This is a genomic window from Corynebacterium urealyticum DSM 7109 (genome assembly GCF_000069945.1).
Lineage (GTDB): Bacteria > Actinomycetota > Actinomycetes > Mycobacteriales > Mycobacteriaceae > Corynebacterium > Corynebacterium urealyticum.
Window position 1 is genome coordinate 2305507 of record NC_010545.1, and the last position, 57671, is coordinate 2363177.

Below are 57671 nucleotides of genomic sequence, written 5' to 3' on the forward strand. Positions count from 1 at the left end.
CTTCGCGTTGGGTGCGGGTGTGTCGGCGGTGTGTGTGCCGCTGTTTTCGGCGCCGGTGCTAATGGCTTTCTCCTATTGTTCGAGTTCTTTATTTTTCTCCATGTCAGCGCGAATCTCCGCGAGTCGGGAGCTGGCCTTGACGTCGCGGCCAGCTTCCGCAATCTCGGTCATGCGGTCCTGAACCGAGCCCTCGACAAGCTCCTGGGCGCCCCACGCATTCGCGTAACGGGATTCGATCTTATCCCTGACCTTGTCCAGGGTCGGGACGGCCTCATCCGGGGCGAGGGCGGCGTCGTTCATGGAGGCCATCGACTTATTCGCGGTCTCCTGCATCTTCGCCTGATCGGCCTGCGCGCGCAGCTGGTTGATCTGGTTCAGCTGGTCCTGCAGGCGGGTTTCGGACTCCTGCTGCTGACGTTGTGCTTCCTCCGCGCTCCGGGACGCCGCCGCGTGCAGCTCCTTGGTTTCCTCAAGCTGCTGCTCGACGGTGACGAGCTTAGAGGCGAAGAGTTCCGCGGTCTGGTTCAGCTCCGTGGCGCGATTGGCGTCGCCCCCGGACTGGGCCTGGTCGGCCTGCTGGAGTGCGACGCGGGTCTTTTCCTGCAGCTCGGTCGCGTCCTTCTGGAGACGGTTGAGCTTCATCTCCAGCTGGTTGCGGTTACCGATGACGCTGGCTGCGTGCTCGGTGATCTTCGCGTGCTGCTGGCGGGCGGCCTCCTCGGCCTGACGGATCTGCACCTTGGGGTCGGCGTTCTCCTCGATCTTCGTGTCGAAGGACGCCATCAGGTACTTCCAGCCCTTGGAAAATGGATTAGCCATAAGTATCGCTCCTCTAGTAGGTCGTGCGCCCCAGAGTAGACACGAATGGCTCACCGTGACCGCGCAGCGGCCAAGAAAAGAGCCCGCGCGGGGCGCGGGCCACGGAGCGGAAAGGTGGGCTTAGCCCTCCTGCTGAGCCTCAGCCTGCTTCATCTGCTCCTCGACCTGCTTGCGGACCTCGTCCATGTCCAGCTGCTCGGCCTGGGAGATGAGGTCGTTGAGGGCCTCCTTCGGCAGCATGCCAGCCTCGCGAGCCAGCAGGACGCCGTCGCGGAACATCATGATCGTCGGGATGGACTGGATCTGCAGGGCTGCGGCGAGCTCCTGGTTAGCCTCGGTGTCCACCTTGCCGAAGGTGACCTCCGGGTGCTCCTCGGAGGTGGCCTCGAAGATCGGGCCGAAGCGCTTGCATGGGCCGCACCATTCTGCCCAGAAGTCCAGCAGGACGATGCCTTCCTTGCCGACGGTCTCCTGGAAGTTCTCGCCAGTGATTTCCTTCGTAGCCATGATCTTTCCTTTCGCTGAATGCGTTGTATTTTCCGCCCGGGGTATCTGCCCGGCGCGGTGAGTATTCATCGTTTCTTTCTGCCCCGTGCAACGTCGGGTGCAGTTTGCTTTATTCCACGGTCGGCGCAGAAAACATGAGTTACTTTGTTTTTATGAGCATTCCGAACGCATCTTTCGCTGAAGCAGCGCCGTCTGCCACCTATAAGGCATGGAAGAAGCTAGCCAAGAAGCCGGCCGGCAACCGCCTATTCTCCGTATTCGCAGCCTTCAAGGCACCGTACTTCCTCACCGTTTTGCCATATGTCAAGGATCTGCGCCCAGGCTACTGCCAGGTCACCGCGCCGAAGTGGTGGCTGGTCCAGAACCACATCGGCACCTTCCACGCCATTGCTGCCTGCAACCTCGCGGAGGTCGCGATGGGCATGCTCGCCGAGGCCTCCGTGCCGAGCACCCACCGCTGGCTGCCGATGGGCATGGAGGCGAAGTACCTGAAGAAGACCACCGGCCGGCTGACCGCCACCGCGACCGCCGAACTGCCGGACTTCTCCACCATCACCCGTGAGACCGGCGGCCAGGAGGTCCCGGTGAAGATCCACTTCGAGGACTCCGCCGGCGTGGAGTCCACCTACGCGGAGATCAAGATCTGGGTCACCGCCAAGAAGTAGGCCCCGCTAGCCCTGGAAGGCGAACCAGCGGCCACCCACCCGGTGCAGCTCGACGTCCATGTCGTAGAGCTCCCCGAGCTTCTCGGCAGTCAGCGCCTCGTCCACCGGACCGCTAGACAAGATGCGCCCGTCCTTCATTAGCAGCACGTCCGTCGTGGACGCCGCGATCTCCTCCACATGGTGCGTGATCAGCACCGTCGCCACCTCAGGCCGGGCCTGACGCAGCCGGTCCACGACGTGCAGCAGGGTCTCCCGCCCCGGCAGGTCCAGGCCCGTCGAGGGCTCATCCAACAACAGCAGCTCCGGCTCCGTCACTAGGGCCCGGGCGATCAGCGTGCGCGCCCGCTCCCCCTGGCTCATCTGCGGCCAGCGCCGATCGGTGCGGCTGCCCATCCCCACCAGCTCCAGCAACTGGGTGGTGCGCTGTTTCATCTTTTCGGTGTAGTCGAAGCGCTGCACATAACCATTCGATCCGGACACCCCAGAAAGCACCGCCTCGTAGGCCGTGATGTCCCCCAGGTTCTTCCGCGGGTCCACGTGCCCGATGCGTTTGCGCAGTTCCAGGGTGTTGACCTTGCCCATCTGCTCGCCGAGGATCTCGACGGTCCCGGTGGTGGGGAAGGACTGCGCCCCCATCAGCTTGAGCATGGTCGTCTTGCCCGCCCCGTTGGGCCCGAGGATCGACCAGTGCGTGCCCACGGGGACCTTAAGGTCAATCCCGGAGATGAGGTCCTTCCCATTGCGGGTCACGGCCACCCCCGAGATGGCGATCGCCGCCGGCCGCTCCCCCGTCGCTGCAGTGTTCGCGTCGCTGTGATCCATGCCTCATAACCCTACGCGCCCGGCCAGACACGCCCGCGGGTCACCCTTCCCCTTCCCCGTTTCCGCGCCGGGGCGCGGTGTTTTTCTCTTTTATGAGGACGTCAGGGCGAAACCCAGCCCCCATGCCGCGCAGGCCGCCCCGAGCATGCCCACGGCCACCAGGGCGGCCACCGCGTAGCGGCAAACCACCGCGTAGCGGCAAACCACGGCGTAGCGGCAGCCCGCCGGGCGCGGCGACGCGACAGGATCGTCGGCCTGAGGGGCTACCAGGAAGTCGGTGACCAGCCCGACCGCCACGGTGGAGAAAGTGGTGAAGCCGCCCAGGAAGCCGGTGCCTGCCACCAGCACGGCCGTGGCCCCACTCACCGAGAGCGATCCCAGCGCAAGCTCGCCGAGCGCATCATGTCCCTCCCCCGCGCCAGTGGTCGCGCCCATGAGCAGGCCCAGCACAAGACTGCCGAGGGTGTTGATCACCGCGAGGCTCCCCAGGGCGGGCAGGTGGCGTTTTAGCCAGCTATCCACGCCCCATCGGGCGAGCGCGCCCAAGCCACCGGCGATGGCCATCAGCAGCACCGCACCTGTGCCAGCCCCCGCCATCATGCGTCACCCCCATGGGCGCCCTGGCCAGGCTGTCCGCCCCGCCGCTGGCTGGCGGCGCGGCCGGTAGCGATGCCGGCCGCGGCCGCGCACACGCCCAGCACGATCGTGGCCGCGAAATAGCCGAGGACGGCGGTGGCGCCGGCGTCGTCAATAAAGGCGACAGCACCGGCGAGCGCAGAGTAACTGGTGAACGCCCCGCAGAAACCGGTACCGAGCAGGAGCTTCTCCCGCCCCGCGAGGAGGCGGCCGCGGCGTGCGGAAACACCAGCTCCCGTAGCCGCACCAGGACCCTGGAAGAACGCGCCGACAAAACCGAGCAGGCCTGCGCCGAGCACATTCGCGGCAAGCAACCCCCACTGCGCAGCCAGCCCGCCCCCATCGGTGCTGAGCGCATCGGTGAGCACCCAGCGGGCCAAAGTGCCGAGCAGGCCGCCGGTGAACACGAGCAGAGCGCCAATCACGCTGTTCAGCGTACCGGCGCCCAAAAAATGCGAAAACTCGCCCCACAGCCAACTGCGCGGCTCACTGCGCTGCAGTACACCGCGGTGCCGCTCGAGGGCACAGGCTGGCGGGGCGAGTTTCGGGGAAAGAGCGGGGGATAAACCCACCGCTACTTAGGCCTCCTTGACCGCGGAGACGTCGAAGTTCAGGGTGATCTTCTCGGAGACCAGGACACCGCCGCCGTCGAGGGCGGTCTGCCAGGTCAGGCCGAAGTCCTTGCGGTTGATGGTGGTCGCACCCTCGAAGCCGATGCGGGACATGCCCCACGGGTCGGTGACCTCGCCGTTGAAGTCGAAGTCGATGGTGACGGACTTGGTGACGTCCTTGATGGTCAGGTCGCCGGTGACCTTCAGGCCGTCCTCGCCGTTGGCCTCGACCGCGGTGGAGTTGAAGGTGATCTTCGGGAACTTATCCACCTCGAAGAAATCAGAGGTGCGCAGGTGGCCGTCGCGGTCGGCGTTACCGGTATCGATGGAGGCGACGTCGATCTCGACGTTGATTGCCGCGTCCTCGAGGTTCTCCTTGGTGCTAGCGGAGCCGGTGAACTCGGCGAAGTTGCCGCGCACCTTGGTCACCATCGCGTGGCGAGCGGTAAAGCCGATCTCGGTGTGAGTCGGGTCGATGTTGTAGGTGCCTGCGTAGTCATTCACGGACTTGGTCATTGTGTTGCCTTTCGTGGCGGCGGCTGCGTTGTTCCGCCGTAGTGATTTTTCCTTTGGGACGTCAGGCTCCAGCCTGGCGTTGATCTCAACCATAGGCCGATGTAGGTGATGTGTCAACTACTTAGAAATATGTTTAAATGAATGCATCATGACCAGGAACAATTCACAGCTGACGCCCCAGGGTGGCACGGGAACACCGGCGCCCCTGGGAGCGAAGCACAATGCGAAGGACGGTACGGCACAGCCCGAGACCCAGCAGGCAGTCCCGAACCCAGCACAGGACGTGCGCTGGCTCACCGACGAGGAGCAGCAGGTCTGGCGCCAATGGCTGGACCTCGGCGCCCGCATCACCAATGCGCTCAGCCGCGAACTGCAGCTCGACAGCACCATCTCGCTGGCCGATTACGAAGTGTTGGTCAACCTCTCGGAGTCGCCGGATCACCGGCAGCGCGTCGTGGCTCTCGCTGAGGCCATCAAGTGGGAGCGCTCCAGGCTCTCCCACCAGATCACCCGCATGGCCAAGCGCGGGCTCGTCCGCCGCGAGGCCTGCGATAAGGACGGCCGCGGCGCATTCGTGATCCTCGAGGAGCACGGGTTGGAGGCCATCACCGCCGCCGCACCCGGGCACGTCGAAGCCGTGCGCCACATGATGTTCGACGGGCTGAGCGCAGAGCAGCTCGCCGCCTTCCGGGACGTGCTCGCCCACATCGAGCCGCAGGTCGCGGACCAGGAGGAACGCATCGCCGCAGCCCTGGCCACCAAGCGCAGGCGCGGCAAGGCGCAGAGCTAAGTAGAGCTAGCCAGCGCGGTACTCGGAGAACTTCGAGTACTGGAGCTGGTGAGCCACCACCACGGTGCCGATCGGGCCACCACGGTGCTTCGCGAGGATGATGTCCGCCTCGCCGGCGCGCTCGTGATCGCGGTTCGCACTATCCGGGCGGTTGATCAGCATGACCATGTCCGCATCCTGCTCCAGCGAACCGGACTCACGCAGGTCGGAGATGCGCGGCAGTGCGTCGTCGCCACGGCTCTCCACGCCACGGTTCAGCTGGGAGATCGCCACGAGCGGGACATCCACCTCCTTGGCCAGCAGCTTCAGCTGGCGGGAGAACTCGGAAACCTCCTGCTGGCGGGACTCGACCTTCTTACCCGAGCTCATGAGCTGCAGGTAGTCGACGACGATTAGCCCGATATCGTGCTGTTGCTTCAGGCGGCGGGCCTTCGCGCGGATCTCCATCATCGTCAGGTTCGGGGAGTCATCGATGAAGATCGGGGACTTATCGATCTCCCCGATGCGGCGGGTCAGCCGCTCCCAGTCGTCCTCCTCCATCTTGCCGCCGCGCATCGCGGAGAGGTGCACCTCCGCTTCGGCGGAAAGGATGCGCATCATCACCTCGGACTTACTCATCTCCAGGCTAAAGAGCACGGAGGCCTTGTTCTGGCGGATGGAGGCCGAACGCATGAAGTCCAGCGCCAGGGTGGACTTACCCACACCAGGGCGCGCCGCGACGATGATCATCTGCCCGCCGTGCAGCCCATTGGTGAGGTCATCCAGATCCTGGAAGCCGGTGGCAATGCCCTTGGCAGTGCCGCCCTGGGACTCGAGCTCGTCGATCTCATCCAGGGTGGGGTCCAGCAGGCGCTCGAATACCTCGTAGTCCTCGCTGGTCGCAGAGTTCGTCAGCGCGAACATCTCCTGCTGGGCGTTGTCCACCACGGACTCCACCTCAGCGCCCTCGATGCCGGAGTAGCCCAGCTGCACAATGCGGGTGCCCGCGGTCACGAGCCGGCGCAGCGTGGCCTTCTCCTTGACCAGGTTGGCGTAGTAGCCCACGTTCGCACTGGTCGGAGTCTTGGACATGATGGACTGCAGGTACGGCGCGCCGCCGATCTGCTCGAGCTTGCCATCCCGGTCCAGGCGCCCGGCGACGATGACCGGGTCGACCTCCTTGCCCTCGCCATAGAGGCGGACGATGACGTCGAAGATCGTCTGGTGGGCGGGACGGTAGAAGTCGTCCATGACGAGGACCTCGACGACCTCGCTGATGGCGTCCTTGTTCATCAGCATGCCGCCGAGCACGCCCTGCTCCGCCGCGACGTTCTGTGGCATCTCGCGGCCCAGATCCTGGAATTCTTCACGACGTCCACCCGAACGCCCGGATCGGCGCTGGCCGGATCCGAAGTTATTGCGGGCGGGCGCGGCAGAGCTCCACGCACCCCCACCGCTATCCGGGTGCGGGGCGTGGTCCTCCTCCGGTGGTGGCGGCAGGAGTTCTGCGCCGTCGTCGAAAGACATTCCACCCATGTTGCTCTCCATCGTGCCTCCGCGTGCTTAATCAGGCTCGGTTATCACCCTAGCCAGCGCTGCGGACAAACCCGATTCGGCGGCCCAGAGCGTTCTAATTCTTGTTCTTCAGATGACTGACTCGGGGCCGATCCAGCGCGCATTCGGAGGAGTTATCCACAGGCGATTGTGGATAGCTCTGTGTATGGCGTGTGGATGATGTGTGGACAAATCCACAAGCCCCAGGTCAGCTTGTGGATGAACTGTGGATCAGCCTGTCCATAACCCTCTGTGCGCCCTATTTCTGCAGGTAGAGAGCTTTTCCAAAAACCTGCCGAGAAGCAGACCCCCCTGTGGATAACTCGCGAAAATGCCTATAAGTGCAGCTCAATATGGCGTGTCCCCCACAACCTTCACCCACCGCTAGACCCCCCGAAATTACAAGTTTTGGGACGCCCCGCAGGCAGTTATCCACATCCTTGCCCACACCGCGCAAGGCCCTTGAATACACCAAGCCCCCGGCGGGATCATTCCCGGCCGGGGGCCTCGTGCTTGCTGTTGTCTATGTTTGCGTTCCGGCGTTCATCGCAGCAGCGCCGCTCGCCTGTGCGGCGGCCTGCACACCAGCCAAAACGCGGTGAAAAATGAGCCTGTCCCAACGCCATTGTGCATGGGCGGTTCCAACCCGGCCCCTGGGTGTCTAAGCCAGGGGCGTAGAAGTGTGAACCCGCCACTGTGCCGGTTGTCTAGGCCGGCGAAGGTCAGCGAGGGCTTAAGCGCACAGCGCTCAGACGGCGCGGCGCATGCCACCCGCCTCGGCGCTGGACGCCAGGCTGCTTCTGCGATTACTTATCGGCGTCGACCACTGCGAACTCGAGGTTCGCGGTCATGCCGGAAACCAGCTTCACATCCACGGCGTACTTACCCGTGTTCTTGATGCTGTTCTTTGGCAGCTTGATGGCGTGCTTGTCCAGCTTCGGACCGCCTGCGCGCTCAACAGCTGCGACGACGTCTGCGGAGGTCACGGAGCCGAACAGCTTGCCGCCCTGTGCGGTGCGCACCGGCACCTGAACAGCGGACAGCGCCTCGAGCTCTGCCTTGACCGCCTCTGCGTGCTCCTGGTCGCGGATAACGCGATCAGCCTTGGCACGCTGGATGTCCTTGATCTGCTTCTCTGCGCCGCGGGTCGCAACGATCGCGTAGCCGCGTGGCAGCAGGTAGTTACGTCCGTAACCAGCCTTGACTTCAACGATGTCGCCGGGGACACCGAGCTTGTCAACGGCGGTGGTGAGGATCAGCTTCATGATCCAACCCTTTCGTTGTGCATGGAGTGTTGACGTGAACAGTGATTATTGCTTCTGGCGGCCGGTCTGCCGGTCACCAGCGCTCATCAATTGGTTCAAAATGGCGGCTCTTCGTCGCCGACACCGAAATCAGTTTGAGGTGCAGAGTTCCACGGGTCATCGGCATTGGAGGCATTCTGCCCACCGAAGCCACCCTGGTTCTGCTGGCCACCCATGCTCTGCCCAGAACCGGAGCCCTGGTTGAATCCGCCCTGGCCGCCCTGGTTTCCACCAAAGCCGCCCTGGCCACCCTGACCGAAGTTGGAGCCGCCGCCCTGGTTTCCACCAAAGGACTGCCCGCCACCACGGGGGTTGCGCTGTACCTGCGCGGTCGCGTACTTCAGGGACGGGCCAACCTCGTCGGCCTCCACCTCGAAGACGGTGCGCTTCTCGCCCTCACGGGTCTCGAAGCTCCGCTGGCGCAGCCGACCAGTGACGACCACGCGGTCGCCCTTGTTCAGCGAATTGGCCACGTTCTCCGCGGCCTGACGCCAGATGTTGCAGGTGAGGAACAGTGCCTCGCCGTCGACCCACTGGCCTGCCTGCGCGTCGTAGCGCCGCGGGGTGGATGCGACTCGGAAGCTGGCGACTGCGGCACCCGACTGGGTGTAACGCAGCTCCGGATCAGCAACAATGTTGCCGACCAGGGTAATTGGGGTATCTCCCGGTGCCATTGATAGTTCCTTTCAGCTGGGGTTATGCAGTTAAGGCCAGGTTAATCGCCTGCGCCCCGTGCTGCATGGGTGAAGCTGATTTCTTACTTGTCCTTGCGGAGCACCTTGGTGCGCAGGACGTTGTCGTTGAGGTTGAGCACGCGGTCGAGCTCGCGCACAGTGTCCGACTCGCAGGTCAGGTCGAGAACGATGTAGACGCCCTCTTCCTTCTTCTGGATCGGGTACTCAAAGCGGCGCTTGCCCCAGACATCAACCTTGTCGACCGAGCCCTTTTCCTCGCGGACAATGTTCAGGTACTTGTCCAACGATGGGGCTACGGTGCGCTCATCCTGGGAAGGATCGACGATGATCATGACTTCGTATTGACGCACGGACCTCATCACCTCCTGTGGTCTAGTGTTTCGGCCATGCTTATTTGGGCATGGCAGGAGGGTCGTTGCGTCAGCAACCTGGCCAGTGTACCCCGCTGCCTGCGGAAATGGGAAATCCGCGACCGTGGCCCCCGTTGCTCCCCGCGCTCCCCCATCCGGCCTGCCCGGGGCCGGGTTATTTATTGATCGAGGCCCAGCCCACGGCCAGGGTGACCGGGATGATCGTCATGAACACGATCGCGATGGAAAACAGCAGGATGATGACGTTTTTGGGCTTCTGCGCGTGGAAGCTGTAGAACGCCGTGCCGAAGAAGATGAATCCGATGAGGATGCTGCCCATCCCCAGGTACAAGGACATCGACATTGCCGCTCTAACTCTCCCTTAGTCCGTTGCGGGCGCTGCCTCGCTGCGGTTCTTCCCAGCGGGCTTCTTCTTCACCGTGGTTGCGCCGCTTTCTTTTTCCGACGTCAACCGCCTCGCGCCCGGCTCCTTAGCAGCCAGGATACCCGCGAGCGGGTCTGCTCCCGAATGCGCGGCGCGCACCAGGTCGCCCTGCCTGCCCGGCGCGGTCAGGCGCCCGTCAGTCTGCAGCATGTCGCGGATGACGATCACCGCCATCGCGACCAGCAGGCCCAGGCGCAGCACCGTCACGCTGTCGACCAGCCAATTCGGAGCAGCCTCCTCGGCGGGGAGGAACTGCCACATCCGCAGGTACCAGTAGCCGGCCTCGATGGTGGCCCAGATGAAGTACAGCCGCCAGCGGGGCAGCGCCAGGGCGATCAGCGGCACCAGCCAAATGGAGTACTGCGGACTCCACACCTTATTGGTCAGCAGGAAGGCAAGCACCGCAAGGAAGGCGACCTGAGCGACCCGGGGCGTCGTCCTCAAATAAAAGACGACGAACCAGCCCAGGGCGACCAGGGCGAGGAGCAGCAGGCCGGTGGTGATGTAGTTGAGGGTCTCCACGCCCTCGATGGCCTTGGAGGGCGAGCCGCCGTCCCAGGCCTCCTTGCCGGTGATGTGGGCGATGACCGCGTAGATGGTCGAACCCTCGTAGCCGCGCACGGAGTTCAGCCGGAAGAACTCGCCCCAGCCACGGGGCGCGGCGATCATCACCGGTGCGTTCAGCAGCACCCAGCTGCCCGCCGCGCCAGCCAGCATGCGGCCGAGCTCGCGCCACGCGCGGGTCTTCAGGCACAGCAAGAGCAGCGCCCCGAGGATGAACGCAGGCCACAGCTTCGCGGCCACCCCAAGCCCGCCGAGCACGCCCGCGAGCAGGGGCTTGTGATTCGCCCACGCAGTCAAGCAGCCCAGAGCGAAGACGATGGAGAGCAGGTCGAAGTTCGTGAACGCGTGGACGATGACCAGCGGGGAGGCGGCCATGAGCATCGCGTCCCAGGTGCGCGCACCCGTCAGCCGGGTCAGCAGCGCCACCCCGATCAGCCAGCACAGGGCCAGACCAATGGAGGAGACGGCGAAGAAGACCACCGAGGCGGGCACCGGGGGCAGACCCAGGGAATCCCACGCGGCATGCACCGGCCGGGCGAGTGCCGCGGCGAAGTATTGATAGAACCCGGAGAGCACCGGGTACTCCATCCACCGCTCCACCCCATCGGTGGTGATGGACTGGAAGTACGGGACGGTCAGGGTATCCAGGCCCCGGCCGCCGAACAGCGGGATCTGGTCCGAGTAGCAGGCAGCGGTGTACTGCGGGCGGCCCGACCAGTCCAGGTGGGCCTCGCCGCTTTCATTGACGTAGCCGCGCAGGCACGGGGCTTTCTGCAACCACCCGAGAATGAGGAAGAAACCCGCAGTCGCGAGGATCGCTAGCTGCGGGTTCCACCGGGGCGCCAACGCGTGGCGGTCACGGTTGGCCATTTAGCCCAGGAGATCGTCGATGATCTGGCCGAGGTCCGGGACCGGCGGTGCTCCCCCACCGGTGTTCCCGCCACCCTGGCGCGGTGGCGTGGCCGGCTCCGGCTGCGGAGCCGGGGACGGGGCCTCCTGCACTGGCTGCTCCACCTCAGGCTGCGGGTTCTGCGGCTCGACGTAGCTGCCCGAGTCCGGGACGCCGGCCGCTGCCTCGCCGCCGGAGCCCCAGTTCTCGATCGGGTCGTCGACCAGGGAGCGGTCCATCACGTTCTTCCAGATGGTGGACGGCATGCCGGAGCCGTACATGGTCCCGCCCCACTGGTTGACCAGCGGGCGGTTGTCCACGGTGCCGATCCACACGGCGGTGGCCAGCTGCGGGGTGGAGCCGATCATCCAGGCGTCCTTGTTCTGGCCGGTATCGCCAAGCTGGGCGGTACCGGTCTTCGCAGCGGACGGGCGGCCATTGGCCAGGGCGTTGCCGTTGGAGTAGGCCGCGATCGGGCCCATCGCCTCGATGACGGCGTTGGCGATCTCCTTGTCGATCACCTGGTCACCCTCCGGCTTGGTGTTGTCCAGCAGGACCTCACCATTGGAGTTCTCCACCTTCTCCACGAAGTGCGGGCGGTGGAAGACACCCTCGTTGGAGAGGGTCGCCAGGCCAGCGGCCATGTCCAGCGGGCGGGACTGGTACTGGCCCAGGAGGATGCCCTCGTACGGGGTGCCGCCGTTTTCCTGCAGGGTCTTGCCGAAGCCCGGCAGCTCCTCGGCCACGCCCAGGCGGTGGGCCATGTCGGCCACGGCCTGCGCGCCCCCGTCGAGGGAGCGAGTCAAGCGGATGAAGGGGGTGTTCAGGGACATCTTCAGAGCCTGAGCGATGGAGCAGCTGCCGCAGGATTCGCCGCCGTCGTTGGTGACCTCGGTCTGGCCGGTGGTCACCGGGGAGGAGTCGAAGTTGTCGTAAATCGACCCGCCCTGGTCCAGGTAGGCGGCGAGGCCGAAGATCTTGAACGTCGAGCCGGTCTGCATCGGCGCGTTGGCGTAGTCCCAGCCGACCGGGTCGTCGCCGCCGTAGTAGCCGCGCACTCCGCCGGTCTTCGGGTCGATGGAGACGACCGCGCCGCGGATGCCTTCCATCGCGCCCTCGAACTGCTGGTGGACCTCGTCAACGACCGACTGCTGGACTTTCGGGTCGATCGTGGTGGTGATCTTCAGGCCGCCGGTGTTGACCTGGTTTTCGTTGATGCCGGCTTCCTCAAGCTCGCGGATGACCGCCTGCTTGATCAGCCCATTGGTGCCCTTAGCCTGGTGCACCTGCCCTGCCTTGGCCGGGTCCTGAGCCTTCGGGTATTCCGCGGTGTCGCGCTGCTCCTGGGTGATGGAGCCCATGCCGAGCATGCCGTCGAGCACGTAGTTCCAACGGGATTCCGCGCGCTCGCGGTTGGTCCACGGGTCAAGCACGCTCGGGGACTGGATGGACGCGGCGAGCACCGCACCTTCCTCGACGGTGAGGTCCTTGACGTCCTTGTTGAAGTAGGCGTGTGCGGCGGAGTTGATGCCGTAGGCGTTGCGACCGAAGTAGATGGTGTTCAGGTAGGCGCGGAGGATCTCGTCCTTGGACCACTCGCGGGCCATCTTGGAGGAAATCACCAGCTCCTTGGCCTTACGGGTGATGCTGAGCTCATCGCCGACCATGGCGTTCTTCACGTACTGCTGCGTGATGGTGGAACCACCGCCGGCGCTGGTGTTGCCGGTGAGCTGGCCGAGCGCGGCGCGGCCGAAGCCGGTCAGGGAGAAGCCGGGGTTGTCGTAGAAGTCCCGGTCCTCCGCGGCGAGGACGGCCTCGCGGACATGCTCCGGAATCTCGGAGATCTCCACGTTGGTTCGGTTGCCCTCGGGCGGGATGATGCGCGCGAGCTCGGTCTCATTGTCGGAGGCCATGATGTAGGAAACCTGGTTGTTGACCAGCTCCTCTGGCTCCGGGACCTTCGTCACCGAGTAGGCGGTGAAGAAGGCCACGACGGGCACGATGATGGCGACCGCGATGAGCGCGGTGAAGCCCACCAGGACTTTCTTGCGGAATTCGCTATCGCGCCAGTCGTTCTTCTTGCGTGCCCGCGCGACGTAGTTGCCGCTGCGGACAGAGCGCCCTGAGCCGGACCCGTTCTTGTTCGGGCCTGGCTTCGCGGCGTCGTTCTTGCGGTGCGGCGGCTGAGTGTTCTTACTCAACGAGCTATGTCTCCTCATTGAAAAGGGCAGTCGATTTTCATTACTTTACGCGGTCGGCCCCGGAATTCGCACCTTCCGCGCGCCACTTTCGTCACAGAGGTTTACTGCCTCCCCATCGCCACGGCTCGTTATTGCCCCGGATGTACCGCTTTCTCGGATCCCCTCCCCTACCTTTGAGGACGTCGCCCCGGGCCGGCACTTGATCGGTTTACTGGCGGCTCTTGATCGGTCAACCGCTTTAAGGCTCCCAATTGCCAAGGTCAGCGGCCTTAAGTTGTTCAGCTATGAGCAATAATTCGACTTCCCCTGCAGCGGCCGAGGGCCGCACGGTCAACATCGCGATCGTCGGCCTCGGCAACTGCGCCACCTCCCTGGTTGAGGGCCTTGAGTTTTATAAGGACGCCGCCCCGGATGCTGACATCCCGGGCCTAATGCACACCGTTTTCGGCGACTACCACGTCGCGGACGTCAAGGTCGTCGCTGGTTTCGACGTCGACGCGGACAAGGTCGGCAAGGACGTCTCCGAGGCGCTGTACTCCGGCCAGAACCAGACGATCAAGATCGCGGATATCCCGCACCTCGGTGTCGAGGTCAAGCGCGGACCCACCCACGACGGCCTGGGCCGTTACTACCAGGAGTCCATCGAGGAGTCCTCGGTGGAGCCGGTGGACGTCGTCGCTGAGCTAAAGAAGGCGGAGGCGGACGTCGTCGTCAGCTACCTGCCGGTCGGCTCGGAGGAGGCGGACCGCTTCTACGCGCAGTGCGCCATCGACGCGGGCTGCGCCTTCGTCAACGCCCTGCCGGTGTTCATCGCCTCGGACCCGGAGTGGGCGCAGAAGTTCCGCGACGCGGGCCTGCCGATCATCGGCGATGACATCAAGTCCCAGGTCGGCGCCACGATCACCCACCGCGTGCTCGCCCACCTCTTCGAGGAGCGCGGCGTTCGCCTGGACCGCACGATGCAGCTGAACGTTGGCGGCAACATGGACTTCAAGAACATGCTGGAGCGCGAGCGTCTGGAGTCGAAGAAGATCTCTAAGACGCAGGCGGTGACGTCCAATCTGAAGACCTCCCCGCTGGCGGGCAAGGTGCACGATAAGAACGTGCACATCGGACCGTCGGACTACGTGGGCTGGCTGGACGACCGGAAGTGGGCCTACGTGCGCCTGGAGGGCTCCGCATTCGGTGAGGTCCCGCTGAACCTGGAGTACAAGCTCGAGGTGTGGGACTCCCCGAACTCCGCGGGCATCATCATCGACGCTGTTCGTGCGGCGAAGATCGCCCTGGATCGCGGTGTTGCTGGTCCGGTTGAGGCGGCGTCCAGCTACCTGATGAAGTCCCCTCCGACGCAGCTGCCGGACGATGTGGCGCGCACCCAGCTGGAGGAATTTATCTCCGGCGGGATTGGCTAAACCCGTACGTGCATCGGCTGCGGCTTCAGCCCAGCAGGCCTCCTATACCGCTACCCTCGGGGTGCTACACGAGCCCCCGGGGTAGATCTTTCCCCGCGATAGGGGAATATCTGGTAGTCGATAGTTTTGTATGGACAACACTCAGGTAGATTGGTCTTTATGCCACGTTCAAAAATGGACATCGCCCGGGATCTTCGCCCGAGCCTCACGCGCCTTTACCTGCTCTACTTCCGTAAGACGGAGCAGTCGAGCATCTCGCAGGCCCAGCTGTCGATCATGATGATCCTGGACAGCGAGGGGCCCATGCGCATCTCTCAGATCGCTGCGATGGAATCCATCCGCATGCCGACGGCCTCCAACGCCGTCAACCAGCTCGAGACGATGGGGCTGGTCCACCGCGTTCGGGACGTCAGCGACCGCCGCGGCGTACGCGTTCAGCTCACCGACAAGGGGCGGGAAGAGCTGCACAACCAGGAGGGGGCGCGCAGCATCCAGCTCGCCAGCATGCTGGAGAACCTCAGCGAGGAAGATCTGCAGACCGTCGACGATTTCATCCCGGTCATCGACACCATCCTGGAGCGCTACTCTGAGGATGATGAGAGCGCTAACCCGGCTGAGAAGTAGCGCTAAACACTGATTTGGGACGGGGAGCTCAACGCTGTGGCACCGAAGAAGACGAAGAAGTCCCGCACCGCTAAGAAGGCATTCCGCCCGCCAACGCTCGCCAAGCCGGTGAGCGCGCCGCGCGTCAACCGCGCGCTGCGCGTCCTGGTCGCGTGGCCACCGCATGCCGGAAGCGTGGGCGAGGACCTCGCGCGCACCGTTGCCTGGCTCGCGCAGGAGAACCCGCTGGTCGTGCGGACCGCGACGGTGATCTCCCAGACCTGGCCACAGACGGACGTCCCCGCCGCGGCGGCGGATCAGGCGGACCTCTACCCCACCGCCACCTCGGACCTCTACCCCACCAGCCCGGACACCAGCCGCAGCCACGGCACCCCAGGCACCGGGATGGGCGCGGCCGAGGCACTGGGCGCCCCGGTCGCCGGGTCCGCCACCCCCACCACCTATACGGAGGCCCGGGAGGCCTTCAACACCTGGTTGGCGGCAGAAATGACCGCCGCGGGCGAGTCCGCTCGTGCCGCGCTGCTGGCCGCCGGGGTGCCCGAGAAGATGCTCGACGAAGAGCAGCTCGCGATGGTCTACAGCGATCACTCCGAGACCAGCCGACTCATCGAGGCCGGTGAGGAGTTCGGGGCGGATGTGATCCTGCTGGGTTCGCAGGCGGATTCGCCGGACGGGCGCTACCGGATGGGCTCCACCGCGGATGCACTGCTGCACTGCTCCCCGCTACCGCTGATGCTGGTGCCGCGGAACCTGGACTTCTCTAAGGCCGGGCCGACCCGCCTGAACTGCGCTTATGTGGATACCGAGCAGTCCCAGCAGGCACTGCGCCATGCCTCGGATCTCGCGCGGCGGTGGGAGGTGCCACTGCGCCTGGTGGCCTTCTCCCCCGCCGGGGTCTCGCTGGACCCCACGCAGGTGGCCTTCGGCGACGCGGTGGATGCCGCGGGTGCCGGCAGTGCCGGTGCTGTTGGTTCTAACAACGCCGCTGCCCCGTTGGCGGAGGCGTGGCAGGTGCAGGCCAAGGAGCTGCTGGAGCGTGGCCGGAAACGAGCGCTGTCCCGCCACCCAGAGCTGGAGGTCACGACGAAGACCGGCATCGGCGCGAGCTGGGAGGAGGCCGTCGGCGCGATCAAGTGGCGCAAGGGCGACCTGATGGTCATGGGCTCCAGCGTGCTGGGTGACTTCAACCGCGTGTTCATCGGCCCATCGACAAACCAGATCCTGCGGCACGTGCCGGTGCCGGTGTTCCTCAGCACGGTCTAGGCGGTCGGGGCGAGCTAGGCGGGTCGAGCTAGCCGGATCTGGCTGCCCCTCCCCCTGTGTGCATTGCGCGCCGCAGCGCACACCCACTACCCCACCCGAGTTACGCTTCCCCGCTCGAGTGTGGCAGCGGGGTTTAGCTTTGTGGCCGGGATCTCTTAAGGTTGGGAGCTACCAGGAGTTTCACCGAAGGAAGAGGGTAATCGTGAGTACGTTGGGCCCGGAGCACCCGGAGAATCGCGCCGAGCTGCCACCAGAGGACCTTCCCCCGCAGACCGCCGGCCGCCCGAAACTCACCGAGCTCGATTACGAGGCCGATCCCCTCGCCCGCCTGGAGCGCAATAACCGCTCGACGAAGCAGGCGATCATCTACTTCTGCGCCGTCCCGGGCATCGCGGCGGTCCTCGCGTTGGGCACCGCGATTATCTCCCGCATCGTGGGCGGCCCTTATTGCGACGCCGATTCTTCCGCCTGGTTGTGCACCGAGGGATTCCGGCTGTTCTTCCACATCGCCCCAGCTCTGGTGTGCTTTTTCGGGCTCTTCGGCGCGGCGTATATCTGCTACTACAAGTGGAAGCGCCACCAGCGCTGGCGCCCGTGGATCGCGGTGATCTGGTTCATCATGCCCGTGGCGATCGGCTGGTCGGTCAACAGCGCGGCGATGCTGATCCTCAACGCCTAGAACCCAGCCCCCGCCCCCACGGGCCAACGGGCCAACCCCCAACGGGCCCCGAAAAGGCAAGGCTCCAGCGCACCCCCAGATGCAGGCCGCCCGGTCCTCTCCCCGGGCGGCCTTTCGCCTTACTTCGCGACGATATTGATCATGCGGCCCGGCACGACGATGACCTTCTGCACCGTCTTGCCCTCGATGTGGCCCTGGACGGTCTCGTCGGCCAGTGCGGCGGCCTCCAGGTCCTCGCGGGAGGCATCGGCGGCGACCATGATGCGGGCGCGAACCTTGCCCATGATCTGAACCGGCATCTCGATCTGGTCGTCGACCAGCCAGTCCTCTTCCCACGCCGGGTATGGCACGAAGGCCACGGAGGCCTCGTCCTGGGTCAGGCCAGAACCCTGACCTGCCCCGTCAGCCAGCAGGCCGGAGGCCGCAGCCCCGCCCAGCACCTGCCACAGCTCCTCGGCCAGGTGCGGGGCCACCGGGGCCAGCATCAGCGCCAGCGCCTCCGCCGCCGCACGCGGCACTGCAGCATCCGCCGCGGCACCCTGGGCGCCACCGGCACCAGCCGCGCCGTACTGCTTCGTCAGGTAGTTGACCAGCTCGATCAGCTTCGCGACGGCCGTGTTGTTGTGCAGGTTGGTGTAGTCCTCGTGGACACCCGCCAGCGCGCGGTTCACCGCACGGCGGTCCTCATCCGGCAGCGAGGCCAGCGTGTTGACGTCCTCATCGACGGCGGCCTTGCCGGACGTCTCGTCCACGACCAGGCGCCAGGCGCGCTGCAGGAAACGCTGCGCGCCGACGACGTCCTTCGTCGCCCACGGGCGGGAGGTATCCAGCGGCCCCATGGACATCTCGTAGACGCGCAGGGTGTCCGCGCCGTAGTTATCGCAGATCTCGTCCGGGGAGACGGAGTTCTTCAGGGACTTGCCCATCTTCCCGTACTCCTGCTGGACCGGGGTTTCCTCGCCGGTCTCCGGGTTGACGTGCACGAATGCGCCGTCGCGCTCCACGACCTCCGCGGCCGGCATGTACACGCCGCGGGAATCGGTGTAGGCGTAGGCCTGGATGTAGCCCTGGTTGAACAGGCGGTGGTACGGCTCGAAGGAGCTGACCACGCCCAGGTCGAAGAGCACCTTGTGCCAGAAGCGGGAGTACAGCAGGTGCAGCACCGCGTGCTCCACGCCGCCGACGTACAGGTCCACACCACCGGAGGGGTTGCCCTCGCGCGGGCCGACCCAGTAGCGCTCGTTGTCGATGTCTACCAGCGCGTTCTCGTTATTCGGGTCGATGTAGCGCAGCTGGTACCAGGAGGAACCGGCCCACTGCGGCATGACGTTCGCGTCGCGGTAGTAGGTCTGCGTGCCACGGCCATCGCCGAGGTCCAGCTCGACCTCGATCCACTCGCGGGCCTTCGCCAGCGGGGGCTGCGGCTCGGTGTCCTGGTCCTCCGGGTCGAAGGCGACCGGCTTGTAGTCCTCGACCTCCGGCAGCTCCACCGGGAGCATGTCCTCCGGCAGCGGGTGGGCGACACCGTCGGCGTCGTAGACGATGGGGAAGGGCTCGCCCCAGTAACGCTGGCGGGCGAACAGCCAGTCGCGCAGCTTGAACTGCACCTTGCCGTGGCCGTAGCCCTTCTCCTCGAGCCAGTCGGTGGTGGTGGCCTTCGCCTCTGCCAGGGCGAGGCCGTTGATGTCCAGACCCTCGGCGTTTGCGCTGTTCACGGCCTTGCCGCCCTCGGTGTAGGCGGCGGTGAGCTGGCCGTCCTCGCCCTTCTCGCCGCCGGCGACGACCTCGCGGATCGGCAGGCCGAAGGCGGTGGCGAAGTCGAAGTCGCGCTCGTCGTGTGCCGGGACCGCCATGATGGCGCCGGTGCCGTAGCCCATGAGGACGTAGTCGGCGATGAAGACGGGCACCTGCTCGCCGTTGACCGGGTTGGTGGCGTACGCGCCGGTGAACACACCGGTCTTTTCCTTGTTCTCCTGGCGCTCCAGGTCGGACTTCGCGGCGATGGACGCGCGGTAGGCGGCGACGGCCTCGGATGGGCTGTTCTTGCCGAAGGTCCAGCGCTCATCGGCGTCGGCGTAGGCGGCCTGCGGGGAGCCGGCGGCGTCCTCAGCTGCGGAAACGAGGGTGTCGACGAGCTTGTGCTCAGGGGCGAGCACCATGTACGTCGCACCGAAGAGGGTGTCCGGGCGGGTGGTGAAGACCTCGATCGGGCCCGCCGCGGAGGAAAACGCGAGCTGCGCGCCGCGGGAACGGCCGATCCAGTTGCGCTGCATGGACTTGACCTTCTCCGGCCAGTCGAGGAATTCCAGGTCCTCGAGCAGGCGGTCGGAGTAGGCGGTTATGCGCATCATCCACTGCTGGAGGTTCTTGCGGAAGACCGGGAAGTTGCCGCGCTCGGAGCGGCCCTCGGCGGTGACCTCCTCGTTCGCCAGCACGGTGCCCAGGCCCGGGCACCAGTTGACGGTGGAGTTGGAGCGGTAGACCAGGCGGTAGCCGTCGATGATCTCCTGGCGCTCGGCTTCGGTCTTCTCGGCCCAGTCGGCGTGCTCGGCCTCGAGCTTCGGGATGAGCTCGGAGATCGGGCGGGCGCGGCCCTTCAGCTTGGCTGGGTAGCCCGGCGCGGGGTCGGCCTCCGGGTCGAACCAGGAGTTGTAGATCTTGAGGAAGATCCACTGGGTCCAGCGGTAGAACTCGCGGTCAGTGGTGGCGACGGCGCGGCGTTTATCGTGGCCAAGCCCCAGGCGGCCCAGCTGGCGCTCCATGTTCTCGATATTGGCCATGGTGGTGGTGCGCGGGTGGGTGCCGGTCTGGACGGCGTACTGCTCGGCGGGCAGGCCGAAGGCGTCGTAGCCGAGGGTGTGGAGCACGTTCTTGCCGGTCATGCGCTGGAAGCGTGCATAGACATCGGTGGCGATGTAGCCCAGCGGGTGGCCGACGTGCAGCCCGGCGCCGGAGGGGTAGGGGAACATGTCCTGCACGAAGATGCGGTCTTCCGGCAGCTTCTGGCCGTCTTCGGCGAGGTCGCCGACGGGGTTGGGGGCGTTGAAGGTGCCGTGGTCGGCCCAGTGCTTCTGCCACCGCTGCTCGATATCCGCGGCGAGCGCGGGGGAGTAGCGGTACGGGGTCTGGTCGGACGTGTCAGCTGGGGTGTTCATGGTTGGTCATTCTAATAGACGGGGTAATAGACTGAACCGCATGATCGTGCTCACCATCCTGCTGGTTATTCTCGCCCTCGCTGTTCTGACGGTGGGGCTGCTCGGCTTTCTTGAGAAACTGCCTGGTAACGGGGTGGTTGGCCTGCGTATTCCGGAGGTTCGGAAGTCCTCCGAGAACTGGGTTTTGGCGCACAAGATCGCGGGCCCGGCGTGGATGGGTGCGGGTGCGGCACTGCTGGGCGCTGCGTTGTTGACGACGGGGATCGGCGGCTGGATGTGGCTGGTCTTCGCGCTGTTGATCGTGGGGGCGCTGTTCCTGATTGGGATGGGTTCTGCGATGGCGGCGTCCACGATGGCTCGCCTGGAGCACGTGCGTGGTCAGGAGGCCGAGGAGGCCCGGTCCGCTGCGGGTTGCTGTTCCTCTGGTTCTTCTTCCAACGACGACGCCTCGGCTGGCGGTTGTGAACCGTCGGCGGAGGAATGTGCGTCGGGGAATGCGTGCGGTAGCTGCTCGCTCAATGGCGCATGCGAAGGCGGGGGAGCGGCCTTCGACGCAGGTCGGGACGCCGGTTCTGGTGCTGGTGCTGGGCAGGGCGCTCAGCAGGCGGCGGCGAAGCCTGCGCTGGATCTGGATGCGGCACGGCGCGCGGTGGCGGAGCAGGACCGCCGCTAGGGGTTAACGCGGGTACACCTTAGCGCGCAGACTAGCGGAGGTTCGCGCGCTTCAACTTGGGTCGCGCGATGGAAAAAATCACTAGCGAATAGGCGCTCGCGGCAAGCGTGACCCACAGCGTGGGCTTCCAAAAAAGCGGCAGGAACTTTGCTGGTAGGGCCACGATCAATAGACACTGCGCAAAGGCCAGAAAGAGTGTCGCGCTCAGCGCATGTAGTGGGGGCTGCACAAGACTTAAGGTCCAGAAGCAGGCCAGACTCAAGGCGCTAAACTGCCACAAGCCTGCGTTTCCGAACGAGGCGAGCAGAACCAGTGGGAGATACGCAGCACCGAGAAAGGCATAATCCTGTGTCTTCCACGACCGGGGGCTGTATTCCTCCCACACCGCGAGGTCGCTGGTGTAGAAGAGCACAACAGCACTGAGAAACAGCAACGCAAAGACGACATTGAACGGCACAACAGCGCCGTACGTGCCATCAACCCACGGCAAGGGTATTGCTGTTGTCCCCAGAACAATGGCGCCGCATACAGCGATCGCAATTAGACCAAAGGCCTGGGGGACACGGTGGCCACGAAGGTACAGCTTGGTCATCACGACGCCACGCAGCCCTCGTTGACCTTGCTAATGAGCGCCTCATGATCGAGCTCTTGCCGAAGGTGACCCGATGGCTCCAACACCAAGCGCTTGAGGTCATCAGGGGAGACCCCGTCAAAGGCATCGGCGACCGGCACGGGCCCGTCCTCGCCGAACCAGCAGCTCGGGGTGCGGCGTAGTGCGTCATCTGCCTGAAGATGCTGCAGGATGAGCACGAGTTCAACCGTGTCGGGGTCGGTGGATCGCACAAGGAGATATTGCTGTGGTTGCTCCTTCTGCAGGTCTTCCGGTGCAGCTGAGCTGTGTATGTCCCACAGGGACGCCTGCGGCTTGCCGAGAGAGCTCAGCACATCACGATTAGCAGCCACGACCTCCTCGGGCGTTTCGGGCCATAAACACTGGCTATCGCTGCAGACCAAGTCTTTCTCAGACCTTTGGACGGTCACGTCATAACCAGCCCCTGCAACTTGCGAATAGCTAGCAAACCCTCCCAACAGCGCAACGGCTACTCCAGCGGCCACGGCGGCGGTCGTTCCTCGACACCCGGAGCTACCGACATAAATGAGCACCCACGCTGCCATGAGCAATGCGGCGAGCATCGTGGCACTCGCCGCCACGAAGGAGGAGTTCAGTTCGCGGTCAATACCGCAGCACAGCCCTGCAGTCTGGCCGAACATGTAGCGCCATTCAGGCTGCGACAGTGCCGGCGGGTAAGCCTGCAGAACAAAGCTCAGGAACATTGCCACGGGCAAGGCGATCAGGCTTGGAAGATAGAGGCCGCATGCCGTACCGAGTGAAGCCCAAACGAGCGCATGCAGCGCGATAATCAACACGCCTTGCGGCCAGGCCCTGGAGCCGAATCCATCGTTGAGAACAAAATGTAGAGTGACGAGCAAAAATGCAATCAGCTGGAGTGGAGCAATCGACCGCAACCATACTTTCCCGGCATAACGTGGCCTGCCCAGCTGAGTCAGGATTTCGCGAAACCGGGACGCCTCCCACGCGCTCAGGAACCCAAGCAAGGGCCCCAGGACAATGAACAACTGCCAAGACTTATGGAGCGTGGCTTGCGGGGAACTCGGGTAGGTTTCAGCACCCTCGATGCTGATGTTGAGCCACAAGCTGACAGCGAAACCCACGAGAACGATTAGCGCATTTCGAAGTAACGCTTTTCTCATCACGCCTCCGACCGGTGGACGGCAGACAACTGCAGAACAGTGGGGGAGATAGGTTCTCCTCGCCAGGTCGTATCGGAGGCGTCAGTTCGGTCATCACTGAAGCCAATGAAGTCGTCGATTCGCCCCTGAAATGCGAGACAGCCATGATCTAACACGATGACCTGCTCAAATGGTTCGCCGACTTCCAAGGGCTGGTGGCTGGAAACCCACAACCGGATGCCTCGGTTGATGACGTCGCGATAGAGCTGCCGTAGCTCCTGCTTCGCGATTGGGTCCAGAGTCGCACTGGGTTCGTCGAGTAACAGCCAGCGCGCCTGAGAATTCAAGGCGGCGGCCAGCTGGAGCTTCGCCTGCTGCCCACCGCTCAGCTGTCGACATTCCTGGCGGGTTACATCTCCCTGCAAACCCACGAACTCGGCCCAGGTGAGGGCGTCCTTCTGGGCCTGTCGCATGGGAGCCCCTTGCAGCCAACCGACGTAAGAAATGTAATCCGCCACGTTAAAACCGCTGATGGGCATGAACTTTTGGGCAACGTAGACGGTGCCATCCGCGCTGGGCAGCTTCCCTCGTTGCAGTTTGAATTGTCCAGCGAGGCAGCGCAACATGGTCGTTTTACCTGCTCCGTTGACACCGAGAACGACTGTGGCAGCATCGTTGATGGCGAGATCGCGGATGTCGATCCGTTGGGTACTCTGCGGGTAGGCGAAGCGGAAAGAGGCTGTAGGCATGGAGTGGCAATCTAAAAGTAGAGGTTCATGATGCGGGCGCTGGTTGTCTGGTAATCCCGTGACTTTACTTGCCAGTAATACTTCGCATGACCAGGGAATCCCCACGACGCTCGGTACGGCTTTTTAAAGCAATTAGAGACATTTCGAAGCCCCATGTTGACATCTGGCTGGAGTCGCCGAACTTTCTTCAACATCAACTCAAGGTACGGGGTAGCCCCGGGGGCATTGGAAGTACAATCGATCAACCCTGCCTGCACTGCATGCGCACCCACATGGTTTACGCGCTGCGATTGAAAACCGGTGCGAACGCGCTCAAGTCGTGTATTGATGACGCTAGCGTCGGCAGGGGCGGCAACGAGGCTTGTTGACAAAGCCAGGGCTGCGGCAACCGCGGTTACCCCTCGCCGGTTCTGCATAATTTTACGCATGTATTCCTCTCCGAAATCGTACGGACCGCAACTCTATCCCTCCTCAATTGTACTATTGATAGATTACCCAACCAGGGGTATCGCGTGCCCGGAATCTGCGGCTTCTGTAATGCACCTGTGGCGTTGGCCACCCCCTTCCGAGACAACCCCAGGCAAGCCCGGGGCGTCTTCTAGACTGTGAGGCATGAACCCCGGTAAGAACCCGAACACCGCGCCCACCGACGCGGCGAACACTCCTGCATCCGTCGACGCGAACAGCAACGCTGCGCCTGCCGTCCTCGTGTGCGGCAGCATCAACGTCGACACCTTCGTGGGCCTCGATGAGTTCCCGCACCCCGGCGAGACCATCATCGGCCGCCGCGGGCTGCAGGGACTCGGCGGCAAGGGCGCGAACCAGGCCGTCGCCTCCGCCCGCATGGGCGTGGAGACGATCCTGCTGGGTGCCGTGGGGGAGACCAGCGCCGATAACCCCAACCAGCCGCTCGATCCGCTGGCGCTGCTGGCGATCAAGGAGCTCGACGAGCACGGGGTGAACACCGCCCACATCGCCCGCACCAACCAGCCCACCGGCCAGGCGTTCATCATGAACGACGCGTCGGGCGAGAACATCATCATCGTCACCTCCGGGGCCAACGAGCTGACCAGCCCGGCTGAGCTGACGGGCCTGGCCACCGAGCTGGCCGATGAGCGCCCCATCCCGGTTGTGCTGGCCCAAGGCGAGCTCACCCCGGAGCACTCCGCGGAACTGCCCGCGTTGGCCGAGGCCATCGGGGCCCGGCTGATCCTGAACCTCGCACCGGTGACGACGAAGGACGCCGACCTGGTCGCGGCGTCCGACCCGATCATTCTCAACGAGCTGGAGGCCGCGGACATCACCGGGCTGCCCCGCGAAACCCCCACCGAGGAGCTCTTCGCCGCGCTCGAGGACCTCGCCCGCACCTGCGTGGTCACCCTGGGCCCGGCGGGCGCGGCCGTCATCGACGAGGACGGGGTCACGCGCGTGCCCGCCCCGCAGATGGAGAACATCGTGGACACCACGGGTGCCGGGGATGCGTTCTGTGGCACGCTCGCGGCCGAGGTAGCCACCGGTTCCTCCCTGGTGGACGCCACCCGCGTGGCTGTTGCGGCCGGGTCCTTGGCGACCCAGAAGGCCGGCGCGGCGGCGTCGTACGCGACGGAAGCAGAGATCCGCGACCTGGCGTTGGGACAGGAAAACCGCAGCTAGAGGCCGAAAGTGTAGCCCTGGACTAGGATCACCACGCCCAGGCCTTCCATGCAGCCTTCAGGCCATCGACCAGCGGAATCAGACCGAAATAGGGGATCGCGCTGGGCGGCAGGAAGGCACCCGCACCGGCGACGACAGCCAATCAATCCCAATCGCCATCTGCTTACCCCAAATACTCAAAGCAGAATGCCGATCTAACCGCATAAATCCCTTTTATCTTCAAGGGGAGATAATAGGCTGAAAAAATCTAATGTCTGAGAATTATTCAGCGCATACAGCACGCAGCTATACACTTCGTCACTCAGTTCATCTAAATCTGAAACATTGGCACTCGCGCTGAATGAAATAGCGACCGTATTAACCTCAGTCGCATCCGGACTTCTTCCATCATCCCCCGTCGGAAGCTCTAAATTATATTCATTCTCTCGGTCAACCCCTTGAACGCAGTCAATTATTTCCATTACCATGGGACTATTTTTCAACGCCCTCAGTAACCGTGACTTGATTACGCTAAACCTTTGTGGGGAACACCTAACGTTGAGCTCCTCTTCAAATAATTGTGTCGTCAACTCCCTCAGTCCTTAATACAATAGGCGGATGAAGATTAACTTAGACCTTATGGCAACATCTTCTTTCGTCGTAGATGTTCTAGCACCAGCCTGAGAACCAGGCCACCGACCCCCGGGGCCGGCGCGGCGGCGTCGTACGCGACGGAAGCAGAGATCCGCGACCTGGCGGGGGAGCAGGACAACCGCAGCTAGAGGCCGAAAGCGTTCCCCTGGACCAGAATCACCGCGCCCAGGATGATCAGCACCAGTGGGAACGGGATCTGCACGGCGACAGGGCCAACAGCCTGGGCGATCGTTGCGAACAAGGGGCGTCCTGGGGGTTGGGCGCGGAGTATGCGCGGGGTGTGAAAGTGCGTGAGCAATATCCTAGCTTTCGCACCGCGTTCTCCCAGGTGCGCGTGGCACACTTGAGGTATGAGCACTTCTGCAGCCAATAACACCCAGCCGCGCAAGATCATCCTCGACTGCGACCCCGGCCACGACGACGCCATCGCCATGCTCCTGGCCTGGGGAAACCCGAACCTCGAGCTGCTCGCGGTCACGACCGTCGCGGGGAACCAGACCCTCGAGAAGGTCACCAAGAACGCGCAGGCGCTGGCCCGCGTCGGCGGGATCACCGGCGTGCCCTTCGCCGCTGGTGCGCACCGTCCGCTCGTCGGGCCGCAGCTGATTCCGGATGAGATCCACGGCGAGTCCGGCCTCGACGGCCCGCAGCTGCCGGAGGCTGGCGTGGAGCTGGAGGACACCCACGCCGTCGACCTGATCGCGCAGGTCATCGAGCGGGAGGAGCCGGGCACCGTCACGCTCGTGCCGACCGGCGCGCTGACCAACATTGGGCTGTTCGCGCGCCGCTACCCGGAGCTCGTCTCCCGCGTGGCGGGTGTGACGCTGATGGGCGGTGGGCACCACACCGGCAACATGACCCCGTCCGCGGAGTTCAACATCCTCGCCGACCCGGAGGCCGCCGCGATAGTCTTCGACGCGGAGTGGCCGGTCACGATGGTTGGTTTGGACGTCACCCACAAGGTGCTCGCGGTTCCGTCCCGCATGGCGCAGCTCAAGGCCGTGGGCACGGATGTTGCGGAGTTCATCGCGGAGCTTGTGGAATTCTTCGGCGGCGCGTACATGAAGGAGCGCCGCTACCCGGGGCCGCCGATGCACGACCCGCTGGCCGTTGCGGCGGTGGCCGACCCGGAGGTGCTGCGCACCGTGGCGGCCCCGGTCGTCGTGGAGACCAAGGGTGAGTACACCCGCGGCATGACCGTGGTTGACCTGCGGCGCACCTGGGGCGCGCAGGATCAGACGGCTGAGCAGCCGGGCGATCCTTCCTCGCTGTGCCGCACGGATGATTACGCCTGCGCGGGCATGGATACCTATGGCGAGCACGTGGAGCCGGTGCGCCACCGCGTCGGCGTGGACGTGGACGTGGATCGCTTCTGGGACCTGCTGGTTGATGCGCTGACCCGCATCGGTAACACCGGCTTCCGGGGCTAGCGCCCGTTCGGGGCCGCGCGGGGAGCGGGTGTGCTTCCAGGGCGGCCCCCGCACCCGCGAGCGGGGCACGCCCCCTCCTTCACGTTTTGCAGAGTTTGATGTCGCTTTTGGGCGGATTTCCGGCAACAAACTCTGCAAAACACACAATCGGGGGAGCGGGTTCCGGTGCCCGCGCGCTAACACGTCCCCACGCCCGCACTCTCCCGCACCCCCCGCACCCCCTTCACGTTTTGCAGAGTTTGAGGTCGGTTTTGGGCAGATTTCCGGCAACAAACTCTGCAAAACACACAATCGGGGGCCAGGGCACGGGGAAGTGGGCACCCTCGAGGGGGCCGGACAGGGGCCACCGGGGCACCGGCGCGGCCGGGATTCCGGGGCGGGGCAGGGGGCTGGCTCCCGCGCCCGCGCACGCCCTCCAAGCCCCAAAGCCCCCAAAGCCCCCACCCGCGAGCGGGGCATCCCCACGCCCGCGCGCTAACACGTCCCCACGCCCGCGCCCTCCCGCACCCCCTTCACGTTTTGCAGAGTTTGATGTCGCTTTTGCGGGGATTTCCGACATCAAACTCTGCAAAACACACAATCGGGGAGCCCGCGCACGCGCTCGCTCGCACCCTCCCGCACCAACCAGCGCGCACGTGCAGCCAACATCACAGGAAAAAGTGTGGACTCGCACGAATCGCCCACTTATCCTGCATATATGAACGCAACTACGCCCCGCTCAGGCGGGCCAAATAACCCCGCCGGTGCGACCCCGGTCATCGACCCGGTGGATTCGCGCAAGGGCGGCCTGCCACTGCTCATGTTCGTGCTCATCACCGCGGCGGTGGCATTCCAGCTCAACGCCTCGATGCTCTCCCCGGTGCTGCGCACGATGGCCACGGAGCTCAACACCGATGAGTCCGCGGTGGGCCTGACCCAGACCGCCTTCTTCACCGGTGGCGCGATGTGCGGCCTGTTCCTCCCGCGCCTCTCGGACATTGTGGGACGCCGCCGCATCCTGGTCATCATGCTGGCCGTGATGTCCCTGGGTGGCCTGCTGGCCGCCCTCGCCCCGAATATCGGCGTGCTGATGCTGGCCCGCGCGCTGCAGGGCATTTCCGGCCCGACCATCCCGATGACGCTGATCATCCTGCGCAGCCAGGTTAAGGACGAGGTTCGCCTCGGCACGCTGATGGGCCTGATCGCCGCGATCAACGGTGGTGTTGCGGGTATCGACGTCCTGCTCTCCGGCTGGATGGCTGAGCACTGGGGATTCCGCTCCGTGTTCTGGCTGATCTTCGCCGTCGGTGCGGTCGCCACCGTGGTGGTCGCGATGTTCGCCCCGGAGTCCAAGCCTTCCGATAACGTCCGCATGGACTGGATCGGTGCGGCCGTCCTCGTCGTTTCCGTGCTGTCCATCACGCTGGCCGCGAATGAGGCCGGTAAGGGTGCGGCCGCGGACTGGCTGTACGTCATCGGCCTGGTGGCCGCTGGTCTGATCATGTTTGCCATCTTCTGGCGCTGGGAGACCCGCCAGGAGAACACCGCTGGTGCGGCTCCGCTGGTTGCCCCGAAGTACCTGCGCCGCCGCGAGACCTGGGGTCTGCTGCTGACCACCGTCCTGACGATGACGGGTGTGTTCGCTGCCGTCAACGGTGTGGCACCGTCCTTGGCACAGAACGCGGAGGCTGGTTTCGGCATGCGCGCGACGATGGCGTCCCTGCTGCTGTTGACCCCGTACGCACTGATCGGTTGGGCGGTGGGCCCCTTCGCAGGTCGCCTGGCGCCGAAGGTGGGTTATGCGAACCTGCTGCGCCTCTCCAATATCGCGTCCATGCTGCTGCTGTTCCTGCTAGCTTTCGTGGGGACGCGCTCGAAGATCGTGCTGATCGTGGGCGTGATCCTGCTGGGCGTGACCTACGCAGGCATCGGCAATATCGTGCTGAACAACCTGGGTGTGGTGAACTCGCCGCAGGATAACCAGGGCTTCCTGCCGGGCATGAACTCCGCAGCCTTCAACCTGGGTGCGGGTATCTCCTTCGCGGTGCTGCCGGTGTTCCAGGTGGTGGGCTCCCCAGAGGGCTCGGATTCCGCCACGGGCTACACCACGGCTTTCCTGGTGGGTGGCATCATTCTGGGCCTGGCTGCGCTGACCAGCCTGTTTATCCCGAAGACGACCACGGCAGAGCAAGAAGCCGCAGCGCAGGAAAACGCCGCGGCTTAAGCACCCGAAAGGGTTCAACGGGGGAGCAGGGGGAGAGCGCGGGGCGCTCGCAGTGGGAGGTGCGGGCCCCGGAAGGCGTGGGGGCCTCCCGCCCGGGGCTAGCGCCAAGTTGCTCGGTCCCAAGTGAAAGTTGTCACGCTCCTTTTGCGCAGCAGTGACACTAAATCCAAGTTGATCTGAGCATCGACGTACTGCGAAAAGGAGGATGGACGAAACTCACCATCGTAGAACCGCTGGTTCACGAGGGGGTTTATGAAGTCCGATGGATCCCGATCCCGTTTCGCCGGCGCATTTTCTCGGTCAGCAAAGAAGCTGATATTGCCTGGATCGAGGATAAACATGTATCGCTGGGCTGAAACCAACGCTCCTACCGGCAAGGACAAGTCCCAGACGGCAAAGAGCTCCCGAATGGGGAACCGACTGTCGCTGATCCTGGTGTTGACATGGAGATTCAACAGATCGTGGCCACGATATTCTTCAGTGGTGACATCGTTGATCTCCCACAGGCCCTTTTCCAGCCAGTAGACGTCTTGATTTCCAGTATCTGCAAATCCTAATGCCAATTCATGCTGCCGAAACCGATCGAACACGATCCAGGGGTCGAATGGCGCGTAGCCTTTTCTCAGCTCGGCTCTCAGGACGATGGAGATGAAACCGTTGACGGGGGTAAACACTCCCGCCTACTTCTCCCGCTCTTCCCGTGCCTTTTGAGCATAGGATTCCAGCGAAGTCCCCAGCAGCCCGAACTTCGCGAGCTTCACCGGGGCAGGCTGCTCCGCGAAGTAGGCCTGCAGCATCTTGCTGAACTTCTCGTACTTCTTCTCCGTGTACGGGTACCAGTTCGCTTCCAGGCCAGCGCCCTGGGAGCCGTCCTTATCCACGATGACGGACTTCGGGTTACACCAGCCGCGCAGGCCCTCGGCACCCTTGTGGCGGCCCATCCCGGAGTCACCCACCCCACCGAACGGCAGCACCGGGGTGGCCTCGGTGGCCATGACGTTGTTGATGGACACCCCGCCGGCGCGCAGCGCCCCGGCCACCCGGCGCGCCCGGTCGATGTCCGCGCTCCACACGGAACCGGTCAGCCCGAAGGGCGTGTCATTCGCCCGGTCGATGACCTCCCGTTCCGAGCTGAAGCTCAGCACCGGGATCACCGGTCCGAAGGTTTCCTCCGTCACGACCAGCGCATCCTCCGGCACGTCGACCAGCAGGATCGGTGGGATCAGCGCGGAACGGCCGTCCCAGTCCTGCCCGGTGAGCTGGCGCGCACCACGCGAAACAGCGTCCTGAACCTGCTCGTTGACCTGCTCGATCTGGAAGTCGACGGTCATGCGGCCCAGGTCGTTGTTGCGGGAATCCGTGTCCGCCTGCGTGAGCAGCCGGGCCTGCCGGACCAGCTCGGCGACGAACTCCTCCTTGATGCTCTCGTGGACGTAGAGCCGCTCCACCGAAGTACAGGACTGGCCGGTCGCCGTCAGACCGCCGAACAGTGCGCCCGCGGCGGTGCGGGGGATGTCGACGTCCTCGAAAACGATCATGGCGTCCTTGCCACCGAGCTCGAGCTCGACGGGGATGAGCATGTCGGAGCACTGCTTCATGATCTTCCGGCCGGTCGCGCACGAGCCGGTGAACATGACGAGGTCGGGGTGCTGGTCGATGACCTCGGCGCCCACGGCACCGTCGCCGTAGACCACCTGCACCCAGTTCGGGGCGATGGCGGCTTCCTCCAGGAGGGATTCGATCAGCCCGGCCAGTGGGGTGTGCTCGGAGGGCTTGTAGACGACCGCGTTGCCGGCAGCCAGCGCCGCCACGATCGGCACGATCGCCTGGAAGAAGGGGTAGTTCCAGGGCGCGATGATGAAGGCCACGCCGAGGGGTTCGTACCAGATCTCGGACTTCTTACCCATCATCGTCAGCGGGGTCTCGACCTTCTGCGGAGCCAGGACCTTCGCGGCGTTCTTTTCGTGCCAGCTGATAACGTCCAGCGCGCCGAACATCTCGGACATCAGGATGTCGCTGCGGGACTTGCCGGTTTCCTGCCACACGCGCTCGACGATCTCTTCGGTGCGGTTGACGATCACTCCGCGCAGGAGGCGGAGGTGTTCGAGGCGTTCCTCGACGCTCAGGGCGCGGATGGATTTCTGTGCTTCGCGTGCTCGTTCGACGACGCCCTCGACCTGGGCGTATTCGGATTCTGGGATCTGTGTTGCCATGGTGTGTGCTCCTTGTGGTTGTTGAGCGCGGGTTAGTCGCGTGGGTTCTGCGCGTCGGCGGCGGCGAGGGCGGCCTCGTAGGCCTCCTGGTTGATGGTGGTCTCGTAGCCGATGGCCTGGTGGATGTTCGGCAGCTGGTTGGGGTTGCTGCCCCGGGCGATCAGTGGGGAGTCGGTGAGCTCTTCACCCAGGCGCACCCCGAGGTTGGAGTAGTAGAGGCTGTGCACGACACCCTTGATACCAAGGTTGGCCATGCGCATCAGCCCGGCGAGTGGCTCGGGGAACTTGGCATTCGCGTTGGCCATCGCGACGATCAGGCGGACCAGGGGCGTGGGTGCGTAGGCGCAGACGACGGCGAGCGCTTGGAAGGCGGTGCGGTCGTCGTCGTACATGTAGGAGAGCATGCGGTCGATGCCGGCCGCGCATCCGGACTCGGAGAAGGATGGTAGCGCCCCGCCGCCGGACGTCGACGCTGCCTGGCGGGCAGGGACGCCGGGGATGACGACGTCGCCCAGGCGCAGCAGGCCCTTCATCTGCGTGGCGGTGAGCAGCTCGGTGGAGCGGGGGTTGAGGTTCTTGCTGGTCATGTCTGCTTTCTTCCTTCCTTAGCTCGCGGCGATGATCTGCTCGGCGGCCTTGAGGGACAGGGCGGCGATCGTGAGTGCGGGGTTGATGCCCGGCGCGTTCGGGAAGATCGAGGAGTCTGCGGCGTGGATGCGCTGGCTGCCGTAGAGGGTGAACTCGGGGGAGACCACGCCCTGCTTGGCGCTCGCGCCCATCCCGAGCCCGCCCATGAGGTGCAGGCCGATTCCGAACTGGCCGTGGAGGATCTCCTCCGCGCCGGTGGCGTTGAAGATGTTGCGGATGGCGGCCATGCCGGCGTCGCGGCGGCGGGCGTCCTCCCGGTTGAGCTTCTTCTTGATCACCGGGTTGCCCTTGCGGTTGATGGTGATTTCGCCGGGGTTGGTGTCGCGCACGCAGACCTCGATGCAGCCCAGGCGTGGGAAGTCCTGCATGATCTCCGCGTGGCGGGCCCCGAAGCCGGGCAGCAGAAGGGCGATATTGCCGGGGCCGGCGAAGACATTCTCCAGCTTGAAGCCCTGGCGGCGGAAGCTCGGGTCGTCGGACTTGTAGTTCTGCAGCGGGCCGGCGAAGGCGCGGACGTCCTCGGCGTAGCGGCCGAGGTTCATGTACTGCGGGTGGGTGAAGAAGTTCTTACCCAGGCCCGGCAGCTGCTTGCCGTAGCCGCTGCGCAGCAGGAGGGCGGTGTTACCGATCGCGCCGGAGGCCAGCACGACGCGCCGGGCGGTGAAGGTGCGCTCCACCTGGGGTTCGAAGTTGGTGGGCTTGCCGAAGCCGCGGCGGCCCTTCGGGGTGTTGTCCGCAGGCACGCGGGTGGTAACGGTGACGCGGTCGGGGTGCTCGGTGATCGTGCGCGCTTCGGCGCAGTCGATGAGGTGGAAGCCGTGCTTTTCCGCTGCTGGTAGGGCGGTGATGGCGGTGGACTGCTTGGAGTCGATGCCGCAGCCGCTGAGGCATTCCACGCAGCAGTTGCCGTCCTCGAAGCGGCAGTCGGCCTCACCGCGGCGCAGTGGGGCGTAGCGGTAGCCGTTGGCGTCGAAGCCCTCGGCGAAGTTCTTTGCGTTGTTGTTGCGCCACTCTTCGGGCACGTTCTTGAGGCTCATGTTTCCCTCGGCCCGATCGTAGTAGTCGGCGAGGTCGTCCTCGTTGAGCCAGGAGACGCCGGACTGGTCGCGCCAGGAGGAGAAGGCGACGTCGTCGAAGCGGTCCATGAGGGCCTGGTTGACGATGGAGCCGCCGCCGACGGCCTTGGGGCGGAGTAGGCCGAGGCCGGCGTCGGTGGTCAGTTCCACGCCGCCGCCCCAGAAGAGCTGGGAGCTGGAGTCGATCTCGGTGCGTGGGTAGGTGTGCCGGTCGTAGCGCTTGCCGGCTTCCAGGCCGAGGACGCTGAGGCCAGCGGCGGCGAGTTCGCGGGCGATGTTCAGCCCGGAGGTGCCGGCGCCGATGATGATGACATCGTAGGTTTCTTGCGCCGCGGCGGTCGGGTCGATTCTTTCGGCGGTCGCGAGTGTGGTGCCTGCGGCGGGCGTGGTGGCGGCGGTCGCGGTGCCTGCCGTGCCCTGCGGTCCGGCGGTCGGGTTCTGTGGTGCGCGGCCAGCTGCCGCGCCGGTGCTGTGATCCCCTCGGTAGTTCGTCATGATCGTTAGTTAACCCGACGAAACCCTCTGTGTATTCTATATCTGTGAAAAAGTTTTAAAGCTGCCCGCGGGGTGCAATTCTTCCCATCGCTGACGCAACTGTGACGCAGGCTACAATGCCAAGAATGAGCGCTGAGAACCCCACCCCGAAGAAGCAGACGGTCCTGCAGAAGATCCTGGGCTACCGCCCGGACTTTTTGATTGTGTTGATCGTGCTCGCGGTGATCGCGGCGGTGATCGTGCCGCTGCGGGGGCAGGGCGCGGAGATCGGCAACTGGGTGGTGACCATCGCCATCGCCTTCCTCTTCTTCCTCTACGGTGCGCGCCTGCACCCGCGGGAGGCGCTGGAGGGCTTGATGCACTGGCGGCTGCACCTGCTGATCATCGCCTTCACCTTCGCGATCTTCCCGCTGATCGGCGTGGCGCTGCGGCCACTGTCCGGGTTGATCGGGCAGGAGATGTACCTGGGCATCTTGTTCATGACGTTGGTGCCTTCCACGGTGCAGTCCTCGGTGGCTTTTACCTCCATCGCCCGGGGTAATGTGGCTGCCTCGATTGTGGCGGCGAGTGCCTCCAGCCTGCTGGGTGTGGTTCTCACACCACTGCTGGTGCTGTTGTTGATGTCCACCGCGGAGGGTGGTTTCCATATCGACGCCAGCACCTTCTACAAGATCGGCCTGCAGCTGTTCTTGCCCTTTGTGGTGGGTCAGCTGTTGCGGCCGTGGGTGAAGGATTTCGCGGCCTCGAAGGCGACGAAGAAGGTGGACCAGATCTCCATCGGCCTGGTGGTGTATGTGTCCTTCTCTGAGGGGATCGTGGACGGGATCTGGTCGACGATCAGTTGGGTGAGCGTGGTTGGCCTGGTGCTGGGCTCGGTGGTGCTGGTGTACCTGATGCTGTCGCTTTCCTCACTGGCAGCCCGGAAGCTGGGCTTTAACTATGAGGATCAGGTGGCGATCCAGTTCGCGGGGACGAAGAAGTCCCTGGCCTCTGGTTTGCCGATGGCGGCGGTGATGTTCGGCGGAGGCGGGCTGGGGATGATGATCCTGCCGCTGATGATCTTCCACCAGGTGCAGTTGATTATTTGTTCTTTCCGGGCCTCCAGTTATGCCGCGAAGTACGAGGAGGCCCCGGAGCGCGCCACGACCTGGTAGCGCCGGGCTCGCCTGACTGCGCTGGGCTTGCGGGGCTTGCCTAGCTGCGCCGGGACGACGGGGCGGCGCCGGTCGCGGCGGGGGAGCGGCAGCCCCTAGCTGCGCTTGAAGTAGCCGATGCGGGGCCGGAAGCCCTGCGGGTGCTTTAGCTGCGCGACGGCGTCCGCGATGATGAGGCGGAACCGTGGCTTCATTGGGGGCAGTTGGGCCACGGAGAACCAACCGACGTCGGTGGATTCTTCGTCGCCGACGATGGGTTCAGCGAGTGAATCGTAGTCGGGGAGTGTGGGGTCGAGGGGGTTGGCGTCCTTATCGGTGAGGACGCACCGCATCGCGGTATCCATGTATGCGGTCTGGTCCCCGTTGGGGTAGGTGACCTGGTCGGTAGCGCCGACGCCGAGGAGGGCGGCGACGGTGACGTACAGGCCGGTTTCCTCTTTGACTTCACGGATAGCAGCGACGTGCGGTTCCTCGCCGGGGTCGACGATGCCGCAGACGGGCGTCCATTCGCCGTTGTCGGCGCGTTTGACGAGCAGGACTTTCGGGACTTCCCAGAGTGGGGCTTCGGGCGGGACTTCTTTGAGGACGATCGCGGTGATGCCGGGGAGCCAGAGCGGGTCGGTGCCGATTTTTTCGCGCAGGTTGAGGATGAACTCGGGGGTTGCCATGCCTGCAGTGTAGCTGGGTGGGCGCTGGGCTTGGGCGGTGTGGCTGGAGAGTGGGTGCGAGTGCTGGCAGCGGGGCTGGGGCGGGTCGGTGCGCAGGGTTGGGGATGGGAAAAGGCTCCCGGGCCGCGCGAACAATGCAGTTCATGCGGCTCGGGAGCCTTCTACCCGCGGTTAAGCGGGGTGTGCGCTAGAGCGCTGCCCTTCCGGCCTACAGGGGGGGGACCAGCTTTCGCCGGCCCATACCTGAAGCCGTGGGGGTTATTTAGTTTTCGCGGCGACGACGGCCAGCCAGCAGTGCGCCACCGATAGCCAGGGCCATCGCGGCAGCACCCAGCATGATCGCCACGCCGGACACACCGGTCACTGCCAGGGAACCCTGACGACCCGCGCTAGAGCTGGAGCTAGAAGCACCAGACTGTGCCGCGCCGGACTGAGCACCGGACTGGGAGGTACCGGACTGGCCAGCACCCTTACCGCCCTGCTGAGCACCCTTGTCGGCACCGTTGCCTGCACCCTTATCGGCGCCCTTGCCGTGGGAACCGTGGCCGGAGCCAGCGCCCTGGCCCGGGGTGGAGGAACCGTGGGAGGAGCCCAGATTGCCACCAATGATGCCACCGATGATGCCGCCACCGATCAGGCCCGGAATCAGGCCCTCCGGCAGGTCAGAGGAGCCACCCGGCTTCTCCTTTTCGGTGACCGTGACGGTGACCTCGTCGATCACGTTGCCGTCCTTGTCCTTGACAACGACCTCGATCTTGTCACCAGGCTTGGCGTCCTCATCGATATCGACAACCAGGTTGCCGTTCTCATCGATCTCAGCCTTACCCGGACCCTCGGTCTCAACCGTGGCGCCCTCCGGAACATCGCCACCGGTGTTCGGGATCTCAACCTTGTCGCCAGGCTTACCCTTATCGTCGCTCCAGTCAGGCTTCTCAGCCGGAGCGTCCGGCTGCTCAACCTCAACGACTACACGGTCGATCTCGTTGCCGTCCTTGTCCTTGACAACGACCTCGATCTTGTCACCAGGCTTGGCGTCCTCATCGATATCGACAACCAGGTTGCCGTTCTCATCGATCTCAGCCTTACCCGGACCCTCGGTCTCAACCGTGGCGCCCTCCGGGACATCGCCGCCGGTGTTCGGGATCTCAACCTTGTCGCCAGGCTTACCGGAATCGTCCTTCCAGTCAGGCTGCTCAGCCGGAGCATCCGGCTGCTCAACCTCAACGACTACGCGGTCGATCTCGTTGCCGTCCTTGTCCTTGACAACGACGACGATCTTGTCACCAGGCTTAGCGTCCTTATCGATGTCGACAATCAGGTTGCCGTTCTCATCGATCTCAGCCTTACCCGGGCCCTCGGTCTCAACCGTGGCGCCCTCCGGGACATCGCCGCCGGTGTTCGGGATCTCAACCTTGTCGCCAGGCTTACCGGAATCGTCCTTCCAGTCAGGCTGCTCAGCCGGAGCATCCGGCTGTGGCTTGTCGTTCGGGTCCTTCGGGTCGGTGCCCTTCTCCTTCTCCTCCTCGTCGGTGAAGCCGTCGCCGTCGTCGTCATCGTCCTTGGAGTCCGGCGTGCCGTCTCCATCGGTGTCGAGGTTGAACACTGCGTTCGCGGTGTCGTCGCTCGTCGCGGTGCCGTCTGGGTAGGTGACGACGATCGGAACGATGACCTGCTCCTGGCGTGCTCCGTCCGGGCCAGCCGGGACGACCGTAGCCGTCACGGTGCCGGTCTCCGGATCGACCTCGAAGGTCCAGCCGTGCGGTGCAACGAAGTTCTCGGCGATGGAGAACGTGGTGCCCTCAGGCTTGTCCTCGCCGGTGAAGGTCACCGGGCTCTCGACGGACTGGCCAGCCGGAACGGTCTTCTCCTCGTAGCTCGGCTGGAAGTCATTCACCGGAGCTTCTGGAGTGGAGTCCGGATCCTTCGGATCGGAGCCGTTGTCCTTCTCCTCCTGGTCAGAGACGCCGTCGCCGTCGTCATCCTCGTCCGTGATGTCAGGGATGTTGTCGCCATCGGTGTCCAGCTGGAACGTTGCGTTCGCAACGTCATTGCCGGTTGCGTTAGCGTCCTCTGGGTACTGCACCAGAACCGGGACAACCAGCTCTTCCTGACGTGCACCATTCGGGCCAGCCGGGTCGACCGTCGCAGTGACCTTGCCGGTCGTCTCGTCAACCTCAATGGTCCAGCCGTTCGGGACGGTGTAGTTCGGGTCGAGGACGTACTTGGTGCCCGCCGGTGCGGTCTGATCCGCTGGGTAAGCGATCTCCGCGGTCTTGGAGCCACCAGCCGGAACGACGACCGGGTCGCCGTAGGACGGACGGTAGTCAACCTTCGCAGGAGCGTCAGGCTCTTCAACCTCAACGACTACACGGTCGATCTCGTTGCCGTCCTTGTCCTTGACAACGACCTCGATCTTGTCACCAGGCTTGGCGTCCTTATCGATATCGACAATCAGGTTGCCGTTCTCATCGATCTCAGCCTTACCCGGACCCTCGGTCTCAACCGTGGTGCCCTCCGGAACATCGCCACCGGTGTTCGGGATCTCAACCTTGTCGCCAGGCTTACCCTTATCGTCGCTCCAGTCAGGCTTCTCAGCCGGAGCGTCCGGCTGCTCAACCTCAACGACTACACGGTCGATCTCGTTGCCGTCCTTGTCCTTGACAACGACCTCGATCTTGTCACCAGGCTTGGCGTCCTTATCGATATCGACAATCAGGTTGCCGTTCTCATCGATCTCAGCCTTACCCGGACCCTCGGTCTCAACCGTGGTGCCCTCCGGAACATCGCCACCGGTGTTCGGGATCTCAACCTTGTCGCCAGGCTTACCCTTATCGTCGCTCCAGTCAGGCTTCTCAGCCGGAGCCTCTGGCTTAGAGTCCGGGTCCTTCGGGTTAGAGCCCTTCTCCTTCTCCTCCTCGTCGTTGACGCCGTCACCGTCATCATCCGGGTCCGTGACGTCAGGGTCACCGTCACCATCGGTGTCCAGCTTGAAGTTCGCCTTAGCGTCGTCCTTGCTGCCATCCGGGTAGGTCACCGTGACAGGAACGTCGAACTCCTCGACGGTGTCCTTGTTGAGCTTGCCCCCGTCGACAGTCACCGTGATCTCACCGGTGTTCTCATCGATAGAGACTTCGTAGCCCTCGGGAGCGGTGAAGCCCTCCGGAATGGTGAACTTCGAACCCTCAGGAGCCTTGGCGTCCTTACCGTCCTTGTCAGTGAAGGTCGGAGAAGACTTGGTCTCCTGACCAGGAACAACCAGCTTGTCCTCGTACTTCGGCTCGTACAGGCCGGCATCCTTATCGGTCACCGTGACGGTGACCTCAACGGTGTCCTTGGAGCCATCCGGGTAAGTCACCTCAACCGGAACGGTGATCTTGTCACCAGGGTTAGCACCCTCAGGGATCGGAACCGTGATCTCACCGGTGTTCTCGTCGATGGTCACACCCTCAGGCGCGTTCTCACCAGGGGTGAACTTGGTGCCCTCAGGAGCCTTGGTCTCGTTGCCGTCCTTGTCCTTGAAGGTCGGAGGATCGATCTTGACGTCGCTGCCCGGCTTACCCGAACCATCTTCGTATACAGGATCGAAGTGATCGTTCGCGTTCGGAACCTTCGGGTTGCTGTCGTCTTCGTCCGGGATGCCGTCGCCGTCATCATCCGGGTCCGTGACGTCAGGGTCACCGTCACCATCGGTGTCCAGCTTGAAGTTCGCCTTAGCGTCGTCCTTGCTGCCATCCGGGTAGGTCACCGTGACAGGAACGTCGAACTCCTCGACGGTGTCCTTGTTGAGCTTGCCCCCGTCGACAGTCACCGTGATCTCACCGGTGTTCTCATCGATAGAGACTTCGTAGCCCTCGGGAGCGGTGAAGCCCTCCGGAATGGTGAACTTCGAACCCTCAGGAGCCTTGGCGTCCTTACCGTCCTTGTCAGTGAAGGTCGGGGAAGACTTGGTCTCCTTACCAGGAACAACCAGCTCGGACTTGTACTTCGGCTCGAAGACGCCGTTGTCCTTGTCGGTCACCGTGACAGTGACCTCGACGTTGTCCTTCGTGCCATCCGGGTAGGTCACAACAACCGGAACCTTGATCTCATCACCCGGGTTCGCACCCTCAGGGATGGTCACGGTGATCGCACCGGTGTTCTCGTCTACCTTGACACCCTCCGGAGCATCATCACCAGGAGTGAACTTGGTGCCCTCAGGAGCCTCGGTGTCCTTATCGTCCTTATCGGTGAAGGTCGGAGCCTCGATCTTGACATCAGAACCCGGCTTACCCGAACCATCCTCGTACTTCGGATCGAAGTGCTCGTTAACGTTCGGAACCTTCGGGTTGCTGTCGTCCTTATCCGGGATGCCGTCGTTATCGTCGTCCTCATCCTCGGTGTCCGGCTTACCGTCACCATCGGTGTCCAGCTTGAAGTTCGCCTTAGCGTCGTCCTTGGTGCCATCCGGGTAAGTAACCGTGACAGGGACACTGAATTCTTCGGCAGTGTCCTTGTTCAGCTTGGACTTGTCCGGGAACGTTACGGTGACCTCACCGGTGTTCTCGTCAATCTTCACTTCGTAGCCCTCAGGAGCCTTGAAGTCTTCAGGAATCGAGAACTTCGCATCCTTAGGAGCGTCGACCTTCTGACCGTCCTTGTCAGTGAAGGTCGGGGTCGACTTGGTTTCCTCACCAGGAACAACCAGCTTGTCTTCGTACTTGGGGTCCATGGAATCGGTCATCGGCTCCTTGACGATGAACGAATCAGCCAAGAACGGGGTGCCATCCGGCAGTTCCACAACTGCTGTAAAGACATCACCGGCTTTTGCCGTGTCCGGAACGGTGAACGGGCACGAAGGCACTGCGCCCAAGTCATCGCTGTCAAGCTTGCAGGTTGTGCCCACCTTCTCACCAGCAGCGTCGTACCACTGGATGGTGTACGGCGTGTTCGGAACAAGGCCGACGGTCCTGGTCTGCACCTCGGTGCCCTTGAAAGCAGGCTTGTCGGTGGTGTTGTAATCGACAACATCAAAGCCGGGCTTCGAGGGCTTCAGAGCGAAGTCAGAGTTATCAACGGCGTGCCTCTTGGGCGCTGTGGCGTATGAAATATTCCAGGTCGGGTTGGTGAACATGGCCGTCCGGAAGTTATCCGGATTGACATTGGCGCTTTCGTCCAAGATGGGCTGCACATAGACGTAGTCCATGTTGATGTGCTTTGAGACGTTCCCTGCCGCGCTCTGAGCAAGGTCTCCTCCCGATGTGGCCCATCGTCCAGAAGCGGCAGAGTCGGCGACAGTGTGGAAGAGTTTCTTGGCTTCCGCATTTGGCCAAGTCCCGATGTTCGTCGATGTGACTCCGTACGTACCGTTGAACTGAAGAACGTACTGTCCTTGGGCGTCCGTCGTAGCTGTCACGGTTTCGGCAATTGCCGACTGCCCCGGATTATCAGTTTCGAACTTCTTGATGGCGTCCTGCTGCGCCTGCTTAAGTTCGAGCTGCGTGTAGCCGCGGTTGTCCTTCTTCCACTGATCAAGTTCGTTTGCGACTTCATCACGCAGGTACGAACCGACAACCTTGACACCGGAAACTGCTACGTCACCGTGGCCCGTGTTGTACTGGGGGACATCTCCGGCACCAGCAAGATTTTTCTGGTCCCAGAAAACACGACCGTTAATGTAGCCGTCGCCGGTCTTTGCCTCGCTTTGCTTCCAGTCAGCTTCCGGCTTCTGCAGCCAGCTTTCCGGCGTTTCTGTCAGTGCAATGTTCTGGTCACGGACATTGCCACCGTTGACCAGGTCAAGGCTCCACACGGAGGCGTAGCGCTCAGTAGAGCCCTTGAAGACTCCATCGCCTTCCATGTACGAAATTTCGTACTTGCTGCTGTCAGGGTTTTCGATCCACACACGCAGCTTCTGGTACGGATTAGCCTTGAAAAGGTGCTTATTGCCTTGGCTGTCCGTCCACTCTGGGAAGTCGACGGTATAAGTTCCGTCTGCACGAGTGTTGGTGGTGTACACCGGCGAAACGGCATAGCCCTTGACTTTTTCGTCCATCCACTGGGCGTACACCTTGACGTTTGACAGGCCTTGGTCCTCACCCGACTTGGTCGAGTTGATGCTGGACCGGTCAACGTACACAGCACCATTGACCGTGTGGTTGGCCCTGTGATCGCCCGCCGAGTAGATAGCCTTCGATTCCTGCAAAACGTTGGCGGCGGCCGGGGCGTTCTGAGACTGCACCACCACGGTGCCAGTGGTTGCCAGCGCCAGGACTGCCATTGCGCCCGCCACGGACTTCATCTTGTCGGAAAAGCCCAGCGCGAAAGCGCCGGACTTCTCACCGCGGGCGATAGGCCCCCGCAGATTTGCCATGTTGCTTCCTTTCGACGAGTTAGCAGCGCCAACTAACAGTCGGCACTTTCTAAATACACACTGATAGTACCCACATAAGACCCCAGGTAAAGAGGGTTGCTTCGTACACCTAAGAGTGAGAACATTATGCACTTGCCATGCATGTTTAACGCCCCAACACTGCTTACATTTCAGATGCAAACATAGTGACCCTAGGCTTAAGCGACTCCCAGGCTTAGGCCCACGAAAGCACAAAGCCCCTCCCGGGAGCACCGACCACACCGGCACCCCCGGAAGGGGGGCTAAGAAACACCTAAGCGCGCAGCACTACCCCTGCTGCACGTCCCACCAGGCCCGCAGCTCCGCAATGGCCTCGTCCCGACCCAGCGGCCCCCGATCCAAGCGCAGCTCCTTCAAAAACGCCCACGCCTGACCCACCTCCGGGCCCGGCTTCAAACCCAGGATCTCCATGATCTCGTTGCCATCCAGGTCCGGGCGCACCGCGGCGAGGTCCTCCTTCTCCTTGAGTTCCTCAATCCGCCGCTCGAGGTCGTCGTAATTACGGCGCAGGCGCGCCCCCTTGCGCTTATTACGGGTCGTGCAATCCGCCCGCACCAGCATGTGCAGCTTCGGCAGCAGATCACCCGCATCCGTCACATAACGGCGCACCGCCGAATCCGTCCACGCGCTATCCCCATAGCCATAGAAACGCATGTGCAGGAACACCAGCTGGGAAATATCCTTCACCAACTGCTTAGAAAACTTCAGCTTCCGCAGACGGCGACGCACCAACTTCGCGCCCACCACCTCGTGCTGGTGGAAGGTCACCTGGCCAGATTCCGTGAACGCCCGGGTGTCCGGCTTCCCGCAGTCGTGCAGCAGGGCGGCCCAGCGCAGCTCCAGATCCGGCTCCACGCCGTAGTTCTGCTCCTGCACCAGCGCATTGCGCAGCACCGTCAGGGAGTGCCAGTACACATCCTTGTGCTGCTTGTGCTCGTCCTGGGTCATCCGCAGGCGCGGCAGCTCCGGGAGGACGTAATCCGCCAGGCCGGCCTCCACCATCAGGTCCAGGCCCTCCCACGGGGCCGTGCCGAGCAGCAGCTTATTCAGCTCCACCGCCACGCGCTCCACCGTGATCCGCTGGATCTGATCCGCCATCGCCACCATGGCCTCAGCCACCCGAGGGGCGACCGCGAAACCCAGCTGAGAGACGAAACGGCAGGCCCGCAGCATCCGCAGCGGATCGTCCCGGAAGCTCACCTCCGGGCTATCCGGGGTGTCCAGCACCCCGGCGGCTACGTCGGCCAAACCACCCAGCGGGTCGCAGAACTCGTGCTCCCCGTCTGCGGAGAGCTTCAACGCCATCGCGTTCGCGCGGAAGTCCCGGCGCACCAGATCCCCCTCCAGGGTGTCGCCGAAGGTGACCTCCGGGTTGCGGGACTGGCCGTCGTACTGATCCGCCCGGAAGGTAGTGATCTCCACCTCCAGGCCGCCGACCAGCGCGGAGACGGTGCCGAACTCAATGCCCGTATCCCAGACCGTCTCGGCCATCGGCTCCAGGATCCCCATCACCGCATCGGGGCGGGCATCCGTGGTGAAGTCCAGGTCGTGGCTGAGGCGTGCCAGCATCGCGTCGCGCACCGAACCACCCACCAGGTAGAGCTCGTGGCCCGCTTCCTCGAAGGCCTTTGCCAGCCGGCGCAGCGTGGCGTCATTGCGGCGCAGGGACTGCCACGCCGCCCCCAGCATCGCCGCCTCCTTGGCCTGCGTATCCCCGGTTACCTCGGCAGCGCCCGCCCCAGCGCCAGCCCCAGCACCGGCCGCCGTCGCACCGGCTTCCGCGGCAGCGCCAGCCGTCGCGCCATCTGCAGTCTCATTCGCCCTCGTAGTCACGCGCAATACCTTACTTCATGGCCCAACACCCCAACACCGCGCCGGTCACCCACCCGGCAGCCACCACCGGCACGCCCAACCCCCCGCCAGCGGTTCCCCCAAGCCCCGGCCAAGCAGCTACTATAAACAGAATGAACACGAACGACAGCGCCACCACGAGCAGCGGTTCGCCCCGCAGCACGCGCCGCCGTTCGCAGCACGACGAACAGCCGCAGCGCGAAAACCAGCGCCGCCCAAAAAACGCCAAGAACGCGAAGAACAACCGCAAGGGCAAGGGCCGCGGCAACCAGCAAGGCCAGCAGGGCGACAACAGCCGCAACAGCAACCGGAACAACCGCAGCTCGAACCGCAGCAACCGCTCTAGCTCCAACCGCAACCACCCGAAGCGCACCGGCACCCGGCGCGCCAAGCAGGGCAAGCAGGGCCGCACCCACCTGGAGCACTCCGACCTGCCGCTCTCGGTGGAAACCTCCGCCGGCGGCCTCGTCCTCACCGGACTGGCCGAAGCCGTGCGCCCCAACGGCAGCGTGGACATGTCCAAGATCTACGCCGCCCTCATCGGCCGCGTCGACCGCCGCGGACGCCTCCTGTGGTCCATGCCCAAAGGCCACGTCGAAGAACACGAATCCCACCACAGCACCGCCGAACGCGAAGTGTGGGAGGAAACCGGCATCGCCGGAACCGTCATCGACGAGCTCGGCACCATCGACTACTGGTTCGTCTCCGAAGGCACCCGCATCCACAAGACCGTCCACCACCACCTGCTGCGCTACGTGGACGGCGAGTTCAACGACGAAGACCCCGAGGTCACCGAAGTCACCTGGGTTCCCGTGAACAACCTGGTCGAACGCCTCGCCTACGCCGACGAGCGCCGCCTGGCCCGCCGCGCCCTCGACACGCTGCCGAAGCACGCCCGCGCGGAAGCGGAAGCAGGCCGCGCCACCCCGCGTTAGGAGGGCTGCATGGCTGCCAAAATCCGCCCCGCCACCGCCCTCGCGCTCGGCTCCCTCCTCTGCGCCGGGTGGGTCACCGCCGTACCCGGCCCGTTCGCTGGCTCCGCGCTGCCTGCCGCAAACGCACTGCCCGCTGCCTCCGCACTGCCTGCCGCGGGCGCCCAAACCCCCGAGCACACCACCACCTTCCACCACGCGGAGGCCACGGACTGGGCCAACCCGAACGCCCGCTCCACCGACCCCAATCGGGGCATTAACCTGCAGGTTCGCAACATCAGCCCGCGCTTCCTCAACCCAGCGGACACCGACCCGCAGACCTACACCCTGCGCATCCGCAACACCAGCCCCGGCACCATCCGGGGCCTCACCCTGAGCCTCAAAACCGCGCCCGCCGCCGGCAGCCCCGCCCAGGTGCGCACCTCCCTGCTCTCCAACAGCGGCGAATACCCGCACAGCTCCCCGGCCCGCCCGCTGCAACGCAGCAACGGCAGTCAGGTCTCCCTGGGGCCGGGCGAAACCGCCGACGTGGACGTCCGCCTCGTCCGCGACCCTTCCTTTCAGGACGACGCCACCCCCCACCCCGAGACCCCCACCGGCGAAACGGCGGGCCCAGCTGGGGCCTTGGCACCGATGAGCTTCGGGCTGCCGGATGCCGCGCAGGCCGGAACCTACCCGCTGATGTTCACCCTCGGCGGCACGCCCGGGGCCGCTGATGGTGCCGATGGTGGGGGAGAGGCCGCTGGGGAACAGGCAGCGCAGGGGGCGGAACTGCTCGCGGTGACCCGCGCGACGGCCGTCGTCACCCCGGAAGAAGATAAGGAAGAAGGGGAGGGCAGTGGCACCTCCGGCACCCCGCTGACCTTCCTGTGGCCCATCGGTGGCGAAACGCACGCCACACCCGGCGCGGTCGGGGACGCCCCCGAGCCCGCCGAGCTCTACCTCAACGAGGACTCCCTCGGTGAGCAACTGAAAGAAGGCGGGCGGCTACGCACCCTCCTCGACAGCTACCGCACCGCACTGGACGGCCCACAGGGCACCAAGATCCGCGAAGCCAGCTGCCTGGCGATCGACCCCGACCTCCTGCAGACCGTGGAGCGCATGGCCGGCGGCTACCGCGTGGGCGGGCGTGTCCCAAAGCCCGTCGAGGAGCGCAAGCGGCTCCGCGACTCCTGGGGAGACATCTTCAACACCAAGGACCGCTCCGAACCCGGCGCCCACGATAAGGCCGCCGCTACCTGGCTCAGCGACCTGCGCGACACCACCAAGGAGAGCTGCACCGTCGCGCTGCCCTACGGCGGGGCGGACATCAACACCACCGCCCAGGCGACCGGTCCCACCAACCCGGAGGCCGCGGCAGGACAGGCCAATGGCGCCGCTGCCAGCGGAGATGCGGCCGGTGGTGCCGCTGGAGCAGATACCGGCGTGGCCGAGGAATCCACCAGCGCGGCCTGGCTCAGCATGCACGCCCTCGGCCGGGGTGCCGCCACCATCCACGAGATCCTCGGCACCACCCCGGTGGCCAATATCGCCATCCCCAGCAGCGGCTACCTCACTCCCGAAGCCCTGCCGTACCTCGCCGCCGCGAAGGTGGACCCCGCCTCGGAGGGGGCCGACCCGTCCCGCCGCTTCGAGAACACCCTCAAGGGCCAGGCGCTCCTGCCCACCCTTGACCCCAAGGTGCCAGTCACCGCGCTCGTCGCGAATAACACCGTGCTCACCCAGCAGCCCGCCCAGACCCCCGAGACCTCGGGGGAGGAGGGGCAGGACAGCGAATCACAGGACCCAGCTACCCAGCAGGCTGACCAGCAGTGGAACGACCGCCTGCTGAAGCTCAACGATGCCGGCAGCCTCCGCGCGCTGCGCTACTCCGGCGACCTCGGCACCGTCCTCGCCGCCACCGGCGCCCGTCCCGACACCACGGGCTACTCCAACCCCCAGGCCCGCTTCGACGCCAACGCGGACTCCGAGGCCACCCGCATGTCCACCGCCCTGGCCGTGCTCCAGCAGGAACTCGCCAGCCCCGAGCCGATCCTCGCCGTCCCGCCGGGCCAGTGGGAGGTCAACGGGCAGGACGCCACCGCCCTCCTGGACTACATCGAGCAGGCCTTTGCCACCGGGCACGCCACCCCGGTCTCCCTGGCCGACGCGCTGCGCCCCCGCGGCCTGAAGAACTCCGAGCTGGCTCTCGGGGAGGTCACCCAGCCCTTCACGGACCCCGGGAAACCCACCGAGGCACTCGCGCCACAGCTGGCGACCCTGGCCGACCGCATCCGCAGCCTCACCCTGATGATGTCCAACTCCCGGCAGATCGCCCTGACCCGCGAACAGTTCACCCGCCCGATCCTCGCCGATCTGGCGCGAGCCACCAGCAACTACGGCACCCGCAACCCCGCCGAGCAGGACGGGGCCAGCCAGCGCGCCGCCGCGCGCGTCGCCGGTGCGGCAGAGACCGCGGACACCCTGCGCAACTCGGTGACCCTGCTGCCACCCGGCAACGTCTTCACCCGAACCTCCGAAGCCGCGCCACTGATCGTCGCCGCCCAAAACGGCCTACCGCTGCCCGTGCCGGCGAAGATCCGCTACCGCGACACCCTCGACGAGCACGCCGGGCACCCCGCCACCATCCTGGAATCCGAGTCGCAGATGATCCCGGCGCGTGGTTCCCTCACCGTGTCGATCGACCTCGGTGCCGCAAACCGCCGCAGCGACCTCGACCTGTGGCTCGCCAGCCCCAAAAACAAGCGAATCAGCGACTCCGTGCAAGTCAGCGTGCACTCCAGCCCCAATATCCCGCTGGATAAGATGATCCTCCTGCTCACCATCATCGCTGGCGCGGGCATCGGCGGGAAGCTCCTCCTGGACCGTCGGCGCCGCCGCCGCAGCCGCTAGGCCCGCCGCCGAAAACACCGTGTAAAACCCGTCACAGGCAGCGAAAACCCGCCCCGGGAGCGCGTTTCTAGTTAGGAAACGCACCCAATGTGGACGATGATGGATTCTGTGACTAACCCAGACGTTCCCGAGGATTCCGCTGACAGCGCAGGCCACGGCAGCACGCCACCGACCAAGCCACCCGCAGGCCAGCGCGGCCGCTTCATCGAAGCCCGCCCGCCCGCGCTGGCCCCCCAGGCGCGCGAAGAAGCCAATACTCCGGAAACAACGGACGACTACTCCTCACTGAGCGTCGCCCCCTCCCAGCACGGTCAGGAACCCGAAAACACCACGCCCGAGGCCCCAGCCGCCCCGGCTGTGGACTTCCGCCGGCCCGCCTCGGAGATCCACCTGGGCAACGAGCGGCACGCCTATGACCAATACGAGTTCGGCCTCGCCGGGGAGCTCGGGCACTCCGCCGACCCCGGGGCAGACCCCGCGGGCCGCCAGTACCGCGCCAGCTCCCAACCGGCCCGCACCTCCGCCCGAGCGCTCGCTGGCGCCGGGGTCGGAGCTGCCGCCTCCCGCGGCGCAGCATCCCGCGCCGCCGCATCCGCCGGAACGGCAGGCACCAACGCCCCCGAACACACCGCGACCCCCGCAGTCACCGCAACCACCGGCGGCGGCGACGTCCCACCGGAGGAAGACACCCCCACGGACCGCACCGCCGCAGCCGCGGCGGAACAGGACAAGCAGAACGAACAACCCTCGGACGCCGACGTCGTCCGCACCGGCGGCTCCATGGCCATCGCGACCCTCCTGTCGCGCATCACCGGCTTCCTGCGCACCGTCCTCATCGGCTCCGCGCTCGGCGCCGCCGTCGCCTCCGCGTTCAACACGGCGAACACCCTGCCGAACCTCATCACGGAGCTCGTCCTCGGCGCGGTGCTGACCTCCCTGGTCGTCCCCGTGCTCGTCCGCGCCGAGAAGGAAGACCCCGACCGCGGCGAAGCCTTCATCCGAAGACTGCTGACGATGACGTTCAGCATCACCGTCATCATCACCCTCCTCGCCGTCGGCGCGGCACCCTGGCTGATCAGACTCACACTCGACCAAGACGGCCAGGTCAACGTCCAAATGGCGACAATGTTCGCCTACCTGGTGCTCCCGCAGATCTTCTTCTACGCCATGTTCGCCGTGTTCATGGCCGTGCTGAACACCAAGGGAGTATTCAAACCCGGCGCGTGGGCGCCCGTGGTCAACAACCTCGTGACCATCACCGTCCTCGGCGGCTACCTACTGCTCCCCGAGGACACGAAGCTCCAGCCCACCGACCACGTCACCATCAGCGACCCGCACGTGCTGCTGCTGGGGCTCGGAACCACCCTCGGCGTGGTCTTCCAAGCGCTCATCATGGTGCCCTACCTCCGCAAGGCGGGCATCAACCTGCGGCCCCTGTGGGGCGTGGACGAGCGCCTGAAGAACTTCGCCGGCATGGGCGTGGCCATCGTGCTCTACGTGGCCATCTCCCAGGTCGGTTGGGCCGTCAATAACCAGATCGCCTCCAGCGCGTCCGGGGACGCCCCGACGATCTACATGAACGCCTGGCAGCTGCTGCAGATGCCCTACGGCGTCATCGGCGTGACCCTGCTAACCGCCGTCATGCCGCGCCTGTCCCGCAACGCCGCCGACGGCGACGATAAGGCCGTGGTCCGGGACCTCACCGTCGCCAGCCGCCTGACCATGTTCGCGATGATCCCCATCATCGTGTTCATGACCGCATTCGGCGGGATCATCGGACCGGCACTGTTCGCCTACCGCTCCTTCTCCATGGAAACCGCGAGCGTGCTGGGATGGACCGTTTCCTTTTCCGCCTTCACGCTCATCCCGTACTCCCTGGTGCTGCTGCACCTGCGCGTGTTCTACGCCCGCGAGGAGGTCTGGACCCCGACCTTCATCATCGCCGGCATCACGATCACCAAGATCGCGCTGGTCTCCATCGCGCCATTCATCGCCACCGAGCCGCGACTCGTCGTGGTGTTGCTGGGTGCGGCCAACGGCTTCGGCTTCGTCACCGGCGCGATCATCGGCGTGCTGCTGCTGCGCCGTTCCCTGGGCAACCTCAACTCCGGCGAGGTGATGCGCACCAGCATCTGGGCCTTCGGCGCCTCCCTCGTCGGCGCGCTCGTCGCCTGGCTGGTGGACCTGGCTCTCACCAACACGATCATCACCCCCGGCCAGAACCCGGGCTTCCTGATTCGCCTGCTGATCACCGGCCCGGTGTTCCTCATCGCCACCGGCGTGGTCATGGCGCGCTCCAAGCTGCCCGAGGTGCTCACCGTCGGCTCCGCGCTCTCCCGCGTCCCTGGTATCGGCCGCTTCTTTTCCGGACGTCAAGCCGAGGAGGAACTGGGCTCCGCCGCAGAGCGCATGGTTCCCGCCCCGCTGGGCCCCGCAGAGGCCGCCCGCGAGGCTGCCGTGGCCAACTCCCTGTTGCCGCCCCTGCCGCCACTGTCCGCAGGGCGCGTGCGCGGCCCACGCCTGGTGCCCGGCGCGCCGATCCTGGACGGGCGCTACCGCCTGCTCGCCGACCACGGTGGCTCCACTGCCGCCCGGTTCTGGCAGGCCCGGCGCACCGCCACCGGGGAGCTGGTTGGGCTCACCATCCTCGACCCGCTGGCAGCGGTGCGCCAGGGCAAGCGCCCCGGCGAGTACGTGCCGAACCAGTCCCGACTGGTGATGCAGATCAAGCAGGAAATGTCGCAGAAATCACGGGCCATGATGGAGGCCCAGGAGGCCGCCCTCGCACACGCCCTTGAGAACGCCGACGACGGCGCCGAGGGCGAGGAGGCGAACCCGCTGGCCGGACTCACGCAGATCCAGCAGGTCATCGACAGCCCCGGCAGCGTGGTCGTGGTGTCCGACTGGACCGACGGCTCCGCACTCTCCGCAGTCGCGGACTCCAGCCCGGACCCGCTGGCCGTCGGCTTCGCCGTCGCCGACCTCGCCGAGGCCGCCGCGGAGATGCACGACCATGGCCTGGCCCTCGGCGTGGACCACCGCGACCGCATCCGCATCAGCACCGCCGGGGGTGCTGTCCTCGCCTTCCCCGGCTACCTGCCGAATAACTCCTCCGCGCAGGACATGCAGGGCATCGCCGCCGTCCTCGAGCTCCTGCTGGCCAACGTGCCGGTCTCGGAGATCCCGAAGGAACTCCTCGCCGAGTCGCTGGCCGCCAGCAACCTCAGCGCCGAGCAGCGCGCCGCCGTCATCAGCGGCGGGGCGGCCAACCCGGCGGCCGCACGTAGCGAGGACACCGACAAGGACGCAGACGCAGACGCAGACCGCAACGAAGGCGACCACCGCGACGAGGGCGACGTCCCACCGAATCCGGCGGACCGCGACCCCCGCGAACTGGCGACCAGGCTGCGCTACCTCACCTCCGGGGAGCTGGCCATCAACCCGGACGAAGCGCCGACCCCGCAGGTCCAGAAGACCGGCTTCGGTGTGCGCCAGGCGCGCCTGCAGCACGTCGCCGTCATCGGCGGCATCGCCATCGGCTCCGCCCTGCTCATCGCCGCGCTCGTCGCCAGCCTGCTCAGCGTGGTCGGCGGGGGACGGGAGGACTCGCCGCTATCCACGGACTCCATCCGCTCCGGCGCGGAGGGCATCATCAAGCGCGAGCCGACGATCGTGCCGATCCGCAACGTCCGCGAATGGATGCCCGCCGGCGCGAAGGGCACCCTCGACGCGCCTGAGGACGTCCAGCTGGTCACCGACGGGCGCGCGGCGACGAAGTGGCAGTCCGACTCCTACCTCAGCCCGCTGGGGCGCACCCCGGAGGCCACGAAGGAGGGCATCGGACTGCTCGTGGACCTGCCGACTGGCACCCGGATCCACGCACTGCAGCTGGAGGGGCTCGCCCCCGGCATGAAGGTCGAGCTGCGCCGCGTCGACGAGGCCACCGCGCCGACCGACCCGGCGGCACCACACGGGGCGGCCGTCCCGAACAAGGAGGGCGCCAAGGCCTCCGCCCAACCGACCGCCTCGGAGGAGCCGAGCGCTTCGGAGACCACGCCGGAGGGTGAGGCGACAGCCACCACGACCAGCGGAAACCAGTCCGCCAACCTGCGCAAGGTCCCGCTCACCCTGGACGAGACCACCTCCCTGGGCACCGTGACCGCCACCGAGTCCACGATGAACGTGGAATTCCACGGCGAGGACGGGCAGGACGTCCTCGTGGGCCAGGGTGCGAACCAGAAGCTGCTGAAGGCCCTGGCGGAGGCCAAGGCCAAGGAGGCGGCGAAGGCTGGCGGCGCTGATGAGGCTTCGGAGGGGGCCGAGTCTGAGGAGGAGCGCGCCGAGGACGCCGAGAAGAAGGAGCAGGGCACCAAGCCGATGAAGCAGCTGCTGATCTGGATCACCCAGCTGCCGGAGGCCGACGGCCGCGCCACCCTCGGCGAACTGCGCGTCATGGGCACCTGGCAGGGCCAGAACCGCGTGGACGAGACCAGCACCGCGCCGAGCAGTCCGACACCGAGCAGTTCGGCACGGGGGAGCGCACGCGCTTATCCACAAGAGCGGAGCTAACCCCGCCGAGCTGTCCACAGCTTTGAGCGCCCCGGCGCCATCGACATCACGATGGCCGGGGCGCTCATTAGTGTCTAAGCCACGATCCAGGCTCACCAGGGGGAAAGGGGAGGGGCCATGACGGCACCAGTCACCGACACACAGCACACCACCGCGCCGGATAGGGCGGCAGCCACCACGTGGGGCAGCGCGCCAAGCAACACGGGGGACGCGCCCCACACCAGCGCGCACCGCACCGACCAGGAGCTGCTCGCCGAGCACATCGCCGGCGACCCGCTCGCACTCCACACACTGCTGGCCCGCCACGAGGTCCGCATGCACTGGGCAGAACGCGCCGCCGGCGTCCCGGAGAGCGAACTGGCGGACGTCCACCAGGAAGCCGTCCTGAAAATCCACCGCCGCGCCGCCACCTTCCGCAACCGCTCCAGCGTCGTGACCTGGATGGTGACCATCGCGCACCGCACCGCCCTGAACTTCGTGACCGCCCAGCACCGGCGCGGGCACCGCCACCGCGAGGACATCAGTGACTGTGAACGCGACCTGCCGAGCTCGCACGCCACACCGAACCAGGAGCTCAGCGTTGACCTGCACAACGCGTTGGCCAGCATCCCGGTCCTGTTCCGGCAGACCGTCGTGCTGCGCGGGATGCTCGGCTACTCCATCTCCGAGATCTCCGCGATGCTCGATGTCGCGCCCGGCACCGTGAAATCCCGCTACTCGCGCGGGCGACGCTTGCTGCAGGACCACCTCGTGCTTGCCGACTATGCCGACCACCCCTGAGCTGGGAATATATCCCGTGTCTACTGGGTTAGATAAAGTGCGTTAAGAAAACGAAACCCACATCAAAGAACACGAGCGAGGTCACATGTCTCAGCCCTTCCTGCAGGCCAACGTCGGAATCGGCGTGAACAAGGCGGGCGACGCCGCGGCCGCGGCCACCCCAGCCGATACTCCCGATACCTCCGCCAGCTCGGGTGGCACCCACGACCCTGCGGAGAAGATCCACAACGTGATCATCGTGGGCTCCGGGCCAGCCGGCTACACCGCCGCGATCTACGCCGCCCGCGCCGAGCTCGAGCCGATCGTCTTCGAGGGCATGGACTTCGGCGGCCTGCTGATGCAGACCACCGAGGTGGAGAACTTCCCGGGCTTCGCCAAGGGCATCCAGGGCCCAGAGTTGATGGACGAAATGCGCAACCAGGCGGAGCGTTTCGGCGCCGACCTGCGCATGGAGGACGTCGAGAAGATGGACCTGACCGGCGAGATCAAGAAGGTCTGGGTAGACGGCGAGGAGTACCAGGCACGCGCCGTCATCCTCGCAACCGGTGCGGCACCGCGCTACCTGAACATCCCGGGCGAGCAGGAGATGATCGGCCGCGGCGTGTCCGCCTGCGCCACCTGCGATGGCTTCTTCTTCAAGGACCGCAAGATCGCCATCGTCGGCGGCGGCGACTCCGCGATGGAGGAGGCGGATTTCCTCACCAAGTTCGGCGAGACCGTGACCCTCATCCACCGCCGCGACGAGTTCCGCGCCTCCAAGATCATGCAGGAGCGCGCTCGCCAGAACCCGAAGATCGAGTTCTTGATGAACTCCAAGGTCACCGCCGTCCACGGTGAGAGCGCAGTGACCTCCCTGACCGTCGAGGACACCGTCACCGGCGAAAGCCAGGAGATGGAATTCGACGCCCTCTTCGTCGCCATCGGCCACGACCCGCGCGTCAGCGTTTTCGAGGGGCAGGTGGAGCTGAAGGAGGACGGCTACGTCAAGGTTGACGAGCCAAGCACCGCCACCAGCCTGCCGGGCGTGTTCGCCGCCGGCGACCTCGTGGACTCCCACTACCAGCAGGCCATCACCGCAGCTGGCAGCGGCTGCCGCGCCGCCCTGGACGCGGAGCACTACCTGGCCGCACTGCCGGCCAACGAGAGCTAAAACTCCACGCCACAGCACACTGCTGGCCTCCCGAGCTTTTCCGGGATTCACGGTATCCTGGGACAAGGAAAACCCCGGTGGACCACCCACCCCCAAGGACCACCCAACCCCGGAAAGGCAGGGCCCGCATGTCGAACATCATCACGGTCACGCAGCAGACATTTAAGTCCACCGTTGTGGAGTCCGACCTGCCGGTACTCGTGGATTTCTGGGCCCAGTGGTGCCAGCCCTGCCTGCGCATGAACCCCAGCCTCGAAGAACTTGCCGAGGAGATGGACGGCCGCGCCGTTGTCGCGAAGGTCAACGTCGACGAAGAGCGCGCGCTCGCAGCGATGTTCCAGGTGATGTCCATCCCAGCCCTCATGGTTTTTAAGGACGGCAAGAAGGTCGCGGAATTCACGGGCCTGCAGCCGAAGGGCACCCTCGTCGAGAAGCTGGAATCCCTCGCCTAGACCGCGGGAAACCCTGGACCACCAGCAACTGTTCGGAAAGTAGGACGCAGCGAGCCGTGACGGATAAACAACACGCCGAGAACCACGCCCCCCGCGTGGGCCAGCAGAATGTGCTGCTCACCGTGGGCGATAAGAGCCCCCGGGTCGCCGAGGTGCGCAGCGCCCTCGCCCGGCTCGGCATGCTCTCCGATTACGGCGCCGCGCTCACGGCCTCCAATAACGAGCAGTGGTCTGAGGAAGAGGAGTTCTTCGACGCCGTTTTGGCCACCGCCCTGCGCGCCTTCCAGCAGCAGCGCGGCATCATCGCCGACGGCGTGATCAACGAGACCACCCTGCGTGCCCTGCGCGAGGCGTCCTACAAACTCGGCAACCGAGTGCTGAGCCTGCAGGACCCACAGTACGTCGGCGACGACGTCTCCGAACTCCAGTCCCAGCTCTACGACCTGGGCTTTTACACCGGTCGGGTGGACGGGCACTTCGGCCCAGACACCCACCAGGCAGTCACTCAGTACCAATTTGAGTACGGGCTGAACTCCGATGGCATGGTCGGTCCGGACACCCTCCGCGCACTGGCCTACCTGGGCCGCCGCATCACCGGCGGCTCCCCACACTCCATCCGCGAGAAGGAGATGATCCGCGCCGCAGGTCCGCAACTTTCCGGCAAGCGCGTCGTCATCGACCCGGGCTGCGGTGGCTCCGACGAGGGCACCGCTGTGAAGGGCCCCTTCGGCGCGATCACCGAGCAGGAGATCCTCTGGGACCTCGCCAACCGCCTGGAGGGGCGCATGATCTCCGCAGGCATGGAGACGATCCTCTCCCGCAGCCGCACGGCGAACCCCAGCGACACTGAGCGCGCGGACCTCGCCAATGCCTTCGGGGCAGACGTGGTGATCTCCCTGCGCACCGATAGCTACCCGAACGAGCGCGCAAACGGCGTGGCCAGCTTCTACTTCGGCTCCGAGAACGGCTCGAGGTCCATGGTCGGCGAGAAGCTCTCGGGCTACATCCAGCGCGAGATCGCCGCCCGCACCGACCTGCTGAATTGCCGCACCCACGCCCGCACGTGGGACATCCTGCGGCTCACGAAGATGCCGACCGTGCAGGTCGTCCCCGGTTACCTGACGAACCCGGACGACGCGGCCGCGCTGACCTCGCCGGAGGTGCGCGACATCATCGCGGAGGCCATCGTCGTCTCCGTGAAGCGCCTGTACCTGATGGATCAGGACAGTCACCGCACGGGGCAGTTCAGCTTCACGGAGCTGCTGCGCATCGAGCAGCAGTAGGGAGCGGCTCTCTGGGGGTGAGAGGGGCTCCTAGCCTGCTAGGGGACAGAAAGCAGGACAAAGGCCGGGCATGCTGCCCGGCCTCTAGTGTTGTGCTGGCGGTTCTGAGCTCAACGCGGGAGTTAGGGGTGCTGCGAAGGCAGCCAACTAAGCGTGGGATGAACGGAGCGCCCGAAGCGGAACCACAGATTCTTTAGAAGGCCTCGCCCTCGCGGTCGAGAAAGAGGTTATACGCGCCGGAAACCTCGCGGCGGTAGCGCGGGTAGAGCTCGTGATCGTCCACGCGCTCGAACTCGGCCTCCTCAACCACGTCGATGGACAGCATTGGAGCCACACTGAGGGCGTCCTTCAGCAGGTTGCCCGTGTGAAGAGCCTCCGGCGTCTGCCAGCCACGATAAGCCTCTGGCACGTAGCTGGGGGCGTTTTCGATCCGCAAACTAGGGTCCAGGCTGGACCTGGAGCTTGCTGCGCTCGATGGGGAAGGGAAGGACGGCGTCCCGCTGTACTCCAAACCCGCATCCTGCGCGAATCCACGTGCTTCCTGCTCCTGCTTCCGCAACAGCTCGTCAAGCGCGTCCTCGTCGCGGGCGAAGACCTCCACGGCGCTGAAGCCGCGACGGCCCGCCTCCACAAGGACCGTCTCGATCAGGCGGTGCTCCAGATAGAGGCCCATGAATGCGTCCTCAACGTACACATCACTCAGCAGGAGGGCGTCGGAGGACACGGTGGAGGGGAGGCCCTCCGCGCCCGGCAGGAAGCGCGTCGGGGCGAAGAAGACGGTCGCTGCGGGCTGCAGCTTGCGGCCCGGCACGCCCGTGCCTACGAAGGCGGTAAAGCCACAGGTGCCCCAGCTCATCAGCGTCCGCTGGATCCACAGCTGCTTATCGAAGGCAGGGTCCTCGGTATGGGTCGGCCCATACAACGGATCCCACGGCAGCGCCCAGAACGTGCTGTTCGCTGCGTCTTCCGTAATCTGCTCCGCGTTATCAAAGCTCAGAGCGCGGATTTCAACCTCCACGGGCTCTCCCTCCCTGATGAGCTTAAAACGGTCGGCTCAACTATCGCGTGATGATGTGTCTGTGCGGGGCAAGCAACGCTGGGAACCTCGTGGGCTCGGCCGGCATGGGCCGGATGTTGCTTCTGGGGCTATTTTATGACGGCCGCCCGCCCCATGAGGAGATTTAGAAAATCAGCCCGAAAAACCTTGAATTGTTTCACGTGAAACAATTGCGGGCGCAGAAACTACTGTTCGCCGCCGCCGAGGATCTCAATGATGCGGTCAAAGTCCTCCTGGCCACCGAACTCCACGACGATACGGCCCCGCTTCTTGCCCATCTGGACGCTGACCTTGGTCTCCAGGGTGTCCGCGAAGTCATCCACCCAGCTGTTCACGTAGTCCGGCAGGGGGGCAGGGGTGCGCTGCTTGCGCTCCTGCTTCTGGCTCTCGCCCCGGTTCATCAGCGTGACCGCCTCTTCCGTGGCGCGGACGCTCAAGCCCTCGGCGACGATACGATCTGCCAGCTGTGCCTGCGCTTCCTCTCCGCCCT

45 protein-coding genes and 2 pseudogenes (1 of these 47 running past the window's edge) are annotated in these 57671 nt (G+C 65.0%); 18 read left to right on the forward strand and 29 right to left on the reverse strand.

The window, feature by feature from the left end:
• Nucleotides 1-72 precede the first annotated feature (72 nt).
• Both CU_RS09885 and trxA (CU_RS09890) read right to left on the reverse strand, forming a co-directional pair.
• Entirely contained in the window at nucleotides 73-819 is a 747-nt protein-coding gene (locus tag CU_RS09885) for a PspA/IM30 family protein (protein ID WP_012361200.1), read from the reverse strand.
• Nucleotides 820-939: 120 nt separating this feature from the next.
• A complete protein-coding gene (trxA, locus tag CU_RS09890) occupies nucleotides 940-1326 on the reverse strand; it encodes a thioredoxin (protein ID WP_041628536.1) in 387 nt (128 codons plus the stop codon).
• Nucleotides 1327-1478: 152 nt separating this feature from the next.
• Between trxA (CU_RS09890) and CU_RS09895 the strand changes: the two genes are divergently transcribed.
• Entirely contained in the window at nucleotides 1479-1991 is a 513-nt protein-coding gene (locus tag CU_RS09895) for a hotdog fold domain-containing protein (protein WP_041628537.1), read from the forward strand.
• Between the two features lie 6 nt (nucleotides 1992-1997).
• Here the strand turns inward: CU_RS09895 and CU_RS09900 are convergent, their stop codons facing one another.
• The 4 genes from CU_RS09900 to CU_RS09915 form a co-directional block, all read right to left on the reverse strand.
• Nucleotides 1998-2813: an ABC transporter ATP-binding protein gene (locus CU_RS09900; RefSeq protein ID WP_012361203.1), complete on the reverse strand. Its 816-nt coding sequence runs from the start codon at nucleotides 2811-2813 to the stop codon at nucleotides 1998-2000.
• Between the two features lie 90 nt (nucleotides 2814-2903).
• Entirely contained in the window at nucleotides 2904-3413 is a 510-nt protein-coding gene (locus tag CU_RS10220) for a fluoride efflux transporter FluC (protein WP_231837678.1), read from the reverse strand.
• A complete protein-coding gene (locus tag CU_RS09910) occupies nucleotides 3410-3874 on the reverse strand; it encodes a fluoride efflux transporter FluC (protein ID WP_231837679.1) in 465 nt (154 codons plus the stop codon). The genes CU_RS10220 and CU_RS09910 overlap by 4 nt, the downstream gene beginning before the upstream one ends.
• Nucleotides 3875-4027: 153 nt before the next feature.
• Nucleotides 4028-4576, reverse strand: coding sequence for a YceI family protein (locus CU_RS09915; protein WP_041628538.1), 549 nt, complete (start codon nucleotides 4574-4576; stop codon nucleotides 4028-4030).
• Between the two features lie 148 nt (nucleotides 4577-4724).
• Here CU_RS09915 and CU_RS09920 point away from each other — a divergent pair, with 148 nt between their 5' ends.
• Nucleotides 4725-5366: a MarR family winged helix-turn-helix transcriptional regulator gene (locus CU_RS09920; RefSeq protein ID WP_012361207.1), complete on the forward strand. Its 642-nt coding sequence runs from the start codon at nucleotides 4725-4727 to the stop codon at nucleotides 5364-5366.
• Nucleotides 5367-5372: 6 nt separating this feature from the next.
• Here CU_RS09920 and dnaB read toward each other — a convergent pair whose 3' ends face one another.
• The 7 genes from dnaB to CU_RS09955 form a co-directional block, all read right to left on the reverse strand.
• Nucleotides 5373-6893 (reverse strand): replicative DNA helicase, encoded by a 1521-nt coding sequence (dnaB, locus tag CU_RS09925; protein ID WP_012361208.1) that lies wholly within the window; start codon nucleotides 6891-6893, stop codon nucleotides 5373-5375.
• Nucleotides 6894-7705: 812 nt separating this feature from the next.
• A complete protein-coding gene (gene rplI / locus CU_RS09930; RefSeq protein ID WP_012361209.1) occupies nucleotides 7706-8164 on the reverse strand; it encodes a 50S ribosomal protein L9 in 459 nt (152 codons plus the stop codon).
• 95 nt (nucleotides 8165-8259) lie between these two features.
• Nucleotides 8260-8877, reverse strand: coding sequence for a single-stranded DNA-binding protein (locus tag CU_RS09935; RefSeq protein WP_012361210.1), 618 nt, complete (start codon nucleotides 8875-8877; stop codon nucleotides 8260-8262).
• A gap of 83 nt (nucleotides 8878-8960) precedes the next feature.
• Nucleotides 8961-9248 carry a 30S ribosomal protein S6 gene (rpsF, locus tag CU_RS09940; protein WP_012361211.1) on the reverse strand — a complete coding sequence of 96 codons (288 nt, stop codon included), beginning with the start codon at nucleotides 9246-9248 and terminating at the stop codon, nucleotides 8961-8963.
• 175 nt (nucleotides 9249-9423) lie between these two features.
• Nucleotides 9424-9612, reverse strand: a complete 189-nt coding sequence (locus CU_RS09945) for a hypothetical protein (protein ID WP_012361212.1) — start codon at nucleotides 9610-9612, stop codon at nucleotides 9424-9426.
• Nucleotides 9613-9630: 18 nt separating this feature from the next.
• Nucleotides 9631-11127 carry a glycosyltransferase family 87 protein gene (locus CU_RS09950; RefSeq protein WP_012361213.1) on the reverse strand — a complete coding sequence of 499 codons (1497 nt, stop codon included), beginning with the start codon at nucleotides 11125-11127 and terminating at the stop codon, nucleotides 9631-9633.
• The gene (locus tag CU_RS09955) at nucleotides 11128-13365 is read right to left on the reverse strand and encodes a transglycosylase domain-containing protein (protein WP_012361215.1); all 2238 of its coding nucleotides are present in this window, start codon (nucleotides 13363-13365) and stop codon (nucleotides 11128-11130) included.
• A 266-nt stretch (nucleotides 13366-13631) separates the two neighbouring features.
• On the opposite strand from CU_RS09955, the gene CU_RS09960 reads away from it, so the two are divergent.
• From CU_RS09960 to CU_RS09975, 4 genes are all read left to right on the forward strand, one after another.
• Complete coding sequence (locus tag CU_RS09960) at nucleotides 13632-14759, forward strand: inositol-3-phosphate synthase (protein ID WP_012361216.1); 1128 nt, start codon at nucleotides 13632-13634, stop codon at nucleotides 14757-14759.
• A gap of 159 nt (nucleotides 14760-14918) precedes the next feature.
• Nucleotides 14919-15383 carry a MarR family winged helix-turn-helix transcriptional regulator gene (locus CU_RS09965; protein WP_012361217.1) on the forward strand — a complete coding sequence of 155 codons (465 nt, stop codon included), beginning with the start codon at nucleotides 14919-14921 and terminating at the stop codon, nucleotides 15381-15383.
• A 36-nt stretch (nucleotides 15384-15419) separates the two neighbouring features.
• Nucleotides 15420-16646: a universal stress protein gene (locus tag CU_RS11065; protein ID WP_012361218.1), complete on the forward strand. Its 1227-nt coding sequence runs from the start codon at nucleotides 15420-15422 to the stop codon at nucleotides 16644-16646.
• A 202-nt stretch (nucleotides 16647-16848) separates the two neighbouring features.
• The gene (locus CU_RS09975) at nucleotides 16849-17325 is read left to right on the forward strand and encodes a hypothetical protein (RefSeq protein WP_148264211.1); all 477 of its coding nucleotides are present in this window, start codon (nucleotides 16849-16851) and stop codon (nucleotides 17323-17325) included.
• 119 nt (nucleotides 17326-17444) lie between these two features.
• Here CU_RS09975 and CU_RS09980 read toward each other — a convergent pair whose 3' ends face one another.
• Nucleotides 17445-20480: a leucine--tRNA ligase gene (locus CU_RS09980; protein ID WP_012361221.1), complete on the reverse strand. Its 3036-nt coding sequence runs from the start codon at nucleotides 20478-20480 to the stop codon at nucleotides 17445-17447.
• A gap of 40 nt (nucleotides 20481-20520) precedes the next feature.
• Between CU_RS09980 and CU_RS09985 the strand changes: the two genes are divergently transcribed.
• Nucleotides 20521-21153 (forward strand): SdpI family protein, encoded by a 633-nt coding sequence (locus CU_RS09985; RefSeq protein WP_041628539.1) that lies wholly within the window; start codon nucleotides 20521-20523, stop codon nucleotides 21151-21153.
• Between the two features lie 31 nt (nucleotides 21154-21184).
• Here the strand turns inward: CU_RS09985 and CU_RS09990 are convergent, their stop codons facing one another.
• The 4 genes from CU_RS09990 to CU_RS10690 are packed head-to-tail and all read right to left on the reverse strand — an operon-like array spanning nucleotide 21185 to nucleotide 24082.
• On the reverse strand, nucleotides 21185-21745 hold the full coding sequence (locus tag CU_RS09990; RefSeq protein ID WP_231837680.1) for a hypothetical protein: 561 nt from the start codon (nucleotides 21743-21745) through the stop codon (nucleotides 21185-21187).
• A complete protein-coding gene (locus tag CU_RS09995) occupies nucleotides 21745-22869 on the reverse strand; it encodes an ABC transporter permease (RefSeq protein WP_231837681.1) in 1125 nt (374 codons plus the stop codon). Before CU_RS09995 ends, CU_RS09990 begins: the two co-directional genes overlap by 1 nt.
• 56 nt (nucleotides 22870-22925) lie before the next feature.
• Complete coding sequence (locus CU_RS10000) at nucleotides 22926-23654, reverse strand: ATP-binding cassette domain-containing protein (protein ID WP_012361224.1); 729 nt, start codon at nucleotides 23652-23654, stop codon at nucleotides 22926-22928.
• 11 nt (nucleotides 23655-23665) lie between these two features.
• On the reverse strand, nucleotides 23666-24082 hold the full coding sequence (locus tag CU_RS10690; protein ID WP_012361225.1) for a hypothetical protein: 417 nt from the start codon (nucleotides 24080-24082) through the stop codon (nucleotides 23666-23668).
• A 184-nt stretch (nucleotides 24083-24266) separates the two neighbouring features.
• On the opposite strand from CU_RS10690, the gene CU_RS10005 reads away from it, so the two are divergent.
• Nucleotides 24267-25307: a ribokinase gene (locus CU_RS10005; RefSeq protein ID WP_012361226.1), complete on the forward strand. Its 1041-nt coding sequence runs from the start codon at nucleotides 24267-24269 to the stop codon at nucleotides 25305-25307.
• A gap of 37 nt (nucleotides 25308-25344) precedes the next feature.
• Here the strand turns inward: CU_RS10005 and CU_RS10695 are convergent.
• Both CU_RS10695 and CU_RS10700 read right to left on the reverse strand, forming a co-directional pair.
• Nucleotides 25345-25443: pseudogene (locus CU_RS10695) on the reverse strand (cadmium resistance transporter); the annotation flags it as partial.
• 58 nt (nucleotides 25444-25501) lie between these two features.
• Nucleotides 25502-25768: a hypothetical protein gene (locus tag CU_RS10700; RefSeq protein WP_148264212.1), complete on the reverse strand. Its 267-nt coding sequence runs from the start codon at nucleotides 25766-25768 to the stop codon at nucleotides 25502-25504.
• Between the two features lie 522 nt (nucleotides 25769-26290).
• On the opposite strand from CU_RS10700, the gene CU_RS10010 reads away from it, so the two are divergent.
• Both CU_RS10010 and CU_RS10015 read left to right on the forward strand, forming a co-directional pair.
• Nucleotides 26291-27370 carry a nucleoside hydrolase gene (locus CU_RS10010; RefSeq protein WP_012361227.1) on the forward strand — a complete coding sequence of 360 codons (1080 nt, stop codon included), beginning with the start codon at nucleotides 26291-26293 and terminating at the stop codon, nucleotides 27368-27370.
• Between the two features lie 799 nt (nucleotides 27371-28169).
• On the forward strand, nucleotides 28170-29573 hold the full coding sequence (locus CU_RS10015) for an MFS transporter (RefSeq protein WP_407919462.1): 1404 nt from the start codon (nucleotides 28170-28172) through the stop codon (nucleotides 29571-29573).
• 98 nt (nucleotides 29574-29671) lie between these two features.
• Here CU_RS10015 and CU_RS10020 read toward each other — a convergent pair whose 3' ends face one another.
• The 4 genes and pseudogenes from CU_RS10020 to CU_RS10035 form a co-directional block, all read right to left on the reverse strand.
• On the reverse strand, nucleotides 29672-30247 hold the full coding sequence (locus CU_RS10020; RefSeq protein WP_012361229.1) for a hypothetical protein: 576 nt from the start codon (nucleotides 30245-30247) through the stop codon (nucleotides 29672-29674).
• Between the two features lie 6 nt (nucleotides 30248-30253).
• A pseudogene (locus CU_RS10025) lies at nucleotides 30254-31792 on the reverse strand (aldehyde dehydrogenase family protein); the annotation flags it as partial.
• Nucleotides 31793-31818: 26 nt separating this feature from the next.
• Nucleotides 31819-32373 carry a hypothetical protein gene (locus tag CU_RS10030; RefSeq protein WP_012361231.1) on the reverse strand — a complete coding sequence of 185 codons (555 nt, stop codon included), beginning with the start codon at nucleotides 32371-32373 and terminating at the stop codon, nucleotides 31819-31821.
• Between the two features lie 18 nt (nucleotides 32374-32391).
• Nucleotides 32392-34005, reverse strand: coding sequence for an FAD-dependent oxidoreductase (locus CU_RS10035; protein ID WP_012361232.1), 1614 nt, complete (start codon nucleotides 34003-34005; stop codon nucleotides 32392-32394).
• Nucleotides 34006-34121: 116 nt separating this feature from the next.
• Here CU_RS10035 and CU_RS10040 point away from each other — a divergent pair, with 116 nt between their 5' ends.
• Nucleotides 34122-35159, forward strand: coding sequence for a bile acid:sodium symporter family protein (locus tag CU_RS10040; RefSeq protein ID WP_012361233.1), 1038 nt, complete (start codon nucleotides 34122-34124; stop codon nucleotides 35157-35159).
• A gap of 95 nt (nucleotides 35160-35254) precedes the next feature.
• Here CU_RS10040 and CU_RS10045 read toward each other — a convergent pair whose 3' ends face one another.
• The 3 genes from CU_RS10045 to CU_RS10055 form a co-directional block, all read right to left on the reverse strand.
• On the reverse strand, nucleotides 35255-35827 hold the full coding sequence (locus CU_RS10045) for an NUDIX hydrolase (protein WP_041628540.1): 573 nt from the start codon (nucleotides 35825-35827) through the stop codon (nucleotides 35255-35257).
• A 262-nt stretch (nucleotides 35828-36089) separates the two neighbouring features.
• The gene (locus tag CU_RS10050) at nucleotides 36090-42176 is read right to left on the reverse strand and encodes a YPDG domain-containing protein (protein WP_041628541.1); all 6087 of its coding nucleotides are present in this window, start codon (nucleotides 42174-42176) and stop codon (nucleotides 36090-36092) included.
• A 306-nt stretch (nucleotides 42177-42482) separates the two neighbouring features.
• Nucleotides 42483-44048, reverse strand: a complete 1566-nt coding sequence (locus CU_RS10055) for a CCA tRNA nucleotidyltransferase (protein ID WP_012361236.1) — start codon at nucleotides 44046-44048, stop codon at nucleotides 42483-42485.
• Between the two features lie 17 nt (nucleotides 44049-44065).
• Between CU_RS10055 and CU_RS10060 the strand changes: the two genes are divergently transcribed.
• The 7 genes from CU_RS10060 (at nucleotide 44066) to CU_RS10090 (ending at nucleotide 56124) form a co-directional block, all read left to right on the forward strand.
• Nucleotides 44066-45001, forward strand: coding sequence for an NUDIX hydrolase (locus CU_RS10060; RefSeq protein WP_012361237.1), 936 nt, complete (start codon nucleotides 44066-44068; stop codon nucleotides 44999-45001).
• A gap of 9 nt (nucleotides 45002-45010) precedes the next feature.
• Nucleotides 45011-47890 carry a hypothetical protein gene (locus tag CU_RS10065; RefSeq protein WP_012361238.1) on the forward strand — a complete coding sequence of 960 codons (2880 nt, stop codon included), beginning with the start codon at nucleotides 45011-45013 and terminating at the stop codon, nucleotides 47888-47890.
• An 87-nt stretch (nucleotides 47891-47977) separates the two neighbouring features.
• Complete coding sequence (locus CU_RS10070) at nucleotides 47978-52459, forward strand: murein biosynthesis integral membrane protein MurJ (protein WP_012361239.1); 4482 nt, start codon at nucleotides 47978-47980, stop codon at nucleotides 52457-52459.
• A 117-nt stretch (nucleotides 52460-52576) separates the two neighbouring features.
• Nucleotides 52577-53239: an RNA polymerase sigma factor gene (locus CU_RS10075; RefSeq protein ID WP_012361240.1), complete on the forward strand. Its 663-nt coding sequence runs from the start codon at nucleotides 52577-52579 to the stop codon at nucleotides 53237-53239.
• Between the two features lie 85 nt (nucleotides 53240-53324).
• A complete protein-coding gene (gene trxB / locus CU_RS10080) occupies nucleotides 53325-54389 on the forward strand; it encodes a thioredoxin-disulfide reductase (protein WP_012361241.1) in 1065 nt (354 codons plus the stop codon).
• A 128-nt stretch (nucleotides 54390-54517) separates the two neighbouring features.
• Entirely contained in the window at nucleotides 54518-54841 is a 324-nt protein-coding gene (gene trxA / locus CU_RS10085; protein WP_012361242.1) for a thioredoxin, read from the forward strand.
• Between the two features lie 56 nt (nucleotides 54842-54897).
• Complete coding sequence (locus CU_RS10090; RefSeq protein WP_012361243.1) at nucleotides 54898-56124, forward strand: N-acetylmuramoyl-L-alanine amidase; 1227 nt, start codon at nucleotides 54898-54900, stop codon at nucleotides 56122-56124.
• 193 nt (nucleotides 56125-56317) lie between these two features.
• Here CU_RS10090 and CU_RS10095 read toward each other — a convergent pair whose 3' ends face one another.
• On the reverse strand, nucleotides 56318-57142 hold the full coding sequence (locus tag CU_RS10095; RefSeq protein ID WP_012361244.1) for a hypothetical protein: 825 nt from the start codon (nucleotides 57140-57142) through the stop codon (nucleotides 56318-56320).
• 224 nt (nucleotides 57143-57366) lie between these two features.
• Nucleotides 57367-57671 carry the 3' end of a ParB/RepB/Spo0J family partition protein gene (locus tag CU_RS10100; protein WP_012361245.1) on the reverse strand. The gene runs 1132 nt beyond the window's last position, so 305 of the gene's 1437 nt are visible here — the last part of the coding sequence; its start codon lies off the right edge, out of view — the gene reads right to left on this strand; the stop codon is at nucleotides 57367-57369.

Excerpts from the sequence above, each read along its gene's own strand:
- CU_RS10050 (WP_041628541.1), bottom strand. The coding sequence starts at position 42,176 with ATGGCAAATCTGCGGGGGCCTATCGCCCGCGGTGAGAAGTCCGGCGCT.
- CU_RS10010 (WP_012361227.1), top strand. The coding sequence starts at position 26,291 with ATGAGCACTTCTGCAGCCAATAACACCCAGCCGCGCAAGATCATCCTC.
- CU_RS10220 (WP_231837678.1), bottom strand. The coding sequence starts at position 3,413 with ATGATGGCGGGGGCTGGCACAGGTGCGGTGCTGCTGATGGCCATCGCC.
- CU_RS10030 (WP_012361231.1), bottom strand. The coding sequence starts at position 32,373 with ATGACCAGCAAGAACCTCAACCCCCGCTCCACCGAGCTGCTCACCGCC.
- CU_RS09915 (WP_041628538.1), bottom strand. The coding sequence starts at position 4,576 with ATGACCAAGTCCGTGAATGACTACGCAGGCACCTACAACATCGACCCG.
- CU_RS09955 (WP_012361215.1), bottom strand. The coding sequence starts at position 13,365 with ATGAGGAGACATAGCTCGTTGAGTAAGAACACTCAGCCGCCGCACCGC.
- CU_RS10700 (WP_148264212.1), bottom strand. The coding sequence starts at position 25,768 with ATGGAAATAATTGACTGCGTTCAAGGGGTTGACCGAGAGAATGAATAT.
- trxA (WP_012361242.1), top strand. The coding sequence starts at position 54,518 with ATGTCGAACATCATCACGGTCACGCAGCAGACATTTAAGTCCACCGTT.
- CU_RS10075 (WP_012361240.1), top strand. The coding sequence starts at position 52,577 with ATGACGGCACCAGTCACCGACACACAGCACACCACCGCGCCGGATAGG.
- CU_RS09945 (WP_012361212.1), bottom strand. The coding sequence starts at position 9,612 with ATGTCGATGTCCTTGTACCTGGGGATGGGCAGCATCCTCATCGGATTC.
- dnaB (WP_012361208.1), bottom strand. The coding sequence starts at position 6,893 with ATGGAGAGCAACATGGGTGGAATGTCTTTCGACGACGGCGCAGAACTC.
- CU_RS09885 (WP_012361200.1), bottom strand. The coding sequence starts at position 819 with ATGGCTAATCCATTTTCCAAGGGCTGGAAGTACCTGATGGCGTCCTTC.
- CU_RS09985 (WP_041628539.1), top strand. The coding sequence starts at position 20,521 with ATGATCGTGCTCACCATCCTGCTGGTTATTCTCGCCCTCGCTGTTCTG.
- CU_RS09950 (WP_012361213.1), bottom strand. The coding sequence starts at position 11,127 with ATGGCCAACCGTGACCGCCACGCGTTGGCGCCCCGGTGGAACCCGCAG.
- CU_RS09935 (WP_012361210.1), bottom strand. The coding sequence starts at position 8,877 with ATGGCACCGGGAGATACCCCAATTACCCTGGTCGGCAACATTGTTGCT.
- CU_RS09965 (WP_012361217.1), top strand. The coding sequence starts at position 14,919 with ATGCCACGTTCAAAAATGGACATCGCCCGGGATCTTCGCCCGAGCCTC.
- CU_RS10035 (WP_012361232.1), bottom strand. The coding sequence starts at position 34,005 with ATGACGAACTACCGAGGGGATCACAGCACCGGCGCGGCAGCTGGCCGC.
- trxB (WP_012361241.1), top strand. The coding sequence starts at position 53,325 with ATGTCTCAGCCCTTCCTGCAGGCCAACGTCGGAATCGGCGTGAACAAG.
- CU_RS09980 (WP_012361221.1), bottom strand. The coding sequence starts at position 20,480 with ATGAACACCCCAGCTGACACGTCCGACCAGACCCCGTACCGCTACTCC.
- CU_RS10040 (WP_012361233.1), top strand. The coding sequence starts at position 34,122 with ATGCCAAGAATGAGCGCTGAGAACCCCACCCCGAAGAAGCAGACGGTC.
- CU_RS09900 (WP_012361203.1), bottom strand. The coding sequence starts at position 2,813 with ATGGATCACAGCGACGCGAACACTGCAGCGACGGGGGAGCGGCCGGCG.
- CU_RS10045 (WP_041628540.1), bottom strand. The coding sequence starts at position 35,827 with ATGGCAACCCCCGAGTTCATCCTCAACCTGCGCGAAAAAATCGGCACC.
- CU_RS10005 (WP_012361226.1), top strand. The coding sequence starts at position 24,267 with ATGAACCCCGGTAAGAACCCGAACACCGCGCCCACCGACGCGGCGAAC.
- CU_RS10015 (WP_407919462.1), top strand. The coding sequence starts at position 28,170 with ATGTTCGTGCTCATCACCGCGGCGGTGGCATTCCAGCTCAACGCCTCG.
- CU_RS09960 (WP_012361216.1), top strand. The coding sequence starts at position 13,632 with ATGAGCAATAATTCGACTTCCCCTGCAGCGGCCGAGGGCCGCACGGTC.
- CU_RS09895 (WP_041628537.1), top strand. The coding sequence starts at position 1,479 with ATGAGCATTCCGAACGCATCTTTCGCTGAAGCAGCGCCGTCTGCCACC.
- trxA (WP_041628536.1), bottom strand. The coding sequence starts at position 1,326 with ATGGCTACGAAGGAAATCACTGGCGAGAACTTCCAGGAGACCGTCGGC.
- CU_RS10070 (WP_012361239.1), top strand. The coding sequence starts at position 47,978 with ATGTGGACGATGATGGATTCTGTGACTAACCCAGACGTTCCCGAGGAT.
- CU_RS09920 (WP_012361207.1), top strand. The coding sequence starts at position 4,725 with ATGACCAGGAACAATTCACAGCTGACGCCCCAGGGTGGCACGGGAACA.
- CU_RS10000 (WP_012361224.1), bottom strand. The coding sequence starts at position 23,654 with ATGCCTACAGCCTCTTTCCGCTTCGCCTACCCGCAGAGTACCCAACGG.
- CU_RS10690 (WP_012361225.1), bottom strand. The coding sequence starts at position 24,082 with ATGCGTAAAATTATGCAGAACCGGCGAGGGGTAACCGCGGTTGCCGCA.
- CU_RS10065 (WP_012361238.1), top strand. The coding sequence starts at position 45,011 with ATGGCTGCCAAAATCCGCCCCGCCACCGCCCTCGCGCTCGGCTCCCTC.
- rplI (WP_012361209.1), bottom strand. The coding sequence starts at position 8,164 with ATGAAGCTGATCCTCACCACCGCCGTTGACAAGCTCGGTGTCCCCGGC.
- CU_RS09990 (WP_231837680.1), bottom strand. The coding sequence starts at position 21,745 with ATGACCAAGCTGTACCTTCGTGGCCACCGTGTCCCCCAGGCCTTTGGT.
- CU_RS10060 (WP_012361237.1), top strand. The coding sequence starts at position 44,066 with ATGGCCCAACACCCCAACACCGCGCCGGTCACCCACCCGGCAGCCACC.